Source organism: Croceivirga sp. JEA036 (assembly GCF_011882165.1).
Classification (GTDB): domain Bacteria; phylum Bacteroidota; class Bacteroidia; order Flavobacteriales; family Flavobacteriaceae; genus Croceivirga.
Genome location: NZ_JAATON010000003.1, coordinates 173,014 through 230,684, shown reverse-complemented (window position 1 = coordinate 230,684; position 57,671 = coordinate 173,014). Strand labels below are relative to the sequence as shown.

57 protein-coding genes and 1 riboswitch (2 of these 58 only partly in view) are annotated in these 57,671 nt (G+C 36.4%); of the genes, 28 read left to right on the top strand and 29 right to left on the bottom strand.

Annotation, left to right across the window (positions count from 1 at the left end):
• Window positions 1-796: the 3' portion of a DUF4301 family protein gene (locus tag HCO57_RS09470; RefSeq protein WP_167988838.1), read on the top strand. The gene continues 746 nt to the left of window position 1, outside the view; 796 of the gene's 1,542 nt are visible here — the last part of the coding sequence; its start codon lies beyond the left edge, outside the window; it ends in the stop codon at window positions 794-796.
• A 27-nt stretch (window positions 797-823) separates the two neighbouring features.
• Here HCO57_RS09470 and HCO57_RS09465 read toward each other — a convergent pair whose 3' ends face one another.
• A complete protein-coding gene (locus tag HCO57_RS09465; RefSeq protein ID WP_167988837.1) occupies window positions 824-1,447 on the bottom strand; it encodes a hypothetical protein in 624 nt (207 codons plus the stop codon).
• 254 nt (window positions 1,448-1,701) lie between these two features.
• On the opposite strand from HCO57_RS09465, the gene HCO57_RS09460 reads away from it, so the two are divergent.
• Together HCO57_RS09460 and HCO57_RS09455 are read left to right on the top strand one after the other, a co-directional pair.
• Window positions 1,702-2,001, top strand: coding sequence for a hypothetical protein (locus HCO57_RS09460; RefSeq protein WP_136950545.1), 300 nt, complete (start codon window positions 1,702-1,704; stop codon window positions 1,999-2,001).
• A 136-nt stretch (window positions 2,002-2,137) separates the two neighbouring features.
• Window positions 2,138-3,508: a sigma-54-dependent transcriptional regulator gene (locus HCO57_RS09455; RefSeq protein ID WP_167988836.1), complete on the top strand. Its 1,371-nt coding sequence runs from the start codon at window positions 2,138-2,140 to the stop codon at window positions 3,506-3,508.
• Here the strand turns inward: HCO57_RS09455 and HCO57_RS09450 are convergent.
• Window positions 3,497-5,884, bottom strand: a complete 2,388-nt coding sequence (locus HCO57_RS09450; RefSeq protein ID WP_167988835.1) for a hybrid sensor histidine kinase/response regulator — start codon at window positions 5,882-5,884, stop codon at window positions 3,497-3,499. The genes HCO57_RS09455 and HCO57_RS09450 overlap by 12 nt on opposite strands.
• Window positions 5,885-6,036: 152 nt before the next feature.
• Between HCO57_RS09450 and HCO57_RS16750 the strand changes: the two genes are divergently transcribed.
• The 3 genes from HCO57_RS16750 to HCO57_RS09440 all read left to right on the top strand — a co-directional run bounded on the left by HCO57_RS16750 (window position 6,037) and on the right by HCO57_RS09440 (window position 9,993).
• Window positions 6,037-6,162: a hypothetical protein gene (locus HCO57_RS16750; RefSeq protein WP_262887816.1), complete on the top strand. Its 126-nt coding sequence runs from the start codon at window positions 6,037-6,039 to the stop codon at window positions 6,160-6,162.
• 297 nt (window positions 6,163-6,459) lie between these two features.
• Window positions 6,460-6,553, top strand: a riboswitch (TPP riboswitch).
• Between the two features lie 95 nt (window positions 6,554-6,648).
• Window positions 6,649-8,880 (top strand): TonB-dependent receptor, encoded by a 2,232-nt coding sequence (locus tag HCO57_RS09445; protein WP_167988834.1) that lies wholly within the window; start codon window positions 6,649-6,651, stop codon window positions 8,878-8,880.
• Window positions 8,881-8,997: 117 nt separating this feature from the next.
• Complete coding sequence (locus HCO57_RS09440; protein WP_167988833.1) at window positions 8,998-9,993, top strand: Gfo/Idh/MocA family protein; 996 nt, start codon at window positions 8,998-9,000, stop codon at window positions 9,991-9,993.
• On the opposite strand, the gene HCO57_RS09435 is transcribed toward HCO57_RS09440, so the two are convergent.
• Window positions 9,990-10,427, bottom strand: coding sequence for a Rieske (2Fe-2S) protein (locus HCO57_RS09435; RefSeq protein WP_136950550.1), 438 nt, complete (start codon window positions 10,425-10,427; stop codon window positions 9,990-9,992). The genes HCO57_RS09440 and HCO57_RS09435 overlap by 4 nt on opposite strands.
• A gap of 169 nt (window positions 10,428-10,596) precedes the next feature.
• Between HCO57_RS09435 and greA the strand changes: the two genes are divergently transcribed.
• Together greA and HCO57_RS09425 are read left to right on the top strand one after the other, a co-directional pair.
• Window positions 10,597-11,073 (top strand): transcription elongation factor GreA, encoded by a 477-nt coding sequence (greA, locus tag HCO57_RS09430; protein WP_136950551.1) that lies wholly within the window; start codon window positions 10,597-10,599, stop codon window positions 11,071-11,073.
• A gap of 72 nt (window positions 11,074-11,145) precedes the next feature.
• On the top strand, window positions 11,146-11,538 hold the full coding sequence (locus HCO57_RS09425) for an HIT family protein (protein ID WP_136950552.1): 393 nt from the start codon (window positions 11,146-11,148) through the stop codon (window positions 11,536-11,538).
• Here HCO57_RS09425 and HCO57_RS09420 read toward each other — a convergent pair.
• Together HCO57_RS09420 and HCO57_RS09415 are read right to left on the bottom strand one after the other, a co-directional pair.
• Complete coding sequence (locus HCO57_RS09420; protein WP_167988832.1) at window positions 11,535-11,876, bottom strand: hypothetical protein; 342 nt, start codon at window positions 11,874-11,876, stop codon at window positions 11,535-11,537. The two genes, HCO57_RS09425 and HCO57_RS09420, sit on opposite strands and share 4 nt — an antisense overlap.
• A gap of 3 nt (window positions 11,877-11,879) precedes the next feature.
• Window positions 11,880-13,025, bottom strand: coding sequence for a sensor histidine kinase (locus HCO57_RS09415; protein ID WP_167988831.1), 1,146 nt, complete (start codon window positions 13,023-13,025; stop codon window positions 11,880-11,882).
• A gap of 121 nt (window positions 13,026-13,146) precedes the next feature.
• On the opposite strand from HCO57_RS09415, the gene HCO57_RS09410 reads away from it, so the two are divergent.
• Complete coding sequence (locus HCO57_RS09410) at window positions 13,147-13,530, top strand: DUF3127 domain-containing protein (RefSeq protein WP_136950555.1); 384 nt, start codon at window positions 13,147-13,149, stop codon at window positions 13,528-13,530.
• Window positions 13,531-13,670: 140 nt separating this feature from the next.
• Window positions 13,671-14,345 (top strand): leucyl/phenylalanyl-tRNA--protein transferase, encoded by a 675-nt coding sequence (gene aat / locus HCO57_RS09405; RefSeq protein WP_209066124.1) that lies wholly within the window; start codon window positions 13,671-13,673, stop codon window positions 14,343-14,345.
• Here aat and HCO57_RS09400 read toward each other — a convergent pair.
• From HCO57_RS09400 to HCO57_RS09385, 4 genes are all read right to left on the bottom strand, one after another.
• Window positions 14,319-14,999 carry a DUF2490 domain-containing protein gene (locus HCO57_RS09400; protein WP_167988830.1) on the bottom strand — a complete coding sequence of 227 codons (681 nt, stop codon included), beginning with the start codon at window positions 14,997-14,999 and terminating at the stop codon, window positions 14,319-14,321. The genes aat and HCO57_RS09400 overlap by 27 nt on opposite strands.
• Window positions 14,986-15,510, bottom strand: coding sequence for a hypothetical protein (locus HCO57_RS09395; protein ID WP_167988829.1), 525 nt, complete (start codon window positions 15,508-15,510; stop codon window positions 14,986-14,988). The genes HCO57_RS09400 and HCO57_RS09395 overlap by 14 nt, the downstream gene beginning before the upstream one ends.
• A gap of 43 nt (window positions 15,511-15,553) precedes the next feature.
• Window positions 15,554-16,117 (bottom strand): DNA-3-methyladenine glycosylase I, encoded by a 564-nt coding sequence (locus tag HCO57_RS09390; protein ID WP_167988828.1) that lies wholly within the window; start codon window positions 16,115-16,117, stop codon window positions 15,554-15,556.
• 118 nt (window positions 16,118-16,235) lie between these two features.
• Window positions 16,236-16,628: a hypothetical protein gene (locus HCO57_RS09385; protein WP_167988827.1), complete on the bottom strand. Its 393-nt coding sequence runs from the start codon at window positions 16,626-16,628 to the stop codon at window positions 16,236-16,238.
• Between the two features lie 192 nt (window positions 16,629-16,820).
• Here HCO57_RS09385 and HCO57_RS09380 point away from each other — a divergent pair, with 192 nt between their 5' ends.
• The 6 genes from HCO57_RS09380 (at window position 16,821) to HCO57_RS09355 (ending at window position 23,902) form a co-directional block, all read left to right on the top strand.
• Window positions 16,821-17,495, top strand: coding sequence for a TetR/AcrR family transcriptional regulator (locus HCO57_RS09380; RefSeq protein ID WP_167988826.1), 675 nt, complete (start codon window positions 16,821-16,823; stop codon window positions 17,493-17,495).
• A 3-nt stretch (window positions 17,496-17,498) separates the two neighbouring features.
• Window positions 17,499-19,181 (top strand): peptidase domain-containing ABC transporter, encoded by a 1,683-nt coding sequence (locus tag HCO57_RS09375; protein WP_136950561.1) that lies wholly within the window; start codon window positions 17,499-17,501, stop codon window positions 19,179-19,181.
• Window positions 19,174-20,529 (top strand): HlyD family secretion protein, encoded by a 1,356-nt coding sequence (locus HCO57_RS09370; protein WP_167988825.1) that lies wholly within the window; start codon window positions 19,174-19,176, stop codon window positions 20,527-20,529. The genes HCO57_RS09375 and HCO57_RS09370 overlap by 8 nt, the downstream gene beginning before the upstream one ends.
• On the top strand, window positions 20,510-21,928 hold the full coding sequence (locus HCO57_RS09365) for a TolC family protein (RefSeq protein ID WP_167988824.1): 1,419 nt from the start codon (window positions 20,510-20,512) through the stop codon (window positions 21,926-21,928). The genes HCO57_RS09370 and HCO57_RS09365 overlap by 20 nt, the downstream gene beginning before the upstream one ends.
• 96 nt (window positions 21,929-22,024) lie before the next feature.
• Window positions 22,025-23,149, top strand: a complete 1,125-nt coding sequence (locus HCO57_RS09360; RefSeq protein WP_167988823.1) for an esterase-like activity of phytase family protein — start codon at window positions 22,025-22,027, stop codon at window positions 23,147-23,149.
• 120 nt (window positions 23,150-23,269) lie between these two features.
• Window positions 23,270-23,902: a thioredoxin family protein gene (locus HCO57_RS09355; RefSeq protein ID WP_245167576.1), complete on the top strand. Its 633-nt coding sequence runs from the start codon at window positions 23,270-23,272 to the stop codon at window positions 23,900-23,902.
• On the opposite strand, the gene HCO57_RS09350 is transcribed toward HCO57_RS09355, so the two are convergent.
• From HCO57_RS09350 to HCO57_RS09330, 5 genes are read right to left on the bottom strand one after another with little or no spacing between them, the layout of a single operon-like run.
• A complete protein-coding gene (locus tag HCO57_RS09350; protein ID WP_167988821.1) occupies window positions 23,885-24,613 on the bottom strand; it encodes an energy transducer TonB in 729 nt (242 codons plus the stop codon). The genes HCO57_RS09355 and HCO57_RS09350 overlap by 18 nt on opposite strands.
• Window positions 24,614-24,672: 59 nt before the next feature.
• Window positions 24,673-25,371 carry a tRNA pseudouridine(55) synthase TruB gene (truB, locus tag HCO57_RS09345; protein WP_167988820.1) on the bottom strand — a complete coding sequence of 233 codons (699 nt, stop codon included), beginning with the start codon at window positions 25,369-25,371 and terminating at the stop codon, window positions 24,673-24,675.
• A 9-nt stretch (window positions 25,372-25,380) separates the two neighbouring features.
• Window positions 25,381-26,175, bottom strand: a complete 795-nt coding sequence (locus tag HCO57_RS09340) for an undecaprenyl-diphosphate phosphatase (RefSeq protein ID WP_167988819.1) — start codon at window positions 26,173-26,175, stop codon at window positions 25,381-25,383.
• 1 nt (window position 26,176) lies between these two features.
• Window positions 26,177-26,440: a DUF3098 domain-containing protein gene (locus HCO57_RS09335; RefSeq protein WP_136950569.1), complete on the bottom strand. Its 264-nt coding sequence runs from the start codon at window positions 26,438-26,440 to the stop codon at window positions 26,177-26,179.
• A 9-nt stretch (window positions 26,441-26,449) separates the two neighbouring features.
• Window positions 26,450-27,328: a cell division protein FtsX gene (locus HCO57_RS09330; protein ID WP_136950570.1), complete on the bottom strand. Its 879-nt coding sequence runs from the start codon at window positions 27,326-27,328 to the stop codon at window positions 26,450-26,452.
• 90 nt (window positions 27,329-27,418) lie between these two features.
• Between HCO57_RS09330 and leuS the strand changes: the two genes are divergently transcribed.
• The 3 genes from leuS (at window position 27,419) to HCO57_RS09315 (ending at window position 32,384) form a co-directional block, all read left to right on the top strand.
• Complete coding sequence (leuS, locus tag HCO57_RS09325) at window positions 27,419-30,235, top strand: leucine--tRNA ligase (RefSeq protein ID WP_167988818.1); 2,817 nt, start codon at window positions 27,419-27,421, stop codon at window positions 30,233-30,235.
• Window positions 30,236-30,495: 260 nt separating this feature from the next.
• The gene (gene ald / locus HCO57_RS09320; RefSeq protein ID WP_167988817.1) at window positions 30,496-31,599 is read left to right on the top strand and encodes an alanine dehydrogenase; all 1,104 of its coding nucleotides are present in this window, start codon (window positions 30,496-30,498) and stop codon (window positions 31,597-31,599) included.
• A gap of 89 nt (window positions 31,600-31,688) precedes the next feature.
• On the top strand, window positions 31,689-32,384 hold the full coding sequence (locus HCO57_RS09315; protein ID WP_167988816.1) for a zinc metallopeptidase: 696 nt from the start codon (window positions 31,689-31,691) through the stop codon (window positions 32,382-32,384).
• Window positions 32,385-32,447: 63 nt separating this feature from the next.
• Here the strand turns inward: HCO57_RS09315 and HCO57_RS09310 are convergent, their stop codons facing one another.
• The 5 genes from HCO57_RS09310 to HCO57_RS09290 form a co-directional block, all read right to left on the bottom strand.
• Window positions 32,448-32,954 (bottom strand): hypothetical protein, encoded by a 507-nt coding sequence (locus HCO57_RS09310; protein ID WP_167988815.1) that lies wholly within the window; start codon window positions 32,952-32,954, stop codon window positions 32,448-32,450.
• A gap of 2 nt (window positions 32,955-32,956) precedes the next feature.
• A complete protein-coding gene (locus HCO57_RS09305) occupies window positions 32,957-33,868 on the bottom strand; it encodes a helix-turn-helix domain-containing protein (RefSeq protein WP_167988814.1) in 912 nt (303 codons plus the stop codon).
• A 9-nt stretch (window positions 33,869-33,877) separates the two neighbouring features.
• Complete coding sequence (locus HCO57_RS09300) at window positions 33,878-34,834, bottom strand: SDR family oxidoreductase (RefSeq protein ID WP_317171142.1); 957 nt, start codon at window positions 34,832-34,834, stop codon at window positions 33,878-33,880.
• 124 nt (window positions 34,835-34,958) lie between these two features.
• Window positions 34,959-35,429, bottom strand: a complete 471-nt coding sequence (locus tag HCO57_RS09295) for an Lrp/AsnC family transcriptional regulator (RefSeq protein ID WP_136950576.1) — start codon at window positions 35,427-35,429, stop codon at window positions 34,959-34,961.
• A gap of 48 nt (window positions 35,430-35,477) precedes the next feature.
• Window positions 35,478-36,851, bottom strand: coding sequence for a saccharopine dehydrogenase family protein (locus HCO57_RS09290; RefSeq protein ID WP_167988813.1), 1,374 nt, complete (start codon window positions 36,849-36,851; stop codon window positions 35,478-35,480).
• Window positions 36,852-36,922: 71 nt separating this feature from the next.
• On the opposite strand from HCO57_RS09290, the gene HCO57_RS09285 reads away from it, so the two are divergent.
• Together HCO57_RS09285 and pckA are read left to right on the top strand one after the other, a co-directional pair.
• Window positions 36,923-37,306 (top strand): DUF423 domain-containing protein, encoded by a 384-nt coding sequence (locus HCO57_RS09285; RefSeq protein WP_136950578.1) that lies wholly within the window; start codon window positions 36,923-36,925, stop codon window positions 37,304-37,306.
• A gap of 72 nt (window positions 37,307-37,378) precedes the next feature.
• Complete coding sequence (pckA, locus tag HCO57_RS09280; RefSeq protein ID WP_167988812.1) at window positions 37,379-38,995, top strand: phosphoenolpyruvate carboxykinase (ATP); 1,617 nt, start codon at window positions 37,379-37,381, stop codon at window positions 38,993-38,995.
• 66 nt (window positions 38,996-39,061) lie between these two features.
• Here the strand turns inward: pckA and HCO57_RS09275 are convergent, their stop codons facing one another.
• From HCO57_RS09275 to HCO57_RS09265, 3 genes are read right to left on the bottom strand one after another with little or no spacing between them, the layout of a single operon-like run.
• Complete coding sequence (locus tag HCO57_RS09275) at window positions 39,062-39,805, bottom strand: uroporphyrinogen-III synthase (protein WP_136950580.1); 744 nt, start codon at window positions 39,803-39,805, stop codon at window positions 39,062-39,064.
• Window positions 39,806-39,810: 5 nt separating this feature from the next.
• Window positions 39,811-40,467 carry a DUF4271 domain-containing protein gene (locus tag HCO57_RS09270; RefSeq protein WP_167988811.1) on the bottom strand — a complete coding sequence of 219 codons (657 nt, stop codon included), beginning with the start codon at window positions 40,465-40,467 and terminating at the stop codon, window positions 39,811-39,813.
• Entirely contained in the window at window positions 40,464-42,131 is a 1,668-nt protein-coding gene (locus HCO57_RS09265; RefSeq protein WP_167988810.1) for an ArnT family glycosyltransferase, read from the bottom strand. Before HCO57_RS09265 ends, HCO57_RS09270 begins: the two co-directional genes overlap by 4 nt.
• Window positions 42,132-42,257: 126 nt before the next feature.
• On the opposite strand from HCO57_RS09265, the gene HCO57_RS09260 reads away from it, so the two are divergent.
• Genes HCO57_RS09260 through HCO57_RS09250 form a run of 3 tightly spaced genes read left to right on the top strand, consistent with a single transcriptional unit; the run spans window position 42,258 to window position 44,751 of the window.
• The gene (locus tag HCO57_RS09260; protein ID WP_167988809.1) at window positions 42,258-42,986 is read left to right on the top strand and encodes a polyprenol monophosphomannose synthase; all 729 of its coding nucleotides are present in this window, start codon (window positions 42,258-42,260) and stop codon (window positions 42,984-42,986) included.
• 1 nt (window position 42,987) lies between these two features.
• The gene (locus HCO57_RS09255) at window positions 42,988-44,322 is read left to right on the top strand and encodes a dihydroorotase (RefSeq protein ID WP_167988808.1); all 1,335 of its coding nucleotides are present in this window, start codon (window positions 42,988-42,990) and stop codon (window positions 44,320-44,322) included.
• 3 nt (window positions 44,323-44,325) lie between these two features.
• Window positions 44,326-44,751 carry a DUF4296 domain-containing protein gene (locus HCO57_RS09250; protein WP_167988807.1) on the top strand — a complete coding sequence of 142 codons (426 nt, stop codon included), beginning with the start codon at window positions 44,326-44,328 and terminating at the stop codon, window positions 44,749-44,751.
• Here HCO57_RS09250 and HCO57_RS09245 read toward each other — a convergent pair.
• Entirely contained in the window at window positions 44,735-45,745 is a 1,011-nt protein-coding gene (locus tag HCO57_RS09245; RefSeq protein WP_167988806.1) for an NAD-dependent epimerase/dehydratase family protein, read from the bottom strand. The genes HCO57_RS09250 and HCO57_RS09245 overlap by 17 nt on opposite strands.
• 86 nt (window positions 45,746-45,831) lie before the next feature.
• Here HCO57_RS09245 and tyrS point away from each other — a divergent pair, with 86 nt between their 5' ends.
• Both tyrS and HCO57_RS09235 read left to right on the top strand, forming a co-directional pair.
• A complete protein-coding gene (gene tyrS, locus HCO57_RS09240; protein ID WP_167988805.1) occupies window positions 45,832-47,127 on the top strand; it encodes a tyrosine--tRNA ligase in 1,296 nt (431 codons plus the stop codon).
• 66 nt (window positions 47,128-47,193) lie between these two features.
• Window positions 47,194-47,724 carry a hypothetical protein gene (locus tag HCO57_RS09235; RefSeq protein WP_136950588.1) on the top strand — a complete coding sequence of 177 codons (531 nt, stop codon included), beginning with the start codon at window positions 47,194-47,196 and terminating at the stop codon, window positions 47,722-47,724.
• Between the two features lie 5 nt (window positions 47,725-47,729).
• On the opposite strand, the gene HCO57_RS09230 is transcribed toward HCO57_RS09235, so the two are convergent.
• The 5 genes from HCO57_RS09230 to HCO57_RS09210 all read right to left on the bottom strand — a co-directional run bounded on the left by HCO57_RS09230 (window position 47,730) and on the right by HCO57_RS09210 (window position 54,910).
• Complete coding sequence (locus HCO57_RS09230) at window positions 47,730-48,716, bottom strand: acyl transferase (RefSeq protein ID WP_167988804.1); 987 nt, start codon at window positions 48,714-48,716, stop codon at window positions 47,730-47,732.
• A 69-nt stretch (window positions 48,717-48,785) separates the two neighbouring features.
• Window positions 48,786-49,106: a T9SS type A sorting domain-containing protein gene (locus HCO57_RS09225; protein WP_136950591.1), complete on the bottom strand. Its 321-nt coding sequence runs from the start codon at window positions 49,104-49,106 to the stop codon at window positions 48,786-48,788.
• A gap of 140 nt (window positions 49,107-49,246) precedes the next feature.
• Window positions 49,247-49,555 (bottom strand): T9SS type A sorting domain-containing protein, encoded by a 309-nt coding sequence (locus tag HCO57_RS09220; protein WP_136950592.1) that lies wholly within the window; start codon window positions 49,553-49,555, stop codon window positions 49,247-49,249.
• Between the two features lie 229 nt (window positions 49,556-49,784).
• Window positions 49,785-52,085, bottom strand: coding sequence for a hypothetical protein (locus tag HCO57_RS09215; RefSeq protein ID WP_167988803.1), 2,301 nt, complete (start codon window positions 52,083-52,085; stop codon window positions 49,785-49,787).
• Window positions 52,086-52,159: 74 nt separating this feature from the next.
• Complete coding sequence (locus HCO57_RS09210; RefSeq protein ID WP_167988802.1) at window positions 52,160-54,910, bottom strand: TonB-dependent receptor; 2,751 nt, start codon at window positions 54,908-54,910, stop codon at window positions 52,160-52,162.
• Between the two features lie 255 nt (window positions 54,911-55,165).
• On the opposite strand from HCO57_RS09210, the gene HCO57_RS09205 reads away from it, so the two are divergent.
• The gene (locus HCO57_RS09205; RefSeq protein ID WP_167988801.1) at window positions 55,166-55,852 is read left to right on the top strand and encodes a response regulator transcription factor; all 687 of its coding nucleotides are present in this window, start codon (window positions 55,166-55,168) and stop codon (window positions 55,850-55,852) included.
• Window positions 55,852-56,907, top strand: a complete 1,056-nt coding sequence (locus tag HCO57_RS09200) for a sensor histidine kinase (protein WP_136950615.1) — start codon at window positions 55,852-55,854, stop codon at window positions 56,905-56,907. Before HCO57_RS09205 ends, HCO57_RS09200 begins: the two co-directional genes overlap by 1 nt.
• Here the strand turns inward: HCO57_RS09200 and HCO57_RS09195 are convergent.
• Window positions 56,832-57,671, bottom strand: the 3' portion of a protein-coding gene (locus tag HCO57_RS09195) for a glycosyltransferase (RefSeq protein WP_167988800.1). 273 nt of this gene lie beyond the right edge of the window; 840 of the gene's 1,113 nt are visible here — the last part of the coding sequence; its start codon lies off the right edge, out of view; its stop codon occupies window positions 56,832-56,834. The genes HCO57_RS09200 and HCO57_RS09195 overlap by 76 nt on opposite strands.

Genomic DNA, 57,671 nt, shown 5'->3' with positions numbered 1-57,671 from the left:
CATGGATGATACTCCCTTTCGTAATGCAGATGGGAGCATTCTTTTTAGACCTGGAGGTCATGGAGCGCTAATAGAAAATTTAAATGATCAAGAGGCAGATATCATATTCATAAAAAATATAGATAATGTAGTGGTAGAATCTAACCTTACCGCAGTAGCAGAAAGTAAAAAAATACTTGCGGGATTGTTATTGAAAATTCAAGAGCAGGCCTTTGTGTATGCCTCGGAATTAGAGAATGATAAGGTTTCAGAAGACAAATTGGAAGAAATAACTACTTTTTTACAAGACAAGTTAAATGTGCGTTTTTCGTCAGATTTTAAACAGTTATCTCCAGAGGAGAAAATTACTCAACTTAAACAAAAGATAAATAGGCCTATCCGTGTATGTGGAATGGTAAAAAACGAGGGTGAACCCGGTGGTGGTCCATTTTTCATTAAAGATACAGAGGGCAACGTTTCGCTTCAAATTATAGAATCTGCTCAAATTAATAGTAAAGACGGTGCTCAAATGAGCATTTTGCAAAACAGTACCCATTTTAATCCAGTAGATTTGGTTTGTGGAGTTAAAAATTTTAAAGGCGAAAAGTATAATCTGTTAGAATATGTAGATACTAAACAGGGCTTTATAACAGGTAAGACCAAAGAGGGTAAGGAGCTAAAAGCATTAGAATTACCAGGTCTTTGGAATGGTGCTATGGCATTTTGGAACACTATATTTGTAGAAGTACCGTTGGTAACTTTTAACCCAGTAAAAACGGTAAACGACTTATTGAAACCTACACATCAAGTACAATAAAAAATTACCAGTAACAAAAGGACGGATTTATAATCCGTCCTTTTTTATACTAATACCTGTAGGAGTAACAGGTAATGCTATAAGCCAATCATTACCATATTTATCCAATAAATAGTTAGCTAAAGCAGCATTATGTTTTTGCGCATTGGCAAAGCTTATTGGGTCAATTGCACAGTTTTTAAATATAAAACCAATACCAAAGTTTTTTTTAAATGCAGCCTGCCTTTTATTATCTGTGGGTAATATGGTATGGATAATAAAATTTAAAGTGTCTTTAGCCAGCTGCTCTTCTATTACAGTTGGTGTTAGTTCATAGCCGTAAGTATTTGTAACAAATGGAATACTACTATTAGAATCTAAAAGAGTTATTGTTATAATAGATTTGTTTTTTAGGAGTTTGGGAGCATTTATAGATGCAAAAAAGCCCTTACTTACAAAATCTAATTTGTATCTGCCTTTTTGTGGTAATAGAACTTGTCTTGTGGCCGTATTTGTAAATGCTATTTTTTGCTGGGTTTCTTCAATTATTAGAAATCCTTTTTGAAATGCAATATCTGTTTTGTTCTTAAATTGAACGGTAACTGCAACTTCTTTGGCAAAACTTATTTGAGTTGAAATGTACAATACAAATAGAAGGATAAACCTGAGCATATTAAAAATGGTTTTTTTAAAAGACGATGGCCAAAAAAGAATGTGACAAAATCTTATAAAGTATACATATTGTTGTTTCCTTTTTACACACTTTGTGTATTGGGATACAGTGTTTTATACACTATGCTAGAATTTAAAATTAGCATATAACATTGACAATCAATAACCTATGCTTTTTTTGCTGTGGTGCACTAATTCTGGTATTATTTTTCCTCTATACCTAGAACAAAGTTTAACATTAAAACACAGACAAAATGAAAAAGTTATTTTTTGCCACAGCATTAGCAATCGGAAGTTTATCAGCAGTAACAGCTTCTACAGCTACTTTACACGACGGAATCATGAGCGAGGTAATCGCAGAAGAATTTAAAGAAATAGCAGTGTCTGACCTGCCTGCTGCTGTATCTGATGCAGTTGAAACTGATTTTGCTGGTGCTACCATCAACAAAGCATACATGAACGAGAATCAAGAATTTAAACTAGAAATCACTGCTGCAGACGGTTCTGAGCAAACCTTATACGCAGATGCAGAAGGTAACTGGCTAGATATGTAATATATCCGCTTAAGTTTATTACGCTGAAAAGACCGCAATTGCGGTCTTTTTTTATGCATTTGTATTCACTTTTAAGATTTTTTAATGGCTTTGCAGACTTAGGCAATACTATCTTTGTATAGTAACCCCATCTTATATGCCAAATATTTTAGTAGTAGATGATGACGTTGCTTTTTGCAACATGCTCAAAGGATTTTTAGAACGACAAAATTTTTCTGTTTTACATTCCTTTGGTTTAGAAGATGCGCTACAAAAATTAGAAAATACCCCTTTTACTGTTTTATTGACAGATTTAAGACTACCCAACGGCTCTGGCATAGATTTATTAGAAATTGTAAAATCTAAACAACCCAATTGTCATGTAGTGGTAATGACGGGCTATGCAGAAGTAGGTAGCGCGGTGGACGCAATGAAGAAGGGAGCGGCAGATTATATTGCAAAACCATTTGCTCCAGATGCTTTACTGAACATTATCAATAAATTAATAGCGAATAATCATACTGCTACAAACAAACAAAAATCTGTAGTACCTAAAATTAAAATTGAGAATGCAAAAAGCACTACAAGAGTAGTAGGAATAAGTGAAGCTGCAGAAAAACTTAATGAGCATATTAATTTGGTGGCACCCACCAACATGTCCGTTTTCATTAATGGAGCTAGTGGCACAGGAAAAGAAGTTACAGCAAGGGCAATACATGAAAATAGTAGAAGATGTAACGGCAATTTTATTGCGGTAGATTGTGGCGCAATACCCAAAGAATTGGCTGCTAGTGAATTTTTTGGGCATGTAAAAGGTAGTTTTACAGGAGCTGTAGAGGATAAAATTGGCTGTTTTGAAGCAAGTTCTGGTGGAACACTTTTTTTAGATGAGGTAGGCAATCTTTCTTATGAAAATCAAATTCAGTTATTACGTGCACTACAAGAACGTAAGATTAAAAAAGTAGGAAGTACCAAAGAAATTTCTGTGGATATTAGGCTAGTAACTGCTACCAATGAAGATTTGCAGCAGGCTGTTGCACAGGGTAAGTTTAGAGAAGATTTATACCACCGTTTAAATGAGTTTACTATAAATGTCCCTGCCCTAAAAGAAAGAAGGGCAGATTTACCATTATTCTTAGATTATTTCTTAAATAAAGCGAACGCTGAGCTAGATAAAAATATTATCGGGTTTTCTGCCGATGCATTACAAAAACTAACACAATACGCCTGGCCAGGTAATTTAAGAGAATTGCAAAATCTAGTGAAAAGAATGGTATTGCTTTGCCAAGAAAATGAAATTACGGTTAATCTATTGCCGCCCTATATTAAGGAAGCTGTTTTAAAAGAAACACAAACTTCTGGCGCCATAGACGAATCTTTAATTTTAAACAAGGAAGAATTAGAGAAAAAAAGAATTTTAAAGGCACTAGAGCAAACAAAATATAATAAAACAAAGGCCGCGAAACTACTGCAAGTTACCCGTAAAACCTTGTACAATAAAATTGCGCAATACAAACTAGAAGTTTAAATAAGCTTTTAATTCATTCAAAACATTTTCTAAGGCTTTGGTGAAATGCTCTTTTGATCTTGTTTTTGCTTCTGCTTCTAATTGTTCTAAGTGGGGGATTACTTCGCTTATCTGCAACAACCTAAACATAGGTAGCATTTTGTGAGCAATTTCTTTAATGACAACCTGATTTTTACTTGCCAATGCATGCTCTATTAGGCTATAATTTTTTAAGGTTTCTTGATAAAAGATTCTTAAATTTTCTCTTAATTTTTCATCTAACTGTGCAGGGTCTAAAAAGCCTGTTAATGGTTCAGTATTTAAATAGTAAAACGTTTGTTTTGTGGTGTTTTTAACCGTGTCTACTGTAGATGCTATTTTTAAGTGGTTCATTAATGCAGATTGCAGCTCTCCTTTAGAAAAAGGCTTGTACAATAGTTGAGCAAAACCTGCCTTTATACAGCGGTGTGCATTTAAAGTTCTATTTCCAGTCATTGCTATAATTGGCTGCCCTTTATAATGCGGCATTTGCTGTTTAAATGCGTGTAAAACCTCAAAACCCGTGTTAGTTGGCATTTGCATATCAGTAAATACAATATCATATTCAAAACCTATCGTTTTTGGAACATCAGAAAGCTTGGTAAAGGTCTTGTGAGGAATGTTTAACTGTTCTAAAAAGGTAGATAGTAAGGCTAAAAGACTCGTATCATCATCAATTAATACTACTTTTTTGGAGCTGTAATCTGTAGATTTGGAACGGGAATTAGTTTCAATATGTTCTACAGGTACTTCTACATAAAATGTAGTTCCTTTGTTTTCTTCACTTGTAAAAGATATTTTCCCGCCTAAAAGGTGTGTAAGTTTCTGCGCTATGGTAAGTCCCAAACCATAACCTTCTTTCTTTACATTCGTTTCTGCTTGCGTAAATTCGTTAAAAATGGTTTGCTGTATCGACTTAGGTATTCCGCTGCCTGTATCTGCAATGGTTATCTTTAACTGGGCATCCTTTTGTAGGTCGGCATTAATTTTTACATAACCATTTTGGGTAAATTTAAATGCGTTAGAAATTAAATTAGTGAGTATTTGGCGTAATCTAAATGGATCTGTTTTAAAGGTTTGCTGTAATGTTGCTGCTATGTCTAATTGTAATGCCACAGCGGTATTTGCTGGCTTTAGGCTCGTTGCAATCTCCTCTATCAGTTGAGCTGGGATAAAATTTGTGGGTTCTATAAGTAATTTGCCAGCCTCTAACTTAGAAAAGTCTAATAAATCATTCGCTAATTTATTTACATGGTTAGCAGCTACCTGTATGTTGCTTATGTATTTTTCGGTGTCTTCTTTTCGGTTTGCCGTTGGCAGTAAATCTGCATATCCTTTTATAACTCCTAAAGGGCTACGCATATCATGACTTACAGTTTTAATAAGCTGCTCCCTGCTCTGCAGTAATTCCTTGGTGTACGTATTTGCAGCTTCTAATTGTGTGCTTAGTCGTTGTACTCTTCTAAAATCTCTAGTGATAAAATAGATGGATAATAGAATGATAATAAAAGCGAGAATGCCTAACCACTTAATATTTTTAGTGCTTTTTTTTAGGGCGATGGATTGTTCTAAGTTTGCATTTGCAGTAATGGCTAAAACTTCTTGTTCCAAAGTGCTCACTAAGTCTCGCAATTTTTGTGATATTTCTATATCAGTACGTAATATTTGATATTCTTTGTTCGCTATTTGTTGATTTTGGCGCAAGTGTTTTTTACGTGTATCTAGTAGTAAATCTTGAGTAGCAATTAAGATGCTATCTACCATCTTACGTTCATTTTCTGCACCCTCTTCTCGTTTGGCATTTTCATTTAGTAGTTCCGCATAGGCAATCACACTTTTTTGTGTTGCTTCTGGTAGTTGGTCAAAATTGGGCACCAAAGCTCTCGGGGTTATAGTGCCCACGGTAGCCTCTAATGTTTTTATTTTTAAGATGAGACTGTCTAAAGACTTTTCTGCATAGTTCTTTGTTGCTAATCGTCTAAGTTGGTCGTTATTGGCTACTTTCTGCTGTAGTAATATGGCTAAACTATCTAGTAGCGAAATATGTTTGTTGCTCTCACTGCTAATTTTTAGAGTGTCTATCAAAAAAAGAATGCTGTCTACTTTTACGGCATAGGCTGCAAAATCTTTTTTTGTATTGCGTTGCAGAGCTAATTTAGATAGACTTTCGGCAGTATAAATGTCATTAGTAAGCGTACTTATTTTTAAAAGGCGCTCCTCCTTTGGATTAATTTTTTGCGTTTTAGGCAGTATATTTTCTAACTCCAAATAGAAAAACCATCCAGCTAAAATGGCTAAAGATGCTAATACTATATAGCTTAAGACAATCTTTACAATAAAATTTTTACGTTTTTCCAAACCTGTGCTAAATGCCCAAATTTATTGTGGTTTCAAAGTTTTGAGCACCAATAAAAAGTTAATTGTTAACCCAAACACGTAAATTTTTTTCTTAAAAATGTGACCCATTTAAAAAAGGGGTGTCTTACTTATAGAAACAAAAAATAAGAGACGTGTTAAAGTCTATCATTTACGGACTAGCATTTTTAACAGCATTGGCAATAGCATCTCATTATTTAAATGAAGAAAAGACAATTAGGGTTGAGGCAAAAATTGTTACTGCAGAAGTTCATAGATAAGTTATTCACATTCCGTTTTAGCCACTAGGCTAGCGGATCATTGGTTGGTTGATTTGGTTGGAAGGGCCGTACGGTTCTCACCTTACGGTCCTTTTCTTAAAAAAAGCTGCCATTATAAACACTTAAGATAATGCTATATTACACTAACCATGCGTTGTCTAAGGTCAATTACAAACAAAGATAATTTTCCATGTTATCCTTGTACCCCGAATCAAAATAGTTTGTTAGATTGATCCTTTTAAGGCTGTCCCCAGGGCGGCCTTTTTTGTTTTTTATATTTTAGGTATTACATTTGCCGCCATCTCAAAGGGGTGCTGCTTTTGAGTGGCTGAGATTATACCCATTGAACCTGGGCGGGTAATGCTGCCAAGGAATTACGCGGTTAGCGTTTATGGTAAAAAGCATCTAGTAAAACTAGAAGCAAAGCAAAAATTAGCTAAAACAGAATAATAACCCCTTTTATTCGTATTTAAATTACGAATCAGAATGAATTATTCATTAGTAAAAAGGTGCTGTAGCATAGCTTTAAAACAAAGCGTTTTTGGGATATTATTTTTTGGATTACAACTAGTTGTAGCACAAAATCAAGCTCCAGATACTACTCAAGGAACCAAAGTGGTACTAGATGAGGTTTTAGTGCAAGCAGTAAGAGTAACTAAAGCCACACCCGTTACATTTTCAGATTTAGATAAGGAAGAAATAGCTCCAAGAAATTTAGGACAAGATATTCCCATTTTAATGAACTTTTTACCTTCTGTGGTTACTACATCAGACGCTGGTGCAGGGGTTGGTTATACCGGGATTAGGGTAAGAGGTTCTGATGCTACCCGTGTTAACGTAACCATAAATGGTATACCGTACAACGACGCTGAATCTCAAGGTACTTTTTGGGTAAATATGCCAGATTTTGCATCCTCCACAGAAAGTTTACAGTTGCAAAGAGGTGTGGGGACATCTACTAATGGAGCGGCTGCTTTTGGAGCTAGTTTAAATTTGTTAACAGATGCTATTTCAGAAGAAGCATTTGCGCAAATAGGAAGCTCTATTGGGAGTTACAATACCTTGCGAACCAATGTAAAATTTGGGACAGGTTTACTTAGTGACCATTTTGAATTCTCTGGCCGACTTTCTAGAATTACTTCTGATGGGTACATAGATAGAGCATCTTCTGATTTAGATTCTTATTTTTTACAAGGCTCTTTTAAAGATGATAATACACTCATTAAAGCACTACTTTTTGGTGGGCACGAGGTTACCTATCAAGCATGGTATGGTTTTGAACCAGAATATGTGGCTGCATTAGGGGCAAATCCAGATATAAAAGAGAATCCAACATATAACGTTGCTGGAGTTTATTTTGATGACGCAGGTAATATTCAGTTTTATGATAAAGAAGAGGATAACTACAAACAAGATCATTTTCAATTACATTGGAATCAAAAATGGAGTGCAAACTGGAATACCAACATAGCAGTTCACTTTACTAAAGGTAGAGGTTATTTTGAACAATTTAAAGAGGACGATGATTTTGCTACCTACGGTTTTACACCTTTAGAGGTGAATGGGGAAGAGTTGAATACAACAGATGTAATTAGAAGAAGATGGTTAGATAACGATTTTTATGGAACAGTTTTTTCTGCTAATTATGTAAATGATGATTTAGACCTGATTATAGGTGGTGGTTGGAATGCCTATGATGGCGACCATTTTGGAGAAATTATTTGGGCAAGGTACGCCACGGATAGCGAAATAAGAGACAACTACTATTTTGATCAATCGCGTAAAACAGATTTTAATAGTTATGTAAAAGCTAATTACAAGTTAGATGAGCATTGGAGCCTGTTTGGAGATGCTCAATATAGGTCTGTTAGTTATACTGCCAACGGAGAAGATACGGGATTGGTAGATGATGATTTCAACTTTTTTAATCCTAAGGCGGGTATTACTTTCGATTTAAATAGAAACAATAATTTCTATTTTTCTTACGCAAGAGCAAGTAGAGAGCCTAATCGTAACGATTATGAAAACGGTACTCCAAAACCGGAAAAACTCAATGATTTTGAATTAGGATGGCGTTATGTAAGTCCATCTTTTCAAGTAAACACTAATGTTTACTACATGCGCTACCAAAACCAGCTGGTTCTAACTGGGGAATTAAATGATGTTGGGGCACCTGTACGTGCTAATGTAGGAGATAGCTACAGATTAGGATTAGAGATTGATGCAGCATACCAAAGAGACTGGTTTACATGGCAAGGAAATATAGCACTAAGTGATAATAGAAATTTAGATTTTTTCTTTACTAGAGACGGAGAATTGACAGATTTAGGAAATACTAAAATTGCCTATTCTCCTGGATTGGTGGTAGGAAACGTAATTGGATTTAAACCTGTAGAGAATATGCAGTTTTCTTTTTTAACCAAATTAGTAGGTGAACAGTATATGGGGAATATAGATGCTGCGCGTTCTAAATTGGATAGTTATTCTCAAACAGATTTTAACATACAATACAGCATCCCAACTAATGGTTTTGTTAAGAGTGTGGTCTTGTCTGGTTTAGTGAACAACATATTTGATCAACACATAGTTTCTAATGGGTATTTTTATACGTACGATGACGATTGGAGTACTGAAGGAGTTATAACAACTATAGAAGGTGCTGGGTATTATCCGCAGGCTGGAATAAATTTCTTGTTGGGCGCATTGGTTAATTTTTAACTTTGCATCCACACCCTGAGCACCGAGATGATGTAAACTATTTGGTGTAGTTCCCCCAATTGTTTCGATTTGTGAAGGGTGTTTCTGCTTAATATAGTCTAAAATACTTCTACTATAATGCAAGCATCTGAGTTTTTCACACACAAGCCAATACGTTGGGGCATAGTGGGTTGTGGCGCGGTTACAGAAGTTAAAAGCGGACCTCCTTATCAATTTACGCCACACTTTGAACTACGGATGGTAATGCGTAGAGATGCAGAAAAAGTGGCAGATTATGCTAAGAGGCATCAGGTGCCAGCTTTTACAACAAAAGCAGAAGATTTAATCAATTCTCCGGAAATTGATGCAATTTATATTGCTACACCACCGCATTTACATAAAAAATTTGCGCTAAAAGTAGCTGCAGTTGGCAAGCCCTGTTGTATAGAAAAACCCTTAGCACCATCTTACAAGGAGGGTTTAGAAATTTATGAGGCTTTTGAAAAGAAAGATATTCCGCTTTTTGTAGCGTATTACCGTAGGTCTTTACCCCGTTTTTTAAAGGTGAAAGAATGGTTAGATAGTAGCGCAATTGGTAGACCAAGACACATTCATTGGTTAAAGACTAGAAATGCAAGTTCTTTAGATAAAAACAAACACTATAATTGGCGTACAGATGCCAATATTGCGCCAGCAGGCTATTTTGACGATTTAGCGAGTCACGGCCTAGATTTATTTTGTTTTCTATTAGGTGATATCACTTCGGCTAAGGGTATCGCTATAAATCAACAAGGGTTATATACCGCTAAAGATGCAATTTCTGGTGTTTGGGAACACGCTAATGGAGTTTTGGGTACAGGCACTTGGAATTTTGCTACGCATGAGCCAAAAGATGAGGTGGTGATTCTGGGTGAAAATGGAGAAATTAGATTTTCTGTCCTAGGAGAAGAACCGGTGATACTAAAAACAGCAACACAAGAAGAAAGTTTATTTATTCCTCACCCTAAGCATGTACAAGAATTTCATGTGCATAATATACAGCAACACTTGCTTGGAATTTTAGAGCATCCATCTACAGGGAAAACGGCATTGCATACCAGTTGGGTTATGGATAAGATTTTAGGAGCTATTTAGTTAGAAATTATTACAGAACTGCCAGCCACAGTTGTGTTGTAAAACAAAAGGTCATAATAGCGCTGACCGTCATCAGGTCTGTTTAGCATGGACCCAGAAAATAAACTGTATTCATAGTCATCACAACTACAAACCACATTTGACCCATCTAAAGTCATAGTAGAACACTCATTAGGAGCATGATTAGGGCAACTGGCTTCAAACGCAAAAAAAGTGTCTGGCCCAGTACGCATCACAAAAGCACCGCGAGTGCCTACACCATTATTTCCCACATAAATGGGATTACCAACACTGTTTAGATTACTGTAGAGGGGTAAATTAAGGTTGAGTTCAAACCGGAAGCCCACCTCTTGTAAAAAGGGATTTCTGTTTGTAGTGTTTTTATCGCATCCAAAAAGCAAAAGGGTGACAATCAGTAAAAAGAAATATCTCATCCTAAAAATTTGCCGTAAAAGTGGTCAAAAATTATGTATATTTGCGTTAATCCTCTCTAAAAATCACGATATGGTGGTTGTGCAGAGGATTTTTCAATTAATAAATAAAGCGTAACGTAGGGAAAAGACAATTTTTCTCCTGCGTGTTTTTGCTTAAATTATAAGATATATGTCAAAAGTTTCATATTATACTCCAGAGGGATTAAAGAAGTTGAAGGAAGAGTTAGACCAACTTAGAGATGTAGAAAGACCCAAAGCATCCCAAGCTATTGCAGAAGCAAGAGACAAAGGCGATTTATCAGAAAATGCAGAGTATGACGCTGCCAAAGAAGCTCAAGGCCTTTTAGAAATGAAAATTGCCAAGTTAGAGGAAACCGTTGCCAATGCAAGAATTATAGATGAGTCTCAACTAGACACCTCTAAAGTATTGGTGCTTTCTACTGTAAAATTAAAGAACCAAGCCAATGGCATGGAAATGAAATATACCCTAGTTGCGGAAAGCGAAGCTAACCTTAAAACGGGTAAAATATCCGTGACCTCGCCTATTGGTAAAGGGTTATTAGGTAAATCTGTGGGCGATGTAGCAGAAATAAAGGTGCCTAACGGAACTTTACAATTTGAAATATTAGAAATAACCCGAGACTAGGTTATTTCGTTTTAATGAATATCTTTAATCCTGTCTACTAAAGACAGGATTTTTTTTGGTAAAAACATAACTATGGCGAGCATTTTTACAAGAATTATTAATGGCGAAATACCCTGCTACAAAATAGCGGAAGACGAACAGTTTTTTGCGTTTCTAGACATTAACCCCAATGCAAAGGGGCATACGCTCTGTGTACCTAAAAAAGAGGTAGATAAGTTATTAGATTTAGACGAAGAAACGTATATGGGGTTAATGGCGTTTTCTAGAAAGGTAGGTAAAGCTATAGAGGCAACAATAGATTGTAAGCGGGTAGGGATGACTGTAATCGGTTTAGAAGTACCTCACGTACACGTGCATTTAATTCCCTTACAAGGCATGCATAATGCCACTTTTAAACATAAAGAAAAAGTAGAGGCAGTGGAGTTGGAAGCAATAGCAGCAAGCATACGTGCAAATATGGCTTAAGCAATTAAAAAATATGTACCTACACCTACCGCAACAACCGCTAGGGTAATTAATACAAATGTAAGTGTAGTTGGTTTGGTTGCCTTTTTTTCCGGAGTAGCTAGTTTATTGTAATACTCAAAAACCCGTTCTATATCTTCGGTCCAGTTTACAGGGTAAATCATAGAATAACAAGTTTTACATTTAATCTCATGAGAAATTTGAGATGTAATTCTATGAAAAAAAGCATTGTAGGTATGTTTTTGGTAAAAGGTTAGTTTTAGTAACTGGTTGTAACATTCTGGGCAATTATTGGTAAGCTCAACTTCTTTAATTGCAATATTTTTTTCTTTTGCCATGGCCTACTTTGTTTTTAATAAAATCTGCATTACTGTACCTTCTTTGCTAGATGTTAATACTTTAATTTTTCCCTTATGGTATTCCTCTACAATTCTTTTAACTAGAGAAAGCCCTAATCCCCAACCTCTTTTTTTTGTGGTTACTCCAGGATTAAAAATTGCATTAAATTCACTTTTTGGTATTCCGTGTCCGGTGTCTGTAATAGATATAGAAACATAGTTATCTTTTAAGGCAATGTGCAAGTCTATATCTCCTTTTCCACGCATGGCATCTATGCCATTTTTAACTAAATTTTCAATGCTCCAGTTGTATAGCGGTGGATTTAAAGGTACCAATAATTCATCTATTTCTGTTACAAAGGAAAAACGGATAAGTCTAGAACTCCTTTTTTTAAGATACTCGTAAGCTTTCCGGGTTTCTTCTACAATATCATGTGGTTTAAGTTCTGGCATAGAGCCAATTTTAGAAAAGCGTTCGGTAATGGTTTGTAGGCGATCTATGTCTTTAGCAATTTCTTTGGTAATTTCCGGATTAATAGCTTCAGTTTTTAATAGCTCATTCCACCCCAATAAAGAGGTTAATGGTGTTCCTATTTGGTGTGCCGTTTCTTTAGCCATACCTGCCCAAAGTTTGTTTTGTTCAGAAGCTTTATTTGTTTTAAAAAAGAAAAAAATGACGGTCGCAAAAAGGCAAATGATAAGTAGCAATGCCAGTGGATAAAACTTTAGTTTGTTCAACACTTCAGAATTACCGTAATACAGTGTTTCTAACAGTTCACCTCCTTGTATAATTTGTATGGGAGTATTTTCACTTTTAAATTGGGCAATTTTATTTTGAATATAAATAGAGTCTTTCCCTAATTCTGCAGGTATGTTGTGCGTTTTTATGGAGCCTTCTTCATTTACCAAAATCATAGGAGTAGAGGTGTTGTTGCCTAATACTTTCAGCGTAAGGTCTCCTAATTCTTTATCTACTGAGCTTTGTATTAATTCTGATTGAGCGGTGGCCCAAATTTCCATTTTCAAACGTTCTTCTTCTTTAAACTTTTTAAAAAAGCTGTTGGTGTTCCAAAGAATTAGCGCTACAAAAATAAAAGCGGATAGGAGTAGCACTAGGTTAGAAGTACGTTTTCTAGGATTGAATTTCATTCCATAGGTTGTATGGGATTAAAGATAAAGCAAAATGTATTAATTGTTGAAAACATCCGCTTGTTGCATTTTAAATTTAGCCTCTAAATTGCCTATTTTTGAAGTCAATAAATAGTTTTAGATGGAAGTTCAGGGAAGAATTAAAATGATAGACGAAACTAAGACCTATGGTAACAATGGTTTTAGAAAAAGAGAAGTTGTGGTAACCACAGAAGAGCAATACCCACAACATATTTTAGTTGAGTTTGTACAAGATAAGTGCGATTTATTGAATTCTTACCGTGCAGGACAAATGGTGAAGGTGAGCATAAACCTTAGAGGTAGAGAGTGGACTAATCCACAAGGTGAAACTAAGTATTTTAACTCTATCCAAGGTTGGAGAATAGAAAATTTGGAACAACAAGCTCAGGGTGGAGACAACAGTATGCCACCAGTACCTCCTATGGAAGCTTTTGAGCCTGCCGATGATTTTAACGATGAAGACCATGACGATTTACCTTTTTAATTAAAAAAAGTTTAATACATAAGTAAGCCATCAGTTATGGATGGCTTTTTTATTTTAAAGCGTTAGCTATTGTTGCGAATAAGCACTAAAAGGGGTTGTTTAAATGATTTTATTTAAATAGTTTTCTAGAAAACAAACTGATGGACCCAAGTGGCAAAAACGCAATTTACTATCTAGATGATAGGTTGTGGTTTCCGCCAATAGCACATGCTAATGCAGAAGGACTTTTGGCGGTTGGTGGGGATTTATCTCCTGAGCGACTATTATTAGCCTATAAGAGCGGAATTTTTCCTTGGTTTAATGATGACGCTCTTATCTTATGGTGGTCTCCTGATCCAAGAATGGTACTTTTTCCAAATAAAATTAAAATCTCTAAAAGTATGCGTAAAGTACTAAGGGATAATCAGTTTAGATTAACCATTAATCAAGACTTTGAGTCGGTGATAATCCATTGTGCTAAAAAAGACAGAAAGGACCAAGAAGGTACATGGATAACAGATAAAATGATAACGGCTTATATGGACTTGCACCAACGTGGATTTGCTACTTCTTATGAGGTTTGGCAGCAAGATAGATTAGTTGGCGGTTTGTACGGTGTAGATTTAGGTCATGTCTTTTGTGGAGAGAGTATGTTTAGCCTTACTAGTAATGCTAGTAAGTTTGCCTTTATACATCTGGCGCAACACCTATCCCATAAAAAATACAGCATAATAGATTGTCAAGTTTACACAGAACACTTAAAATCATTGGGTGCGGAAGAAATAGACAGAACAGTCTTTTTATCTTATTTAAATGGAAATATTGAGGGTGGATAGGAAGAATAAAATGTGATGTTGGCCCTCTAAAGCATCTTCCAAACGATATTCTGTACCTATTTGTACCTTACACGTATCAGACAAAAACCAACCCAATTGTAAAGTTAATCTTTGGTCATATTCTGGATTCATTTTTTTACCTACACTAACTAGGGATTCCCAATTGCCTACTAGGTAAGTTTCCCCTAAATCTAATCGTTCTCCATTTAGTGGTAAATCCAATGAAAATCGATATCTAAATCTATGAATAAAGTTATTGGTTGTGATACGTTGTTCCGTTCTAAATCGGTGTCCGTATCTCAGGCTAAATGGTTTTATGGTAAAATCGTATTGTTGGGTAAAGCGCAATTCGTTCGCTTTAGCTTCAAAGGCTTCCCTAAATCTAAATTGAACACCCAAAGCTATACTTTGATTGTCCATTAGTTTATAATTACTAAAGTGAACTGCATCTATTTGTCTTACTGCTAGACTAGCTTCCTCATTTCTGTAAAAATAGCTGCGATTTTGAACACTGTAATTTTGGCTATAAAAAGGACTTACTTTGTAGTTCAAAGCAATTTTTGGCTGTAAATATCCTGTAAAATCTTGTCCTTGAACACTGCAAAAACAGAAGAGGAATAATAGTAGAAATTCCCAATATTTAATACCGTACATAGTCGTATTTTTGGGGAATACTTTCTCTGCTATAAAGATGTTGCCCTGCTGCATTAAACAGAATTTCTATTTCTTTGAAGCCTTTTTTGGTGCGGTAGGCAACAATCATCTCATAACGTATTTCTTTGGTAAGTAGGTTTTGAAAAGCATTTTTGAGTGTAGTCTGGGCACCACTGATATTAGGATAATGTTGCTGAATTTTTTTAATGCGATAGCGACTAAATTTGCTATTTAAATATACCTGCATTACCTCCCAACTGGCATCTGGTATATCTATTTCTTCAATAATATATTCTACATCTTCTAGTACACCATGCGCATCAAACTCTACGCTATAATGTATTTTGCCAGATTTAAATTTGGCCTCATAAGAAAGTTTGTCGCCGTCTTTCTCTTGATAAAAGCGTAAGTGCTTAGAATTGGTTAAATAAGGGACTAACCTGCTATAAGCACTAGACGGAAATTCATCTTCTGAAATACGGATTTCTCGTTCGTTTTTAGTTTGTGCCATAAGGGTAAGGCAGTACATTAAAGAGAAAAAAAATAGAAGCACTTTAGATTTCATCATACCTAAAACAAGAAGTTATGTGGTCATTTACCATGCCTGTAGCTTGCATAAATGCATAAACTACAGTGCTGCCAACAAATTTAAAGCCTCTTTTTTTTAGGTCTTTACTTAAGGCATCAGAAATAGGAGTTGTAGCAGGTATTTCTTTTAAGCTGGTAAAATTATTCTTTATTGGTTTATGGTTTACAAATGACCATATATAATGACTGAAAGAGCCAAATTCTTCTTGCGTTTGTATAAACGCTTGGGCATTGGTTATTGTGGCACTTACTTTTAGTTTATTGCGTATAATACCAGCATCCGTAAGCAGGTCGTCTATCTTAGATTGAGGATAAGTGGCAATCTTTTTGTAATCAAAGCCATCAAAAGCAGCTCTAAAGTTTTCTCGTTTTTTTAAGATGGTAATCCAACTTAGACCAGCTTGGAAGGTTTCTAAGACTAGAAATTCAAATAAAGTAGCATCGTCTTTAACAGGAACACCCCATTCTGTATCATGATATGCCTCATATAACGGGTCTCCTATGCACCAGCCACATTTAATTGAATCCATCAGGTTTAATTTTTAGGAGAAAGGTAGAAAGTTTTTATAAATTAAAAATGGCGAAACATATAAAAGCCCCTAACTGCAGTTACAGTTAAGGGCTTTCTAAAAACACTAACCAAATTTACTACTTAGACATCTCTTTTTTATTACCTGCGGTCAAAAGTAATTCTCCGTTATTTACAGCACCATTAAGGTCAGCTGTTAAAGTTCTGTAAGCATTGAAGAATTTTTTGCCATCTACCTTTTTAAAACGAACTTCTGTTGCGCCTTGTTTATTTGTTTTAATATCTGTTACCTCTACGGCATTGTAGTGTATGCTAGATAGATTAGCAATACCACCTTTTTTGATAATAAAGTTCTTTTTTGGAACATTTACATACTTAAAATCAGAACCAGACGGTTCCCCAATAGTCATAATAGTTCCCACATTTACTTGGTCTTTAAATGATTCTTGCGCTTGTAGCCCAATGCTCATGAGAAAGGCACACAAACCAAATGCAAATAGTTTTGCTTTCATAGTCTTTAAATTTCTGTTGTTGTTCATTATTTATTTGTCTTTTGAGTAGTAAGGCTTGTTTTGGCCACCTTTAAAACTCAAAGTAAAGATACTGTGATGTTAGTTTATCTCAAAGTAATGCAATTGTTAAAATTAGTTAAGCTATTAGGATGTAATAGTAATACTATTATATTTGCGGTCTATTTTAAAGTTATGGATAGATTATTACAAAATATTAAGATTGCTATTAATGATAATATTTACGTAAAGGATCCGGAATCTTCCGAACTTGGCCGTAGAATTATTGAGTACAGTATTGTTCTAATAGATGAAATAGGGTTTGAGGCCTTTACTTTTCGTAAATTAGGAGAACGGATTGGTAGTAATGAAAGTTCTATCTACCGTTATTTTGAAAATAAACACAAACTGCTGGTCTATTTGTCTTCTTGGTATTGGGGGTGGTTAGAGTATCAATTGGTATTCGCAACTCATGGAGTTCCAGAACCAGAAGAGAAACTATCAAGGGCCATAGAAATTATCTCTAGAAATAAGGTAGAGGATCAAAACTTTGGCCATATTAACGAGGTTTTATTAACTAGAATTGTAATTAATGAATCGTCCAAGTCTTACCTGACCAAGGAAGTAAAGCAAGAAAACCGAGATGGTTATTTTGTTATTTACAAAAGAATGGTACATAGGTTAGAAGAGATGATACGCACTTGCAATCCCAATTATAAGTACACTACAAGTTTGGCGAGTACTATAATGGAAACTTCACTGCATCAACATTTTTTAAAGGAACATTTACCATCATTAACTAACGGTGGTGAAGATAATGCCACCACGACCTTTATTAAGGAAATGGTTTTCAGTACGATTAAAAAATAACTAATGGCAAAAAACATTCTCTCTGCTTGGCAACGCTTATTGGGCTTGCTAAAATTGGATAAACGAGACGTTATCCAAGTATTCTATTACGCCATCTTTGCAGGTTTGGTCAACTTATCTTTACCTCTTGGTATACAGGCAATCATTAATTTAATACAAGGAGCACAAGTAAGTACATCTTGGATTGTTTTGGTGGTTTTGGTGACCTTAGGGGTGGCCTTTGTTGGGCTATTACAACTAATGCAAATACGTATTATAGAAAACGTACAACAAAAGATTTTTACAAGGTCTTCTTTTGAATTTGCTTATCGTTTTCCAAAAATTAAGATGAGTGAGTTGTATAACTATTATCCACCAGAACTGGCAAACCGATTTTTTGATACCCTGACTGTACAAAAATCACTTTCTAAAGTTTTAATAGATTTTCCGGCAGCCCTGTTACAAATCATATTTGGGTTGTTATTACTTTCTTTTTATCACCCATTTTTTATTGCCTACGGTATTTTATTGATGTTGCTTATATATGTGGTGTTCAAATTTACAGCGCAGCGTGGATTAGATACTAGTTTAGAAGAATCTAAGAACAAGTATAAGGTAGCGCACTGGTTGCAAGAGATAGCCAGGTGTATTGTAAGTTTTAAATTATCTGGCAAGACCAGTCATGCGGTAGACAAGAATGACACATTGGTAGTGAAATACTTGGAGGCTAGAGAAGGACACTTTAAAATTCTGGTGCTTCAATTTGCACAGATGATTGGCTTTAAAGTATTAGTTACAGCTGGTTTACTGTTAATAGGGGGGTTGCTGGTACTTAACCAAGAAATGAATATTGGCCAGTTTGTAGCCGCAGAAATTATTATTCTTTTAGTAATTGGTTCTGTAGAAAAGCTAATTTTAGGATTAGAAACGTTTTACGATTTGCTTACTTCCTTAGAAAAAATAGGGCAAGTAGTAGATAAAGAATTAGAGCCACAAGATGGGGAGCGGCCATTTAAACAGAATGAGGGCTTTAATGTAGAATTAGCAGAAGTTGGTCTTGCGGTGCCTGGTAAGGATAAAAAAATAGTGAACAACGTAAACCTAACTATCTCTCCAGATTGTACCATTTTATTGCATGGACCAATAGGCTCTGGTAAATCCAGTCTGTTAAGGATGATTGCAGGGATTGTAGAACCAACAGAGGGTAATATTTATATCAATAATGTAAAACTAAAAGGTATCAATCTTAATTATTATCGGGCCCATTTAGGGCAATCTTTAAGTGAAGAAACGCCTTTTGAGGGCACCATTTGGGACAACATTACTTTTGGGGATAAAGACATTACATCAGAAGATGTGTACTATGCTTTAGAAAGAACCAAGCTTACCGAATTTGTTAAGCAACAAGAAAAAGGATTAAAAACCATATTGTATCCAGAGGGGCAACAAATTCCGTTTACCATTGCCAAAAAAATAATTTTAGCAAGGAGTATTGTAAAGAAACCGAAGCTTTTAGTACTTAAAGACCCGTTGGAGCAAATGGAAGAAACTGAGGCAGAAGAAATCATGAGCTTTTTAACGGACCCTAAGAATGGATGGGCCTTGGTTATCGTTAGTGAAAATCTTAAGTGGCAAGACTATTGCGATAGGATTATTACTATGGTGAATGGGCAAATAGTAACCGAAACAAGAAATAGTAATGCTTAATATATCTCATAATAAACTTAATAGAACGGTAGATTTAGAGCGTTTTAAGTCTGCTAAAAAGGTGTTTCATCAAAGACACTATGTCCATTTTAATCGCTTTTTAGCCGCTTTTTCTATTGTGGTATTCATTATTCTGTTTTTACCTTGGACACAAAATGTTTCTGGTAAGGGAGCCCTTACAACGCTAACACCAGAGCAACGCCCACAAACCATACAATCTCCTATTCCCGGGCGTATAGAAAAATGGTATGTGCGCGAAGGTGATTTCGTAAATAAAGGTGATACCATTTTGCACATTTCTGAGGTTAAAAACGAATATTTTGACCCACAGTTGGTAGAACGGACAGGCCAGCAATTAAAAGCTAAAGAAATGGCGGTGACCTCTTATCAAGGTAAGGTTAAAGCTTTGCAGACACAAATAGGTGCCTTATCTAACGAGCGTAGACTAAAATTACAGCAAGCGCAAAATAAACTGCAACAAAGTAGGCTTAAAGTATTAAGTGATAGTATTGATTTAGAAGCGGCAAAAACAAACTTAACCATTGCAGAAAGGCAATACAACCGTACAGCACAATTAGAGCAAGAAGGCTTAAAATCGTTAACAGATGTAGAACAAAAGCGTTTAAAGCTACAAGAAACTCAGGCTAAACTTATAAGTCAGGAAAATAAATTGTTGGCAAGTAAGAATGATGTGATTAATGCGGAAGTAGAAATAAATAGGGTGCAAGCTTCATATACAGATAAGATAAGCAAAGCGCAGAGCGATATGTTTACAGCACAAAGTAATCAGTTCGATTCTGAAGCACAGGTATCCAAATTAGAGAACGATTTTACCAACTATAGCATAAGAACTGGGATGTATTACATTAAAGCACCGCAGAGTGGGTATATTAATAAAGCTATTCAAGGCGGGCTTGGGCAAACTTTTAAAGAAGGTGAAGCGTTGTTGGGTATTATGCCGTCTCAGTATGATATGGCGGTGGAAACCTACGTTTCTCCTATAGATTTGCCCTTGTTGCAATTAGGAAATACCGTTCGTATTCAGTTTGATGGTTGGCCTTCTATTGTTTTCAGCGGCTGGCCTAACGTTTCTGTAGGTACCTATGGTGGTGAAATTGTAGCCATAGAAAACTTTATCAGTCCTAATGGTAAGTACCGAATATTAGTAGCGCCAGACCCAGAAGAAGAACCTTGGCCAGAACAATTGCGAGTAGGTTCTGGAGCCAATACTTTGGCCTTATTAGATGACGTACCTATTTGGTTTGAAATTTGGAGACAGCTAAACGGTTTCCCTCCTAACTATTATCAACCTGATACCGTAAAAACCGATGCTAAAGCTAAAAAGTAATATAAAGTATTTCTGCGTAGCAATACTCTTTCTACTAGCTACGGTGGGGTATGCACAGTCAGCGGATGCTATTTTAGGATTTGAGGAGTATTTGGGGTATGTAAAAAAATACCACCCTATTGCTCGGCAAGCACAATTAACGCTATCGGTAGGGCAAGCTAATTTGTTAAAAGCCAGAGGCGGTTTTGACCCAAAGATTCAGGTAGATTATGCCAAGAAAGAGTTTAAGGATACTGAATATTGGGACCGTTTAAATGCCACATTTAAAGTGCCTACTTACTTTGGTTTGGAGTTTAAGGCAGGGTACGAAAATTATGAGGGTACTTATATCAATCCAGATGAAACGGTTCCGGAAGACGGTTTGTATAGTGCAGGTGTTACCATGGATGTGCTACAGGGTTTTTGGGCTAATGAACGCATGGCGACCCTACGCAAGGCAAAATTCTTTAGAGAGCAATCTAAAGCTGACCAAGATATTTTGGTAAACCAAGTGTTGTACGATGCTTCTCTAGCATATTTTAATTGGTTAAAGGCCTATGAGCAGGCCCAAGTGTATCGGGAATTTATAGAAAGTGCACGCTTGCGCTTAGAAGGAGTAAAAAAGAGTGCATTAGCAGGGGATAAAGCAATAATAGATACCGTAGAGGCAAGAATAACCTACCAAAATAGGAGGTTGGGCTTGGAACAAGCTAATCTAAACTTTACCAAAGCGCGATTGGCATTATCTAACTATTTGTGGATAGAAAATGTACCTGTAGAAGTGCAAGAAACGGCTATACCCGAAGAAGAAATTAGTCAGTCCTTAGATGTGGCGCTAGATTTGTTAGGAAAGACGAAAGATAGTTTTGCTATCGAAAATCATCCAAAATACCGTTCGCTAGATTTCAAGGTTAAAGGTTTGTTAGTAGATAAAAGGCTCAAGGGGAACAAATTATTGCCTAAGTTAACTTTGGAGTATAATTTTTTAACAAGCGCGGTGCAAGATTTTGAGACGTTGAATACACAAGACTATAAAGGCGGGCTTAACTTTAGCTTTCCCTTATTTTTAAGAAAAGAAAGAGGTGATTTAAAATTGGCTAAATTAAAATTGCAAGACGCTGAGTTTAATAGGGACTTTGCGCAGGTAAGCATTCAAAATAAAGTAGAAGCTATTTATGCAGAGTTAGACTCTTATCAAAACCAAGTGACTATGATAGATACCATTGTTTTGGATTATAGGACGTTGTTAAATGCAGAGGAACGTAAGTTTGGTTTTGGAGAGAGTTCCTTATTCTTAGTAAATAGTAGGGAGGGTAAATTGATAGATGCACAGTTAAAGCAGATAGAAATGTGGAATAAGTATTACACTGCAAAGGCAGATTTATTTAAAAGCTTAGCGATTAACCCAATTAACCCCTAGTTGGCCTTATTATAATTACTTAATAATAGTTTGTTGACCTAGATTTAAATGTAATCTGATTTTGATTTATCAATTTGCGAATCAAAATCAACACGAATGAAACTGAATTTGAATACACTTTTGGTACTAGGTTTAGGTGCCTCTCTTTTTTCTTGTGATTATGTAGATGATGTTATTGGGGAAACACCCAAAGATAGCATCGCTTTGCGGTATATAGATGAGTACGTAATTCCAGATGGTACGCAATACCAGAATACCGTTTTTGGGGGTATTTCTGGATTGGACTATGATGGTACAACATGGTACATGATAAGCGATGACCCTAACCAACCCCGTTTCTACAAAGGAGCTATAACGTTTAACGAAGATGGTTTTAAAGAGGTTGCCATAAACGATGTAGTTTTCTTTAAGGACCAGCTAGGTAATCAATTGCATGACGGTATAACAGATCCAGAAGCTATTAGAATAGATGGTAATACAATTATTTGGACAAGTGAGGGCAACATCAATAACAACTTACCTCCATCTGTAAATTTTGCTAATCTTAACGGAATGTTTACTGGCGAGGCAATTTTAAGAGACGCTTATTTACCACAGAATTCAGAAGAAAAAGGCCCTAGGCACAATGGTGTTTTTGAAGGTGTTTCCTCGGCAGTAGATGGTGATGGGTATTGGGTAAATATGGAGTTGCCTTTAAAACAAGATGGCTCAGAGCCTTTATTAGAAGATACAGATTCTCCAATACGTATTGCTTTTATAGATAAAGCTACCGGTAAATTCGGGAAAGAATTTGCCTATGAACTAGACCCTGTGGTACGCCCAGCAACCAATGGCACCTCTTTTACTGTGAATGGAGTGGTAGAAATTTTAGAATATGAAAAAGATAGATTTTTAGTACTTGAACGGTCCTTTGCTACAGGTTATGCGGACGGTGGTAACGATGTAAAAATTTATGAAGTTGATGCAACAGACGCTACAGATGTAAGCAACATGGAATCTTTAAAAGGTGCCACTTACAAGCCTGCAAAAAAGACTTTGTTGTTTGATTTTGAATCGGTAAGAAATCGTTTAACACAAAGTATTGTAGATAATATAGAAGGTATTGCTTTTGGACCAGATTTTGCTAATGGTAACAAGTCCTTAGTGCTGGTGGCAGACAATAATTTTAGTGCTTTTGGACCTCAGTTGAACCAATTTGTACTGTTAGAGCTACAGAAGTAAGTGTTTAAAACAAATGTCGCTAAGGCCATCCTTTTTGGGGTGGCTTTTGTATTTTTTGCAAACTGATTATTGTTAGGTTTTATTAAGTATTACGACGGTATCTTTGAAAAAATGAATACAATGAATACAGATGCAAACACACTGAGAGAAGCATTAAAAGATGTAATAGCTAAAGGTTTAGCTAACGCGATAGATTACCAAACATACAGAAAGCAAGTAAAACAATGGGCAGAGGAAAATTCTAATAGTGGTCCAGAAAAATCTGATGTTTTAGCTAATTATACCCAACTAAATAATAGGCGGATGAAACGTTGGGACAAAACCTTAAAATTTACAGAAGCGCAAATAGCTGGTTTACCAAAGTTAGACGGTAAGTACACTTGGTTGGTAATTACAGAAAGCTGGTGCGGAGATGCAGCGCCAAGTGTTCCAGTAATGAATAAAATTGCAGAATCCCTACCCAATTTGGACCTTAAATTGGTATATAGAGATGAGAATTTACCGTTAATTGACCAGTTTCTTACCAACGGAGCAATGTCTATCCCTAAACTTATAATGATAGATTCAGAAAGTTTACAAGTAAAACAAACTTGGGGGCCACGTTCTACAAAGGCTACCAAAATGGTTAATGAATATAAGGCAGAGCACGGAAAGTTAACAGCTGAGTTTAAAGAAAACTTGCAAGGGTTTTACAACAAAGATAAAGGTCAAGATGTGTTTAATGACTTAGTAGCACTACTTGCGTTGGAATAAATAAGTAATAGTACCTATTTGTTCGGCCTTAGATGCGCTGCTAAACTGTGCTTTTAAAGCGTAAGTAATGGCATTTTCAATTAAGCAGTAATCGTTAGTAGATGAACTTTTTTCGTTAAAGCTAGCATCAATTACGCTTCCACTTTTATTCACTGTAATGTTAATGACTACTTTACCGCCTTCTAAGCATGTGTAAATGGGTGGCGGTAAGTCGTACGCATTTCTATCTATTAAAGAATAAGAAATAGAGGTGCGTTTATCTTTTAAAGCATTGGTAAATTCTTTTTTGTCAGCATCTCGTTGTCCCAATTCCTCTTTTTTCTCTTGCCTACGCTTAGCTAATTCTTTTAAGCTTGTGGCATAAGCTCCAGCATCTCCCATAACAGAACTTTTTTCTGCGGCCATGCTGCGTTCTTCCATCAACTCGTCCAATGTCTTTAAGGGTTCTGGATTACCGTAAGATGGTTTGGCAGTTTCATTTAAAGCCATATGACTTTTTATAGATTCTGCTTGGGCAAGTTCTTTAAGCTCTTGCTCTTCGGGTTCTTCTTTAAGTAGTTCCTCTAGTTCTTCTTCATTTAGAACTGCCATTTCTATGACATATTCATCCTCTTCCCTATTCACTAAATGGATATTGTAGGTAAGCAATACCAAGATGCCCATTGTAAAAATGGTGATGAGTAGGGATAATTGCTTTCTATTTAAATCCATGGTCCTATTATAACCCAATTTTATCTGAATTATTATGTATGCAAAACCGAATTGCTACATCATTCTAGACCCAATTTCTCTTTGAATTCTTTGGGGGTTACTGCATTATTTACGTTATAACTGCCTATTTTGGTTCTTCTTAGGGCTGTTAAATGTCCGCCGCAACCTAATGCTTCTCCAAAATCAAAGGCTAAAGAACGGATATATGTGCCTTTGCTACAGCGCACTCTAAAGTGCACATTAAGGTCTTTTATTTCCGTAATTTCAAATTCAGAAATACTTATTTTCCGTGTAGGAATATCTATGGTTTCCCCTTTCCTTGCGTGCTCGTATAAGCGTTTACCATCTTTTTTTAAGGCAGAAAAAATAGGCGGTCTTTGGTCAATTTCTCCCAAAAATTTATGTGTGGTAGCATGTATTAAAACATCCGTAAGATGGTCTGTCGGGAATGTTTGGTCTATCGCAGTCTCTAAATCATAAGAAGGTGTGGTGGCGCCTAAGGTAATAATACCTGTATATTCTTTTTCTTGCCCTTGTAAAGATGGTATCGTCTTCGTATGTTTTCCTGTGCAAATAATTAATAGGCCAGTTGCTAGGGGGTCTAGGGTGCCAGCATGCCCTATTTTGAATTTTTTGTTAAGGTCAAATTTTTTTCTGATAGCCCATTTTAAGGCGTTAACAGCTTGGAAAGAACTCCACTCTAAAGGCTTGTCTATTAGTAGTGTTTGCCCGTTTAAAAAATCTTCTTTACTAAGCATTATTCGTATTTATCCCCAGATACTCCAACCTATGGCAATAAGACCAACTACCAAGCAGTATATGGCAAAATAAGTAAGCTTACTTTGTTTTACTAGCTTAATCATCCAAGTACAAGCAACTAAACCGGCAATAAATGCTGCAACAAAACCTGCTCCCATAGCGGCGGATTGTGAGCTTTCAAAACTTATATCACCACTTAGAATATCTTTGGCTACTTTACCTAAAATGAGCGGAACAACCATTAAAAAGGAGAACCGAGCAGATTTAGTTTTGTCTATTCCTAGTAATACTGAGGTAGAGATAGTGGCACCACTTCTAGAGATGCCAGGTAGCATGGCTACCATTTGTGCCATACCAATGATAAATGCACTACGGTAAGAGACATCTTTATCTGTAGTTTTAGCCATGTCTGCTAAATACAACAGTACGGCTGTTACCAATAGCATAATCCCAACAATAAGAATAGCTCCACCAAAGAAAACCTCCATAAAATCTTCTAAAAAGAAACCAACCAAAGCAGCAGGTATCATAGAGATGATGATTTTTAAGCTAAAAGCGGTTTGCTCATTCCATTTAAATTGAAACAAACCTTTAATTATTTCCATCACATCTTTCCAGAAAATGACCAGCGTACTTAAGGCTGTTGCAAAGTGTAAAACCACGGTAAAAAGCAAACTCTCTTCAGGTATGGCATTAGCGCCTAAAATGGCTTTGCCTAGTTCTAAATGTCCGCTAGAAGAGACGGGTAAAAATTCTGTTAAGCCTTGTATTATCCCTAGGATAATGGCATCAATGATTTCCAAATTAGTCTTTCTTTTTATCTGGATTCAACAATATGGCGTATATCTGTATGCCTAAGCCAATTAAGATTAATGTGGGGGCTAAGCGTATTCTTCTAAAACTATAGATTGCATCACTAAAAACATTGGGGTCGTCGCTACCGCCGCCGGCCATCAAACCAAAACCAAGCGTAATAAGGGCTAACCCAATAAATAAAAAGGTATAGTTCTTCTTTTTAAATATAAATTGCTTTTGTGGTTTCTGCTCTTGCTTGTTTATTTTCCCCATGTGGCAAATTTAGTAATAAAGATCGTCTGTTCTTAAGTTTAAAAAGCGCTGCGTAGCAAAATACGTACTGATGAAAGAAATTAGTATGCCTAAACCTAGTACGGAAGCAAACAAAATAGCAATCACAGGTACATCACTAAACAAATCTAACTCTGGAAAGTTTTGATCTACGTAGTATAAAACTAAGGCCAAAGCTAGTATGGCTATTACGCTTCCAAAAAAACCTAGCTTAATATTAGTGAGTATAAATGGCTTTCTAATAAATTTTTTGGTGGCGCCTACCATTTGCATCGTCTTAATTATAAAACGTTTGGAATAAATAGATAAGCGAATAGAACTGTTGATGAGTAAAACGGCTATAAACGTAAAAATACCGCTAGCAATTAAAATCCAAAGACTCAATTTTTTAACATTGTCAGATAAAAGAGATATTAAAGGCTTATCGTAACTTACTTCTTCTACATAACTTTTCCCTTCTAACTCTGTGGCTATTTCTGCAACCTGTTCTGGAGACACAAAAGCGGCATTTAAATGTACATCTACAGAATTCTTTAAGGGGTTAAAGCCTAAAAACTCTTGAAAGTTTTCGCCAATATCTTCACTGTATTGTTCTGCCGCATCTTCTTTTGATACAAAAACAGCAGATTTGGTATGTTCTGCCATTGCTAAGCTTTTTTGCAACTGGTCTATTTCTACGGGTTTAGCATTGTCTTTTAAAAAGACAGAAATAGTAATCTGCTCCTTAAAATGGTCTGCTAATTTTTTGGTGTTTAAGACCAACATGCCTAAAATGCCTAGTAAAAAGAGGACTAGGGCAATACTTAGCACTACAGAAAAGTAAGAAGAGACCAATCGTCTCCGCTGATATCTTTCAATATATTCGCTCATGTATCAAATTGATAACGTAAAAATAGAAAAGTAAATCGGTTTTAAAGGGATTACCCCTATTTTTGCGCATCAGAAAAGAAGACTTTAACCATGAATTACGATTTTCAGAAGATTGAGAAGAAATGGCAAGAATATTGGGCCAAAAACGAAACCTTTAAAGCCCATAACAATTCTGAAAAACCAAAATATTATACCCTTTCTATGTTTCCTTACCCTTCTGGGGCTGGGTTGCATGTGGGGCATCCGCTAGGCTATATTGCTGGTGATATTTACGCGCGTTACAAAAGACACAAAGGATTTAACGTTTTGCACCCTATGGGTTATGATTCTTTTGGGTTGCCTGCAGAACAGTATGCCATACAAACGGGGCAACACCCTGCAATTACCACGGAAACAAATATTAATAGGTACCGTGAGCAGTTAGATCGCATTGGTTTTTCTTTTGATTGGAGCCGAGAGGTACGTACTTCTAATCCTGAATATTACAAATGGACACAGTGGATATTTATCCAATTGTTCAATTCATGGTATGACGTTGCTGCGGATAAGGCTAAACCTATTTCTGAATTAGTTGCTGTTTTTGAGAAGGAAGGCAATGAAACTGTTAATGCGGTATGTGACGAAGACGTATCTAGCTTTACTGCTGCAGAATGGAAGGCATTAGATAAGGCTGCCCAGGAACGTATCCTGCTAAAATACAGATTGACTTATTTGGCAGACGCCGAAGTGAACTGGTGTCCAGCTTTAGGCACGGTATTAGCTAATGACGAAATAGTAAACGGCGTTTCTGAACGTGGGGGGCACGAAGTAGTCCGTAAGAAGATGACCCAGTGGATGATGCGAATCACTGCTTATGCACAGCGATTATTAGATGGTTTGGATAAGATAGATTGGCCGCAGCCGCTTAAAGATTCTCAAACCAATTGGATAGGTAGGTCAGAAGGGGCGTCGGTTACGTTTAAAGTAAAGGATTACGAAGCCAATATAGAAGTATTTACTACTAGGCCAGATACTATTTTTGGGGTTTCTTTTATGACCTTGGCTCCAGAACACCCGTTGGTGGCAGAAATCACTACCCCAGCACAAAAGGCAGAGATTGAAGCGTATGTAGAAGCGACTGCTAAACGCTCTGAACGCGACCGTATGGCAGATGTAAAAACCATATCTGGAGCTTTTACGGGGGCGTATGCAGAACATCCGTTTACCAAAGAACCAATACCTATCTGGATAGGCGATTATGTTTTAGCAAGTTATGGTACAGGGGCTGTTATGGCGGTTCCATGTGGAGACCAGAGAGATTATGATTTTGCCAAACATTTTAACATTGCCATACCAAACATTTTTGATGGTGTAGATATCTCTGAGGAAGCGTTTGCGGATAAAGCCAATACGGTAATTGCAAATTCAGATTTTTTAAATGGGTTGTCTTACAAAGAAGCTACCCAAAAAGCGATTGCAGAGTTAGAGGCTATAGGGCAAGGTAAAGGAAAAATAAATTACCGCTTGCGCGATGCTGTATTTAGTCGTCAACGCTACTGGGGAGAGCCGTTTCCAGTATATTATGATGCCAATGGGTTGCCACAAATGATAGCGGAGGAACATTTGCCAATAGCTTTGCCAGAGGTAGAAAAGTATTTGCCAACAGAAACTGGGGAGCCACCTTTGGGCAACGCTAATACTTGGGCGTGGGATGTTGCCAATGCAAAAGTGGTAGCTAATGATGCTATAGACAATAAGAGCATTTTTGCTTTGGAATTAAATACCATGCCGGGTTGGGCAGGGAGCAGCCAATACTTTAATAGGTATATGGACCCAAGAAATACGGAAGCTATTTACGGCAAAGAGGCGGTAGAGTATTGGAAAGAAGTAGACCTTTACATTGGGGGTAGCGAGCATGCTACGGGGCATTTATTGTACGCTAGATTTTGGCAAAAGTTTTTGTTTGATAGAGGTTTTGTTCCTGTAGATGAATTTGCTAAGAAATTGATTAACCAAGGAATGATTACTGGCACTAGTGCTTTTGTCTATAAAGACACAGAAAGCAATACCATCTATTCTAAGAATTTGGTAGGGGATAAAAAAGTAAATCCTATCCATGCAGATGTTTCTTTAGTTAATGCTAGTGATGAGTTAGATGTGGAAGGTTTTAAATCTTGGAGACCCGAATTTAAAGATGCTGAATTTATATTGGAAGATGGGGCTTATATAGTAGGTAGGGAAGTAGAAAAGATGTCCAAATCTAAATATAACGTAGTGAATCCAGATGCTATTTGCGAGGAATACGGAGCAGATTCTTTACGTCTGTACGAGATGTTCTTAGGACCTTTAGAGCAATCCAAGCCATGGAACACAGCAGGCATTACGGGGGTGCACGGTTTCCTAAAGAAATTATGGAAATTATGCACACCTTTTATGGAAGGCGAAGTTGTAGAAGTTGCTCCGAGTAAAGACAACCTAAAAACCTTACATAAAACCATTAAAAAGGTAGAAGAAGATATAGAGAACTTTAGCTTTAATACATCGGTATCTACTTTTATGATTTGTGTTAATGAGTTAACAGCTCAAAAATGCCAGAGCAAAGAAATCTTATCACCTTTAGCGGTGCTAGTTTCGCCTTACGCCCCTCATATTGCAGAGGAGTTATGGCAAATCTTAGGGAATTCGACTTCAATTGCAGAAGCGGCTTTTCCTGTTTTTGATGAAAAGCACTTGGTAGAAAGTAGCAAAGAATATCCTATCTCATTTAATGGTAAGCTTCGTTTTAAGTTAGAATTGCCTTTAGATATGTCTAAGGAAGAAATAGAGCAAGTAGTTATGGCTCATGAAAAAACGCAAGAGCAATTAGGGGGTAGGACTCCTAAAAAGGTGATTGTGGTTCCTGGAAAGATTGTAAATATTGTAGGGTAGCCCTTCTAACATTAAGCTTAAAAATTAAAAACCCCTTCCAAAACGGAAGGGGTTTTTGTTTATTCAATTAAAAAAGTCGATTAAATCTGGGGTAAATGTACAACAAAGTTTAATAATAACCACTATACCCCCTAAAAAATAGGGGGTAATAACTAATAAAAGGTGTTATTTGTCGAGTTGACCCCTACTTTTTATCGATTTTCCTTGTGATAAATCAAAAATTGATTCAACTTTGACCTATAATCTTAATACAACTAAAGATGATTGTAGGTGTACCAAAAGAAATCAAGAACAATGAGAGCAGGGTGGGGATGACCCCCGCCGGTGTTTATGAATTGGTAAAAAATGGCCATACCGTTTATGTACAGTCTGAAGCTGGAGCAGGTAGTGGTTTTTTTAATCAAGATTATCAGCAAGCAGGAGCTACAATCTTAGATACCATTGGTCAAGTGTATGCCATGAGTGAAATGATTGTAAAAGTTAAAGAGCCAATAGCAGAAGAGTATGGCTTAGTACGAAAAGGACAAATCATTTTTACTTATTTTCATTTTGCATCCTCAGAGCCATTAACTAAAGCAATGATAGATAGTAGTTCTGTTTGTATTGCCTATGAAACGGTAGAAGATGAAGAAGGAACATTGCCTCTGTTAACCCCTATGAGTGAGGTTGCTGGGCGTATGGCTATACAACAAGGTGCAAAATATTTAGAGAAACCAGCAAAAGGCAGAGGTGTATTATTGGGTGGAGTTCCAGGGGTTACTCCAGGAAAAGTATTGGTAATAGGTGCTGGTGTTGTTGGGATACAAGCTGCTAAAATGGCAGCAGGGTTAGGGGCTCATGTCACTATCATGGATGTGAATATGAAACGCCTACGCTATGTAAATGATGTAATGCCGCCCCACGTAGTAACAGAATTTTCGAACGAATTTAATATTAGAAAACATATTAAAACACACGATTTAATTGTAGGAGGTGTATTATTAAAGGGTAAAAAAGCACCCAATCTCATCACAAGAGATATGCTAAAAGAAATGCGTCCGGGTACAGTGATTGTAGATGTGGCGGTAGACCAAGGCGGTTGTGTAGAGACCACAAAGGCTACTACGCATGAGAATCCTACCTATATTATAGATGACGTTGTGCATTATTGTGTAGCTAATATGCCTGGGGCAGTCCCTTATACGAGTACGGTAGCCTTGACCAATGTTACTTTGCCTTATGTGCTTAAGTTGGCCAATAACGGATGGGAGGCTGCCTGCCGTATGGACAAGTCTTTGGAGAAGGGCTTAAACATAGTAGACGGTGATGTTGTCTATAAAGAAATCATCGAGGCCTTTTCTTGGAAAGAGCCGGTTTTATTCTAACTAACATTATGACAGCTCAGAAGACCCCGCCAAATTTGGCGGGGTTTTTGTTTATTTGTGAGTATATTTAAATAAAAATCGATAAAATCATGATGGGATATTATATATTGATGGGTGCGATTGCTTTAGTAAGTTGGCTCGTCAGTTCTAGATTAAAAAGCAAGTTTAAACACTATTCTAAAGTGCACTTGCAAAATGGAATGAGTGGAGCAGAAATTGCTCAAAAAATGTTAGATGACCATGGTATCAGAGATGTAAAGGTTATTTCTACACCTGGAATGTTAACAGACCATTATAATCCTAAAAATAAGACCGTAAACTTATCAGAAGGTGTGTACAGTCAACGTAACGCCGCCGCAGCTGCAGTGGCAGCACATGAGGTTGGCCATGCCGTACAACATGCACAAGCGTATGAATGGTTAGGGATGCGTTCTAAGTTGGTGCCTATTGTAAGTGTAACCTCTGGCATGTCTACTTGGGTAGTATTTGGTGGTTTGGCCTTAGGCGCAGCTGCTGGTATTGGTATAGGGTATTGGGTGGCTGTCGCTGGCTTGGTAATGATGGGCTTTGCAACACTTTTTAGTTTTGTTACACTACCAGTAGAATATGATGCTAGTAAAAGAGCATTAGTCTGGTTAAAGCAAAAAAATATAGTAACCCAACAAGAATACAAAGGCTCAGAAGATGCCTTAAAATGGGCAGCAAGAACCTATTTGGTTGCTGCTATTGGTTCTTTAGCTACTTTAGTGTATTGGGGATTACAAGTATTTGGAGGTAGAGATTAAGCCAATTCTAATTAAGAATAAAATAAAACCCGCCCTATTGGGCGGGTTTTTATGTATAAAGCGTTACTTTTTTATTTCTATAGCTTTTAATTGCTTGTAATAATTAGTAATTCTTGCATGTGCCGTGCCATCCACAAATAAAATAACAACAAGCATAGCTATGGCGGTTATACTGTAGGCGCGCCACTTAGAGCCATCAAAAAATAAGATGCACAAAGCAGCAATACAAATGAGAATAGGAATGGCTTTAAATACCATGGTGCTATATTCTTTAAGCGTGCTTTCTACACGTGTAATTTCTGCATCTTTAAACGCTACTTTATCTAAAGAATACGCTTTTTCAAATTGAGTAATTCTGTTTTTATTAGTGTAGAACAGTCCTAAGCCAATGGTTAATAGTACAAGACCTGCAATCAACATTGGTATAGTATAGGCTTTGGCCAAATCGGTCTTACCTAATTGCCAAAACCCTGCACTGGTGGCTAGAAAAAAGATGGCAAAATAAATAAAGAATCGAGTAGAAAATACTTCTGCTTTTGCCCATTCTGTGGCTAATTTTAATAATTCCATAATTAATTTAATTTGTATTTTTCTCTATATTCCGTAGGGCTAATACCTTCTTTCTTTTTAAACAACCTTGAAAAGTAAGGAGGGTACTCAAAACCTAATTCATACGCTATTTCTGCTATTGTTTTATGGGGTTGTAATAACCTATTTTTCGCCTCGTTAATAAGTTGCAATTGTAGGTGTTCTGTGGTAGTTTTTCCAGTCTCTTTTTTTAGGGTATCACTTAAATATCGTTGTGATACGGAAAGTTTTGCTGCCAACTGTTCAATACTTGGAATACCATGCTCTTGCAATTGGTTAGATTCTAAATATGCTGTTAATTGTTGATTAAAAGCGTTTAACAAGTCATTCCCTAATTCTTTCCTATTTATAAATTGGCGTTCATAAAAACGATTAGCGTATTTAAGTAAGGTGTCTAATTGCGAAATAATGATGTCTTTGCTAAAAGCATCCTGATTATTTTGATATTCTATTTCTATGTTGTCTACAATAGTTTCTAAAAGTATTTCTTCTTTGGGAGATAAGTGTAAAGCTTCATTAATAGAATATGAAAAGAAACCATATTTTTTAATTTGATGTGCAAGTGCTGTTCCTTTTAAAAAATCTTCATGAAAATTTATAGAAAATCCTTTTTGCTCAAAAACAACACTACTGTCCCATTGCAATACTTGTTGTGGCGCGATAAAAAATAAGGCGCCATTGGTAAAATCGTATTTAGTTCTGCCATAATTTAAATTACCCGAAATGTATTTTTTAAAGCTAATAGTATAGCAATCATTGGTAATGGGTGGAGAACTCTCTCTAGGGCACGGCAAATAACCATCGCCTTTAGAATTAAAAACGCTAAACATAGGGTGTTCTGGCCTGGGTAAACCAAGATAATCTAAATAGGCTGTAAGTGTTTTAAAATGTTCCATTGCCTTAAGTTAAATATTCCATTTTATTCCGGTCTCTTCTTCAGATAGTTTCCATAATTTCTCGGCTACATTTTTATTCTTTGCGTGAGGTTTAATAGGATGTGCACCTACTGGCCCAACCCAATTGTTTCTTCCAGTTGGGCCATAAAAACGTTCCTGGTCTAGGTAAGGTTCAGTAGCACAAAGTAAAGAAGGGTATGCTCCGTTTTCTGCTGGTTGAGTCAGAGGAGATAACTTCATAATTCCAAAAATGATACGCATTAACAAGCTGCCGCTAGTGCTAATTAAAGAAGTTCTAGAAGAACCAGGATGGCATGCATAAGCTTTTACATTGGTATTTCCAGAGTGTTTTAATTTGTTTTGGAGCTCGTAAATAGTCATGATTTGAGCTAGTTTACTTTGACTATATGCATCATTTGGAGTGTAATCATTTTCCCAGTTAAGGTCGTTAAACTTTATGGTCTTTAAACCCATGTCGTATCCCAAACTCCCTACGGTAACAATCCTTCCTTTAGATTTTTCTAGAAGGGGAAACAGAAGTCCTTGAAGTGTAAAATGACCAAAATAATTAACTCCCATCTGACTTTCCCAGCCGTTTTCTGTTAGCTGCCGTTTGGGTACTTGAGCTATCGCAGCATTGCAAATAAGAGCATCAATCTTGTTGGTGTTTTCTATTACTTCTGCGGCAGCTTCTTTTACAGATTTTTGTGAACCTAAATCCATCTGTATGGCTTTTACTGGTATGTTTATACCAACCTGCGCTTTAAGGCGGGCAATGGTTTCTTCAGCTTTTTTAGGGTTTCTGTTCAGCATAATTACTTTTGCTCCCTTGGAAAGTAAAATTCTTGCGGCTTCAAAACCGGTTCCGCTTGTAGTACCAGTGATTACAAATGTTTTACCAGTTTGGTCTGCCATTAATTCTGGAGTCCATCCTTTTTTGCCAAATTGATTTTTTTGCATTGCCATTTTTTTGGGGTTTTAATTTCTATGGCAAAGTTCTGGCAGGTAAAGGGTTATGGTCGTATACATTTTTTCGTAAGTTGTATACTTTTTCGCTTCTAACTTACATAATTACAATTATATAAGTGTTTTAAATGGATATCTGTCTATCTATTTGTTGGTCAAGAGAAATAAAGGTTTCAGTTCTAGAAACACCCTCAATAGCTTGAATCTTTTTATTTAACACCTGCATTAGATGTTCGTTGTCCATGCATAGCACCTTTATAAGGATGGACCAATTCCCTGTTGTATAATGACATTCTAAAACCTCTGGTATTTTTTTTAAATCGCCCACAGCTCTAGGATTGCTCATGGCGCGGTCTAAATAAATACCAATGTATGCCATAGTGGTGTATCCTAAAACTCTAGGATTAATTACAAATTTGGAGCCAGAGATAACACCTGTAGCTTCTAATTTGCGTAATCTTTGATGAATGGCAGCGCCAGAGATTCCAATTTTTCGCGCAATCTCTAGAATTGGTTTTCTGGCATCTTCCATTAAATGCCTTAGGATTTTTTTATCAATTCCGTCTAACTCTAATATATTGATGCCTTTTCTCATCTATTAGTTGGGTTTCACCACCCAAAGATAGAAAACTACTTTCAATTGTTAACTTGCAATACTATCTGGATTGTAGGCTAAATAAGGTGTATTGTGTTCTTTAAAAATAATTCCGTGTTCCTCTAATTCTTTTAATATTGGTTGATACACTTCTTTAGCAATTGGAATTTGGACACCAGGAGTCGTAATTTCTCCTTTAAGGATTTTTAAAGTGGCTATAGCCACAGGTAATCCAACAGTTTTTGCCATTGCGGTATAGGTTTTATCTTCTCCTTTAACTACCATGTTGGCATCTATTTGATATTTTTGACCATTAAGTTCGTAACCAAATTTGTGGTACATTACAATCATATCTTTTTCGTTCTGAGCTAAAGTCCAGCTTTGTTCTAATATATGTTGTAATATTTGGGCTGGGGTGGCATTGACTAAAGGAATTGTTTTGGTTTTACTAAATAAATCGAGTTCCATGAGCTTTTCCCACATTATATCATCTTGGTCAATTTTTAAGTAATGCCGCAGTTTAAGTTCTACGCTATCAGTGGGCGAATAGGGTAAAAACAAATTGGTAAACTCTCTGAACGTCATCCCTTGAGAGTTTTCTATCTGGTAACTATCGTCCGTCATTCCTAGTTGTACAAACATATGCCATGCTTTGGAAAAACCAACACGCCTCATAGTGCCTCTATACAAGGTCAAAACATCTTGTAAGCCATAAGCCTCTCTGTATTTTAAGGAATCTCTATTGGCGTAGGCTTCAAATTTACCGTATCCTTCTACATCTAAAAATTCGGTTCTTCTAAATAGTTTATGATAGGGAATGTATTTGTACGTGCCTTCTTGTATAAATTTAGCTGTTCCGCCTTGTCCAGCAACGACTACGTTTCTTGGATTCCATGTAAACTTGTAATTCCATAAGTTGGTATCGTGTTCTGGGGCTACTAGTCCGCCACAAAAAGACTCAAATAGCAACATCTGTCCTCCCTGTGCTCTTATGCGGTCTATTACTTCCATGGCACTCATGTGATCAATGCCGGGATCTAAACCAATTTCATTCATAAAAACTAAACCCTTTTCTTTAACTTTTTGGTCTAGTTGCTGCAAAGCGTCACTTACGTAAGAAGCCGTGACTAAGTGCTTGCCTTCAGAAAGACAATCTTTAGCAACAATTATGTGTAAAAAAGCTGGTAACATGGAAATAACAATAGTACAATCTTGTATAAGTTTTAGACGCTTATCAGTATCCTTAATATCTAGGGTAACTGTTATGGCATTTTGATGGTTTTTTACATGTACTGGTAATTTATCTGGATGTAAATCTGCTATAGTAATAAGCAATTGCTCCGTGCTTGCTTTATCTAAAAGGTAATCTAGCAAATACGAAGTTGATTTTCCGGTACCCAAAACAAGTATTTTATGGCTCATAAGCTTAGCGTATCTTTACAAAAGGATTGATTTCAATTGTTACAAATATAAAAATATATCAATTTAAAGTTATGAATAAAACAATTTTAATTGGAGGTTTGGTTTTAGGTATACTTGCGGTGGTTTTAGGTGCTTTTGGTGCGCATGGATTAAAAAAAGTACTTACTGTAGACGAACTTACCACCTTTGAGACTGGCGTAAAGTACCAAATGTATCATGCCTTGTTTTTAGTTGCCCTTAGTTCCATAAGTATGACAACCGATAATGTTAAAAAAACGGTATTTTATTTAGTGATTGTAGGGGTTGTTTTCTTCTCTTTTTCTATTTATGGACTGGCTACAAATAAGCTAACAAGCTTCGATTTTAAGAAAATCGCAATTATAACGCCTGTAGGTGGCACATTGTTAATTGCAGCTTGGAGTTATCTGTTATTTTCCATTTTAACTAAAAAATAAACAAAAACAACCGTTAATTTCGGGGTTGCAATTATTAATTTTTTAGCTTTGAGGGCATAAAACTGAATTTTTATGAATAAAGCTGCCTCTAACACGAAAACGATTGCGCTTACTTCTTACGGAATTAACCATGCCAATTTCCACTATCAGTTATCTGCGGAAGAACTGCATAAGATAACCTTGGAAAAGGGAATGGGAGAAGAATCTTCTTTGGGTGCCATTGCGGTAAATACAGGAGAATTTACAGGGCGGTCTCCAAAAGACCGTTTTATAGTTAAGGATACCATTACGGAAGATAAAATTTGGTGGGGAGATATTAATATTTCTTTTGAACCTGCTGCTTTTGACAAGCTGTATGACAAGGTAATTAACTATCTAAATCAAAAAGAATTATATGTGCGTGATGCTTACGCATGTGCAGAAGATGCCTATAAATTAAATATTAGGGTAATAAATGAATATCCTTGGTCTAATATGTTTGCTTATAACATGTTTTTAAGACCGACGGAAGAAGAATTAGAGACCTTTAATCCAGAATGGACTGTGGTAAATGCTCCTGGGTTTATGGCAGAGCCAGCGGTAGATGGAACGAGGCAACATAATTTTGCTATCCTCAATTTTACAAGAAAAATTGCACTAATAGGGGGTACAGGTTATACAGGAGAGATTAAGAAAGGTATCTTTTCTGCTTTAAACTTTATTCTGCCAACGTTTAAAAACGTACTGCCGATGCACTGCTCCGCAAATGTTGGTGAAGATGGTGATACTGCAATCTTCTTTGGATTGTCAGGTACTGGTAAAACTACGTTGTCTACAGATCCAAATCGTAAATTGGTTGGGGACGATGAGCACGGATGGACTCCTGACAATTCCGTTTTTAATTTTGAAGGTGGTTGTTACGCCAAGGTAATTAATTTGAGTGCAGAAAACGAGCCGGAAATATATGGTGCAATAAAAAAAGGAGCCATTTTAGAAAATGTAATTTTAGACGATGCTGGTCATGTAGATTTTGAGAATACAAGCATTACTCAAAATACAAGAGTTAGTTACCCTATCTACCATATAGATAACATACAGCAGCCCTCTATAGGTAAAAACGTAAAGAATATTTTCTTTTTAACAGCGGATGCCTTTGGGGTATTGCCTCCTATTTCTAAATTGACACCAGCACAAGCGGCTTACCACTTTATTTCTGGTTACACGGCTAAAGTGGCAGGTACTGAAGCAGGGGTAGTTGAGCCCGTTCCTTCGTTTTCTGCTTGTTTTGGAGCGCCATTTATGCCATTACACCCTACTGTATATGCAGAAATGCTAAGCAAGAAAATGAAAGAGCAAGGAGTAGATGTGTGGTTAATTAACACTGGTTGGACAGGTGGTCCTTATGGCGTAGGTACACGGATGAAGTTAAAATATACACGAGCTATGATTAGTGCAGCGCTAAGTGGAGAACTGGGGTTGTATAGCTATGATAAATACCATATACACTCTGTTTTTGGGGTAGCACAACCAAGAGAATGTCCTGGTGTGCCAACAGAAGTATTAAGCCCAAGAGCTACTTGGAATGATGATGATGCTTATTATAAAACAGCATTTAAATTAACGAATGCGTTTAGAGAAAACTTTAAGAAGTTTGAGAGTTATGCTAGTGAAGAAATTAGGCGCGGTGGTCCGCAACGCTATGCATTCTAAAAATAAAAACCCTCGGAAATACCGAGGGTTTTTTTATTTGTAACAAGTACGTTGTGCTTACTCAGCTTATTTATTGGCATCCGTAATGTACTTCTGTAACGCCATGGTCATAGACGGCGTTTCTGGAGTTGGTGCTTGTATGTCTATACGTAGGCCAGCATCATTTGCGGCTTTTACGGTGCTATTACCAAATACAGCTATTCTGGTACTGTTTTGTTCAAAATCTGGGAAATTGTGTAACAAAGATTCTATTCCAGAAGGGCTAAAAAATACTAAAATGTCATAGTACACATTTCTTAAATCTGACAAGTCACTAATAACTGTCTTATAAAAAATTCCTCTAGTCCAGTTCAATTTAAGCTCATTAAGTGTATCAGGTACAATATCCTTTAAGGAGTCTGATGAAGGTAAAAGGTACTTTTCATCTTTGTACTTTTTAAACATAGGAGCTAAGTCTTGAAAAAGGCGTTTACCTACGTAAATCTTACGCTTTCTATACACTACATATTTTTGTAAGTAGTACGCTACAGCTTCTGATTGACAAAAGTATTTCATGGTGTCAGGCACTTTAAAGCGCATCTCGTCAGCAATTCTGAAAAAATGATCTACAGCATTTCTACTCGTTAGTATGATGGCTGTATAATCATTTAAATCAATCTTTTGCTGTCTAACGCTCTTTGCAGATTCTCCTTCAACATGTATGAAAGGTCTAAAGTCTACTTTCACTTTAGCTTTCTCAATAAGTTTTGAATATGGAGAGTTTTCCATCTTCGGTTCTGGTTGCGAAACCAAAATCGTCTTTACTTTCATAAGTTTCAACCTTTTAGATAGCCGATGAATATTGCTAAGGGTGCAATTTCAAGTGTGCAAAGGTACAAAATAAAATACAAAACGTTAGATAAGATTAAATTTTGCTTACTTCTTAATGTATTGACCCATCCAATGATGTTTACTAAAAATACCCCTATTAAAACTAATAATAGTAGTGTTTTTGAGCCTTGTAGCATGTAAATAAAAATGATGTTTCCCACATAAGCCACAAAGCCGCTGTAGTTTAGGTAAGAAAATTTTTCAAAGATGGTATCCGTCATCAAATCGTAATTCTCAAAGAAAAAGCCGTTCGCCATCAATAAAAAGAGCTTTAACATTAAATAACCAAAGACAATTAGGAGTAAAACGCCATAGGTGTTTGGGTAGTCAAAAGTGGCTGTTCCAAGAAAAAAGTTTTTACACAAATACAGGAGTAGCGCAATATTGATGATGGTTAAAAGTGATAGTAATACATGAAAACCATTGACAATCTTTCCTTTTTTTCGGTTAAGATTTAAGTATTTGTTATTAAAAGGAAGGGCTATAAATGTAAAAAACATTCCTTTATAAAAATATTTGCCAAGTGTAAGCAACAGTAAGCTTAGGAAGAGCAGCCCTGTAATCCAGTCTAATTGCGGTATGCTTCTATAAAGCGCGTTCATTCCTTAATTTTTATGCTAGGACTATTAATACCCATTAGTAGACCATTTTCTGATATACTAAATTTAAGATATTCAATATCATCTCTACTAGGCTTAGGAAAATTGACTTGTATATAGGTGGTATCCTTGGGCCTCAGTTCTCGTTCAGAATCGCTTTGCAAGGTAAAAGGCAATGGCAATTTTTCCTTTAATTTTTTATACTTATTTAAATACCCCACATTAAATGTAAGCTTGTGTAAGGGTATACGCTCTTTGTAGGGATTATACACTTTTACTATCTGGTTAGGTTGGTTAAGGTCTATAATGTCTGTGTCTACGGTACAAAGTAACTTTCTGTAAGACTCAAAATTATCTATATACCAACCATAAAAGGTTTTGTTTTTATTTGTGGTGTATGTAAAGTCTCCTTTGTTAGCGTAAAGGGTAATGTATGCCACTTTTTTGCCTTGTAATTTGGCTTCTGAGCTATCTATAGAATATTGGTTGCGGCGGTAATGTAGATTATTAAGACTAAAAGCCGTTTCGCCCGTATAAAAGCTATACATGGGAGCACGGCGGTAACTATTCTCGAACACTACAGGGGTGTCGCCAACAATAGCATGTAGTTGCTGACTCCAAGGGTACTCATGTGTCTCAAACACCAAAAACGGTAATAAGGGTTGAAAAACCAACCATAATCTTGCATAACATAGTAAAACTAAGCTTGCAAGACCAAGATTTTTCATCCATTTGCGGCTTTTAGCATGTGTAATCAAATAATTAAAAGCGATAATGGCTAAGGGGATACATAAGACGATAACCCATTGGGTTTGCGTACGTTTTTGAAAAGACGAGATAAAAAAGAAAAGGATTACTCCATAACTAAGAAACTGCAAAGCACGCTCAAATGCATCTTTCGGTTTTAATTTGAATAACGCCCAGTAAACAAAAGGGAATAATAAACCAAAGTTGGCAATGAGGTTAAGCAAGTACCCTAATGTAAACTCTGCAAAATCATAAGCATGGTTGGGGCGCTCGAGTATATGGTATTTAATGGTGACAAAATCATGTGCATACAACCATAAAAAATGAGGGCTAAATGCACCCAAGGCAATAACTACAGCTACCCAAGCATAGACACTTTTTAATAATTTTAAGTTAGATAAAATCACAAATACAATCACCAGTACGGCATGGTATTTACTATACATTAGAGCGGCCATGGCAAGGCCTAATGCCAAGGAAAGTAGCCAATTTGGTTGGGCAACAAATTTTTTATAGAGATATAAGAATAAGGCCGTAAAAAATAAAAGCGGCGTATCTGGTAAGGTTAAAAAGCCATAAGCATTAAATAAAGCCATGGAGAATAAGAGTAGAAAAAAATGCGGTACGTATTTATTTTTTTCTTTAGCATCTATCATAAGCCAAAGTAAGAGCACGCTACCTGCGCTCAAAAAGGTGCTAAACAGACGAACACCCAGTTCCCCATGAAAGAAAAAGCCACTTAGTTTAATTAATAGAGCCACCATAGGTGGGTGGTCAAAGTATCCCCATGCCATTTGTTGGCTGTAGTACCAATAATAGGCTTCATCATAGATAATACCAGTAAAAGCACTTTGGACTATGTTAAGTAGAAGCCAAGCAAGTAAAAAATAGAGAAAAGTTTTTGGGAAATATTTTTTCATGGAAACGCTATGTATCAGCCTGCAAATTTAAACAAACCAAAGGGCACTAAAAACAAAAGCCTAAGGCCATACAGCATAGAAAAGCATTGAAAAACATTATTTTTGACGACTTAAATACGTTTTCAGGTGTCAGAAGGACTGGTAATTATCCCTACATATAATGAAATAGAGAATATTGAAGCGATTATCCGCACGGTTTTCGACCTTAAAAAATCTTATGATATCCTTATAGTTGATGATAATTCGCCCGATGGTACCGCAGATAATGTGCGTTACCTACAAAAAGAATTTCCCAAAAGATTGCATTTAGAAGTACGAACCGAGAAATCTGGACTGGGTACCGCTTATATTCATGGTTTTAAATGGGCCTTACAAAAAACGTATCCTTTTATTTTTGAAATGGATGCTGATTTTTCTCATAAACCTGGCGATTTACCTCGTTTACACCGGGCTTGTTTAAACGGGGCGGATGTGGCAGTAGGTTCCCGATATAAAAAAGGAGTTAATGTAGTGAACTGGCCTTTAAGTAGAATTTTACTTTCTTACGGAGCATCTTTTTATGTAAAACTAATTACAGGAATGCGAGTCCATGACCCTACAGCTGGTTTTGTTTGTTATACGAGAGAAGTATTGCAGACTATAGATTTAGATAAGGTTCGGTTTATTGGGTATGCTTTTCAGATTGAAATGAAATTCCGAGCGTATTTAAAGAAGTTTAACATAGAAGAAGTGTCCATCATATTTACTGATCGTGTTAATGGAAAGTCAAAAATGAGTACTTCTATTATTTGGGAGGCTATTTTTGGTGTAATCGCCATGAAATTCAGAAGTATTTTTTTTAAAAAATCATTTTAGCATGAAAACGTACCTCATAAAAAATGCAACAGCAGTTAACGAAGGTAAAATCTTTGAAACTGATGTATTATTAAAATCGGGCCGCATAGAAAAATTAGGCAGGGATTTAAGTAATGCTAATGCTACCATAATTGATTTTAATGGCAATTATTTATTTCCAGGGGTAATAGACGATCAGGTGCATTTTAGGGAGCCAGGGCTAACCCATAAAGGGAGCATAGCAACAGAAAGTAGAGCGGCAGTTGCCGGGGGTACTACCACTTTTATGGAGCAACCCAATACCAATCCACAGACAACAACGATAGAAAAGCTAGAAGAAAAGTTTGCCATGGCTGCAAATTCTAGCGCCGCAAATTATTCTTTCTTATTTGGTGGTACTAATGATAATTTAGAAGAATTAAAAAGGTTAGATAAAAACGCCTGTTCTGGTGTTAAATTATTTTTAGGGTCTTCTACGGGCAATATGTTGGTGGATAATGAAGTGGTTATAGAACAAATTTTTAGAAATACCCAAATGCGTATTTCTGCGCATTGCGAGGACGAAACCACCATAAGAGAAAATCTAGCCAAATACAAAGACCAATTTGGGGATGATATTCCAATAAAATACCACCCAATAATTCGTAGTGAAGAGGCTTGTTATTTGTCTTCTTCAAAAGCCATCGCCTTAGCAAAAAAAACAGGGGCACGTTTGCATGTGTTCCATTTGTCTACGGCAAAAGAGATGGATTTGTTTGTGAACGACATTCCTTTAAAGGACAAAAAAATAACGGCAGAAGTTTGTATTCATCATTTGTGGTTTGCAGCAGAAGATTATGATACCAAAGGAACTTTGATAAAGTGGAATCCGGCTGTGAAAACTAGTACGGATAGAGACGTTTTATGGAAAGCCCTTTTGGATGGCCGTATAGATGTAGTAGCTACAGACCACGCACCGCATACCTTAGAGGAGAAAGATAACGTATATACCAAAGCCCCTTCTGGAGGACCCCTAGTACAACATGCGTTAATAGCTATGTTGCAAAAACATAAAGAAGGTAAAATTAGCTTGGAAAAATTGGTGCAGAAAATGTGTCATAATCCGGCTATCCTTTTTGATGTAAAAGAAAGAGGATTTTTAAGAGAAGGCTATTATGCGGATTTGGTAGAAGTTGCTATGAATAGCAACTGGACTGTGAGCAAAGAAAATATTTATTATAAGTGTGGTTGGTCTCCATTTGAAGGAGTTTCTTTTGATGCGCAAGTAAAAAGAACATGGGTAAATGGTGGTTTAGCCTATAACCAAGGCGAATTTGCTACTGAGCTTTTAGGGGAGCGTTTAACATTTGATCGTTAATCCATGAAAAAGCTATTGCTACTTTGTGTTTTAATTTGGGCTGCCTCTTGTAAAGAAAAACTGGTAGAAGAACCAGAAAACTTGATTCCAGAACCAAAGATGACCAATATTATTTATGATTTGGCCATGCTTAATGGGGCTAAAGCAGCCAATGCCTCAGTGTTAGATAAGCATAGAATAAAAACCATGCCGTATTTGTACCAGAAATATAAAATAGATAGTGTTGCTTTTGTGGAGAGCGATTTGTATTATGCTAGTAAGCCAGAAGTATATCAGCGAATATATCAAAATGTACTAGACCGCATAGAGGTGAAGGCAACAGCACTAGAAGATGAGCGCAAACGTAAATCTGATAGTTTAAAGAGTGCTAATAAGGTTAAAGTTAAATCAACAGTACTAGATACTACAAATCTTAAAAAGACGAAGTAGTTTTGTTTTTAAAGGCATTACAGCATTCTAAAACATAAGCTTCAAATTCCTCATAAGTAAAATCGGTATTTTTTACCAGCTTGCTATTGTCATAGGTTTGGGTGTATTTAAAACCATTTGCCATGATTCTAGAAAGTATTCTTGGTTGCCCAAAAATTGTAGCACGTATCCAATCTAATCTCCATAATACAGCTAGCATCCATTGTTTAAAAGGTTTGGTGGGCGCTTTTTTCTGTAACCCTTTAGCTAGTAAGGCGCTCATTTCTTGGTAACTTAAATTTTTACTTACCAAAATATAGCTTTCATTAGTAATAGGACTATCCATAAGTAAAGTCATGGAATTTACTACATCATTAACGGTAACAAAACCTGTGCCACCTGGTAAGTAATATCTGGGCTCGCGGGCGGCAAAAGCAAACATTTTACTGCTGCCATTATCCCAGAAACCACACCCTAAAATTACTCCAGGGTTAACAATTACCACATCTAAACCCTCTTGGGAGCCTCGCCACACCTCTAATTCTGCTAAATATTTAGTGAGGGCGTATTCTGGAACGGCTTGTTCTGGCCAATCTGTTTGTTCATTAGCTGCGGCGTGCCCAATAGTTCTCCCTATAGCGGCAATGGAGCTTACAAAGCATAATTTTTTTACGTTATTAGCTAAGCAGAGGTTTACCACATTCGCAGTACCTTCTACATTTACCCGGTGTAGCGCTTTAGCATCTTTAGGGTCAAAAGAAATTAAGCCTGCACAGTGATACACTTGAGTTACATTTTTAAAGGTATCATTAAGCGCAGGGATATCTTCTAAAGAAGCGGGTAGCCAGGTAATTTTATTAAAATTTGTAGGATGAGCACCAGCATCAAAAAAAGATTTGGTTTTGGCAATACTTTTTTCATTTCTGTAAATGGCTATAACCGCTGCTTCTGTTTGGGTTAATCGTTGCAATAGGTAAGTGCCTACCAATCCTGTGCCGCCTGTAACTAAAATCATACCCAAATGTACCTAATTCATAATATTATTTACCTAAGAAAATACAAGATTCTATATTTGCACAGCTAATTGATAAGACAACTATTATGGCCAAGAATTTTGTGGCAGAATTAAAGTGGAGAGGTATGTTGCACGATGCCATGCCGGGAACAGAAGAACATTTGTTAGAAGGTATGCGTGCTGCGTATGTAGGGATAGACCCAACGGCAGATTCCCTACATATAGGGCATTTAGTTGGGGTAATGATGTTACGCCATTTTCAATTAGCAGGGCATAAACCATTTGCGCTCGTTGGTGGCGCTACTGGTATGATTGGTGATCCCTCTGGTAAGTCTGCAGAACGTAACTTGTTAGATGAGCCTACTTTACGCCACAATCAAGAAGCTATAAAAGAGCAGTTGGCTCGTTTTTTAGATTTTACAAGTGATGCGCCTAACGCAGCAATTTTAGTGAATAACTATGATTGGATGAAGGATTTCTCATTTCTAGAATTTATACGAGATGTAGGGAAGCACATTACCGTAAATTATATGATGGCGAAAGACTCTGTAAAAAAGCGTCTTTCTTCTGACGCTAAAGAGGGGATGAGTTTTACTGAGTTTACGTATCAATTGGTGCAAGGGTACGATTTTTTACACCTGTACAGGGCCCATGATTGTACGCTGCAAATGGGGGGTAGTGACCAATGGGGAAATATTACCACAGGTACTGAATTGATAAGAAGAATAGGTGGAGGTAAAGGCTATGCCCTAACCTGCCCACTAATTACAAAAGCAGACGGCACCAAGTTTGGAAAAACAGAAGGTGGAAATATATGGTTAGATGCGGAACGTACATCTCCCTATAAATTTTACCAATATTGGTTAAATACGTCTGATGAAGATGCGGAGAAATACATTAAAATATTCACTTTTCTAACACAGGAAGAAATAGAAAATTTAGTGGCAGCACATAAAGAAGCGCCACACATGCGCCAATTACAGAAAAAGCTGGCAGAAGAAGTTACCGTTATGGTACATAGCCAAGAAGATTTGGATAATGCTATAAAGGCAAGTAATATTTTGTTTGGCAAGTCTACCTCTAACGATTTAAAACAGTTAAACGAGAAAACATTTTTAGATGTTTTTGATGGTGTACCGCAGGCAGAAGTACCTATGGCAGAATTAGAGGCAGGCTTAGATATGATAGGGGCCTTAGCTGCAAAAACAGGCTTTTTGGGTTCTAACGGAGAAGCAAGAAGAGAACTAAAGCAAAATTCTATCGCTGTAAATAGAGAAAAGGTAAAAGAAGATTATACCATTACTAAAGAAGATTTAATTAATAATAAGTTTGTGTTGTTGCAACGGGGTAAAAAGAATTACTTCATCTTAGTAGCAGTTTAAATCTACAAGTACACTAATATTTAGATTAGGTCGTTTTGATAAAGAACGACCTATTTTTTTTGATGTATGAAGAAGTTATTGGTACTTATGCTAACCTTAGGATTGGCTATTGGCTGTGATAAAATTGATGAATTGACCAAGTTTGAAATGGACTATGAACAAGAAGTGATTATCCCTTCTACAACGGGCATAGATTTACCTTTTGATGTATTTACGCCAGAAACAGAAACCAATTCGGAATCCGAGTTTGAAATAAATGATACCCGTAAAGATTTAATAGAAGAAATAAAACTTATTGAGTTGGTTTTGCAAATTGAAAATCCAACAGATAGTGATTTTAGTTTTCTAGAATCTATAGAGGTATTTATTGCAGCAGAAGGTTTGGAAGAGCAGCGTATAGCTTTTGAGGAAGAAGTGGCCCCAGATACGGGAATGCGTTTGATGCTAAACACCTCTGATATCGATTTGCAAGACTATATTAAAAAAGATTCCTTTACCTTACGGTTAAAGACGGTTACCGACGAGATTATAAATCAGGACCACACCATAAAAGTAAAATCTGTCTTTTTTGTAGACGCTAAGATTTTAGGTATCTAAGGAAGTTACAGAACCATTAAATTACAGCCACGGATGTCAGAGTGGTCAAAACGGCCTAGAACTTCAAAAGAGGAATCAGTATAAACCTTGCCTAAGTCTTGCGTAGCAATAAACGCACAAGAATGGTAATTGGCTAAATCAATTACATTGATACCGCCTGTTTTGCCGCATGGTTGCAGACTTAAGGGGTCTTCGGTATCTCTAGTTAATACGCGCATCCATGGTGGGCAATTAAAAATGCCTTTCCCTTTAGAATAGGCTTGGCTTAATAATTCGGTCATTCCATATTCAGAATGTATGTGGCTTGTATGTAAGCCTTGTAGAAGGGTGTGGTGTAATTCTTGTCTAATCATTTCTTTTCTACGCCCTTTCATACCTCCTGTTTCCATAACAATAGTGTTTTGTAGGTTTAGATTGTACTGTTCTGCTAAGTCTAGTAAAGCAAAAGAAACCCCTATTAGCAGTGTCTTAGTGTTGTTTGCTTCTAGTTGCTGCAATGTGAGTGCTAAATCATCTAGATTGTTGAGGTAAAATCCGCTTTTTGGATGTTTTGAGGTTTTAATCATATCATCCACCATATAGATTAAAGAAGACCCGCTACGTTCTAAATAGGAAGGTAATAATGCCAAGATGCAAAAATCTGCTACGGGACCATAAAACAACTCAAACCCTTTTCTAAAACTACGTTCATACAAAGAAACATCCAGTACAGCGTGTTTGCTCGTTAGGTTACCAGTAGTGCCACTGCTACTAAAAGTTTGTTCAGGAATTCCCGCTCCAGACAGGATAGTACTGTTTTTAAAAAATTCTATGGGCAAAAAGGGAATTTGCGCTATGCTATCAACTGAAGCTACATCGGTTTTAAGCAAGTTGCAAAACCGTTGATACACGTTGTTATTTTGATATTGATATCTAAAAGTTAGTAAAGCTTGCTCTACAAATTGAGTTTCTGTTGCAATAGAAAAGATAGAAGAGTTGTCTATAGTCGCCATTATAGCAAAATTAGATAAAATAAAAAGCCCCAACCAAAGGATTGGGGCTTTATAAGTAGTAGCTATGTTTTATTTAACAACTAATTTTTGAGTAGTTGTGAGGTCGTTTTCTGTGACTTCTACAATGTAAACACCGGCTGGTAGTTTAGTAATGTTTAAGGTATTGGTTGCTATGGCATCCTTTAAAACTGGAGTGCCAAATACATTAAAAATGACGATATTTTTTAAACCGTTGCTTTTAGTGGTGATATAAACCTCTCCACCGTAAGCGGGATTTGGGTATACGCGTAAGCCAATGTCGTTTTTAGGACTGGGGTTGTTTAAACGTGGACTTGCATAGGAACTTACACCAATAGTAAACATAAGTAGGAAAAAGTACATGTGTTTCATTAACATATATTTGGGGGGTTAACGCTTGGTAAATGTACTTTGGAACAGCAGTAAATGCTATATTTTGTTGTGAAATGAGGGGAAAGGTAGGTGTGTCAGATTAAAGGTAAAATTTGTCGGTGAACGACAGTTTTTGCAATTTATTTTATCACCAATTTACGAGTTACTACTTTTTCACGTTCAAAAACGCGTAAAATGTAAACACCTTTATCCAGATTAGATACATTTAATTCTCTACCAGAAAGTGTAGTTTGTAAAACTTGAGTACCTAGAACATCAAAAATATTTATTTGTTTAGGTGCATCTAAAGTAGTTTCAATATAAACCTTTCCATTAATGGTTGGGTTAGGGTATAATTTAAAACCTGGGATGTCCCCATTTGCTTGGTTTTGTTGTGCAAAACCAAAAGTACAGGAGAGCAATAAAAGTAGAAGGTAAATATGCTTCATAAAGTACTGATAACAAAGGGTATGCCACAAATATAGCCAAAAGGCTTTTTTTACTAACCCAATATAAAGAAAATACTCACATTTTTCGATGAACTGCAACCCTTGACCGAGGATTGGTGTAGTTGGTCGATGTTATAATAAGCGATAAGCGTGTTTTTTTTGTTTATAAATAAAAAACCCCGCATTATGCGGGGTTTTTATAATCACTTAGGGTAAGTGAAAAATGTTTCTATTGCATGGTTACCATGAAAGAAGGACTAGCCCAATCAAATGCAGCTAAATCTGCTCCAACACCGGCTTTAGCGGTAACGCTATTATTTGCAGTTACGGTAATACCATCAGTGATTTCCGTAATAGTACCAGTAATAGTGCTTCCATCTTTGTCAACACCTACGTTCCCTTGAGCAAACGCGTTAGATAAAGTAAGTTCACCATCACCATTGCTATCTTTAGTGTCAATTCTGTTACCAAAAGAAGCTGTGCCATATGCAGCAAACAAGATGTTATCAATAGTGGCAACAGTACCTCTTCTAATTTCTGCACCAGCAGTTAAGGCAACATCAGGATTTAAGTTTAAAATAGTAACGTTATTTAAAGTAGGCATAGAGATTGGAGCAGCTGTAGGGTCGTTAGAGTTGCTATCACCTTCAATACCTCTTGGGTCTTCAGTAGCCATATCAAAACCATCGTTACGAACACCAAAAGCGTTGTCAATAGTTCCTTGGTAACCTTCTGTCCAGTCAAACATATCATCAGCGATGTTAGAACAATACACGTTAGTTACGTTTACAGTACCACCAAAGAATTCGATACCATCATCAGCACCATTATTTACAACGATGTTGTTTACTACAGTTCCGCTACCAACACCAAAGAAAGAAATACCATTAAATTCTTGCTCATTGTTGATTTTTGCACCAGTGTACTCAGCAATAACATAGCTAAGCTCACCAGAATTATCCGCAGCATCTGTACCACCATAAAGTACACCTGCAACTTCAGACTCTACGTCTGTACCTTTGTTAGAAGGTGCTTTACCAGCAAGTACAATACCACCCCAGTCACCAGCAGCAGGAGAAGTAGCATCAGAAGTAAAACGAATAGGAGCAGCTGCAGTACCAACAGCGATAAGCTTAGCGCCTCTTTCTACCGCTAAGAAAACGTCTGTTCTACCGCTTACAGCCTTAATAGTAGTACCAGCTTCAATAGTTAAAGTGGCTCCTTCTTTTACAGTTAAAGGACCAGCTAAAGAATATTCTACAGTAGAAACTAATTTGGTATCTTCTGTAATAGTACCTTGTAATTCTGGCTCTTCTACAACTACACCATCAGTTTGTGTTACTACAAAAGTTGGGTTAGCCCAAGCAAACGCAGCTAAATCTGCTCCAACACCAGCTTTACCTTCTACAGTGTTGTTGTCAGAAATTACAATACCATCACCTATTTCTGTAATTGTACCTTCTATAGTGCTACCATCTTTGTCTGCACCAACATTTCCTTGAGAATAGGCTTCTGTAAGTGTTACAGCGCCATCACCATTGTCATCTTTAGTGTCTATTCTATTCTCAAAAGAAGCTTCTCTGTACGCTGCAAATAAGATGTTATTAATTGTTGCGTCTGTACCTCTTCTAATTTCCGCACCAGCTTTTAAAGCCACAGTTTGGTTTAAGTTAAGGATGGTAACGTTGTTTAACGTAGGCGTAGAGATAGGAGCAGCTGTAGGGTCGTTAGAGTTGCTATCACCTTCAATACCTCTTGGGTCTTCAGTAGCCATATCAAAACCATTGTTACGAACACCAAAAGCATTGGTGATGGTTCCTTGGTATCCTTCTGTCCAGTCAAACATATCATCAGCGATGTTAGAACAATACACGTTAGTTACGTTTACAGTACCACCAAAGAATTCGATACCATCATCAGCACCATTATTTACAACGATGTTGTTTACTACAGTTCCACTACCAACACCGAAGAAAGAAATACCATTAAATTCTTGCTCATTGTTAATTTTTGCACCAGTATACTCCGCAATAACATAGCTAAGCTCACCAGAATTATCCGCAGCATCTGTACCACCATAAAGTACACCAGCAACCTCAGATTCTACGTCTGTACCTTTGTTAGAAGGTGCTTTACCAGCAAGTACAATACCACCCCAGTCACCTGCTTCTGGAGAAGCAGCATCAGAAGTAAAACGAATAGGCGCAGCAGCAGTACCTTTTGCCATTAATTTAGCTCCTCTTTCTACAGCTAAAAATACATCTGTTCTACCACTTTTTGCTTCGATAGTAGTACCTGCTTCAATAGTTAAAGTAACTCCATCTTTAACAGTTAATGGGCCAGCCAAAATATATTCAGTAGCCGCTTCTAATGTAGTATCTTCTGTAACTTCACCAGTAAGTTCTACAACCTCAGAACCTGGGTCTGGAGTTGGTTCTGGGTCAATTGTTCTATTGTCATCATCAGATGAACAAGCAACAAAAAAGTTTGCGAGAGCTAGCAATAAGATTGCTTTAATTGATGTTCTCATTTCTTAATTAGATTTAATAATTAGGGTTAAATAAGTGTTTGTAAAAACTCTAGTTTAGGGTTCTAAAGTGTTATTTATAGATTGATGGATAATCCAGCAGAAATATTCATACCTCTCTTATAAGAAGACATGGTTAACTCTTCTGGGATATCTCTGTATCTTTCAAAACTTGGGTCAAATAAATTTTTAGCATTGAAATTCAATGTAAAGGTCTCATTAAACTGATGGCGCAATACAAAATCTAGTACTGGAACACCTTTTTCTATGATATTTTCTTTAAAGTTGGTACCAATACTATACACTTTGTCACTCTGATAGTTAAATACTAAAGAAGAAGTAGTTTCTTTTTGGTCCTTGCCAAACTTGTAAGTTAGATCAGCATTGATAGTAAAAGGCGCCGCTCCTTCTAATTGAGAATTGCTACCAGTGTAGTTGAAAAGTGTATTACTAGTGTCGAACTCTAATTCTGTTTTCATAAATGTGGCGTTAGCGCCAACACTTAGATTTTTATTCTTAAGGTCGTCATCTACGTTCAACACATCAAATTTCGCTTCTACTTCAGCCCCATAAATAGTGGCGTCACCAGAGTTGTCAAATGTAAAATCTCGTTCTACAGCAGAGTTACGCTCTAAACGGTTAATAGAATTTTGGATAACCTTACCAAAAACACCTACTGCAAATACCTCACTAGATTTAGGGAAGAATTCAAATTTTAATTCTGCATTATAATTGTCAGATGGTACTAAGTTTGGATTACCAGATTCTTGAAAGTTGATGCCCTCATAAACAAAAGGAGCAATTTCTTTAAACTGTGGATAGGTGTAAGTTAAACTACCAGATGCTCTTAAGTTGATTTTTTCAGACAACTCATACTTTAAGTTTAAAGAAGGTAAAATATATTGTTTATCTAAATTAATACCGCTATCACTAGACAAACCAGGTAGTGTAATATTGGTATTCCAGGTTACATTCATTTTAATATCTTCTGCTCTAAGTCCAGGATTTAAAGTGAATTTCTCTCCAACTTTGTAAACAAAGTCTAAGAAACCTGCGTGTACTGTTTTTTCACCATCATACAATTGCGGTAAATACGTTTCTGGGTCGTCACTATTTCTACCTCTAGAAGTTTCTAAACGGAACGTACCATTATCTATATTCTCTTGGTTAAAAATAGCATCTAAATTATTTAAGTCAACAGAGGTGCCTCTTGGGTTCGTAAAGTTGTGGTCAAAGTACATGCCATCAAACTTTCTGTCTGTTTTTCTGCCGTTATAACCTACGGTTAGCTTTCCTTTGTTTTCTACGCGGTCACCAAAGTATTTTATACCTTCTAAGTTGGCACCCAAATCGGTTTCAAATAGATTTCCGAAGAATCTACTGTTATCTCTCACTGCATTTTGAGCTACTCTAGTATTGCCAGTATTGTTATCTAAAACAAAAGTGTTTTTTCTACGGTCTGGCTCATCGTTATAAATTGCATTGTATGCAACAGAACCGTTTAAGTCTATGGATTCTCCCAATTTATTGGTAGAGTGCAACTGATTTACAAAAAGTTGATTTTGTATTTCGGTTTGTAAAATTAGATTGACATTTAAATCACCATCAATATCTGCAGTGGTACCAAAAAAGTCTTGAAACTGCTGGCTATTAGAGTGTACAAAGAGATGATTAAAACTTAATTTGTGATTTGGGTTAATGGTGTAAACTACGTTACCCATCAACATTTTGGTAGCATCATAATCAAACGTTTTAGTGTCAAATTGAGACCCTACGTTGTTCACATCTATGATATTATCAGAAAAACCTTCTCTATATTGAAACTTGTTACTAAAAGATCCAACTAAGAAGATGCCAATAGAGCTTTCTTCAGAAATAGAAAATCTATTACCATAGTTTAAAGAAAGACCAAAGTTTGGTGCAGCTGTAGTATTTTCCGGGGAAAAGCTATTGCTAAAATTATAATCGTTTAGGTTGGTAATTTGATGTTGTGTTTCGTCTGCAATACCAAACCAGTTAGAACCATCCAATCTTTTGAAATCATTAAAAGTGGTTCTAGTGTTAGCTCCGCTAGAAATACCAATTTTTAAGAATGCATCACCAGACATTTCCTTACTAACAATATTTATGTTTGCTCCAGCAACATCAGAAGAAACATTAGAGGTAAACGCCTTAGATATCCCAACATTTTCTATAATACCTGTCCCAAATAAAGATAGGTCAATGTTTTTGTCTCTTGGGTCGTTAGAGGGTAATGGTAGGCCATTAAATGTAGTGCTGTTGTAACGATCACCTAAACCTCTAACATAAATTTTGCTAGAACCTTCTTGTTTGTTGACACCTGTTACTTTAGTAGTAGCATCAGACGCATCAGAAACAGCTTTCTTTGCCAATTCTTGTGCTCCAATAGTAGTTTTAATTTCAACTGCTTTCTTCTGGTCTAGTAATAAAGCTACTTCAGAGTCTTTTCTAGAAACTGTGGTTACTACAACCTCGCTCAATTCAAAGCCGCCACCGGCGCTCATAGGTACGTTTACAGTAGTTACTTTACCAGCTTCTACAACTACGTTAGGTATTTCTACCGTCTCATAACCCAAGTAGCTATATTCCACTATATAGGTTCCTGGATCTAGGTTAGGAAGTTCGTACAAGCCATCAAAATCAGAAGTTGTACCTGTAGTTGTTCCTTTAATCAACACGTTTGCAAATGCAAGGGGCTCATTGTTTAATTCCTTATCGGTCAATTTTCCAACAATGCTTCCTTTACCCTCTTGCGCCATTACTAGTGTGCTAGCTAGTAAGGCAATAATCATCAATAAATTTTTCATTCTATAGGTAAGTATATTTGCGGCAAAGAACGCCAGAGGCTGTAAAAGTCATGTTACCCACATGTTAACAGTTTATTTCAGTAGCTTTACCATAATGTTATGAGATTAAATCAATGTTAACTGCCTTTTTTGTTGTGGTAGAATCTTTACTTTTGGGCAAATTTTACGCTTCTTGGTACATTTTTATTAAATTAATGGGCTGGGAATCAACCTTAAATTACTTTTAAATACGTACCGACCATAATTGACATTTTGATGAAAACAAAGGACATTAAGATACTTCTGGTAGATGACGAACCCGATATCCTAGAAATTGTTAGTTACAATCTTTCCTCTGAAGGATATGAAGTATTCACGGCCAAAAACGGTGTAGAAGCTGTTGCTAAAGCCAAAAAGAAACAACCACATCTAGTAATTCTTGATGTAATGATGCCAGAAATGGATGGTATTGAAGCCTGCGAGGTTATGCGTAACACGCCTGGTTTAGAAAACACCATTATTACTTTTTTAACCGCTAGAGGAGAAGATTACTCTCAAGTCGCTGGTTTTGATGCTGGTGCAGATGATTACATTACTAAACCTATTAAGCCTAAAGTATTAGTAAGTAAAGTAAAGGCTTTACTTAGAAGACTTAAAGAAGATGCGCAAGAGGTAGAAGATATTGTAAAAGTTGGTGATATTGTCATTAATAGAGAGGAGTACAAAATTGTTAATAAAGGCGAAGAGATTGTACTGCCGAGAAAAGAGTTTGAATTATTAGCGTTGCTAACTTCTAAGCCTAGTAAGGTCTTTAAGAGAGAAGTTATTCTAGATAAAGTATGGGGTAATGAGGTAGTTGTAGGTGGCCGTACTATAGATGTACACATTAGAAAACTACGAGAAAAAATAGGAGACCATCACTTTAAAACCGTAAAAGGCGTAGGGTATAAGTTTGTGTTATAATGGCGATTACGCTTAAAAAATCGTACCGCTTTGCGTTACGTTCTTCTTTTTATATTACCATAATTTTGGCCCTTACCCTTGGATTGTTGTCTTGGGCATTGGGTCAATTTTCTTGGGTATTGGTGGTAACTTTTACGCCATTAGTATTTATTGGTGCATTTATCATTATCCAATCTAGAGTAGAGCGTTTTATCTACAGAAGGGTTAAAAAGATTTATGACGATGTTTCCCTTCTAGAATCTTCTAGTTTTTCTTCTAAACCCATAACTACAGACATGCGTACGTTAACGGAAGAGATAGAAAAATTTGCAAAGGATAAAAAAGTAGAGATAGATACCCTAAAAATTAGAGAAGAGTACCGAAAAGATTTTTTAGGAAACGTTTCTCACGAGTTAAAAACCCCATTATTTACTGTTCAAGGCTATATTTTAACCTTGTTAGATGGGGCAATGAAGGACAAGAAAATCTTGGACAAATATTTAAAACGTGCTAATAAAGGGGTAGAGCGCCTTATTTACATTGTTAAAGACTTAGATATGATTACCAAATTAGAAGCCGGTAATCTGAATGTAGAAAAAGGACGTTTTGATATTATTGAATTAATCAAAAGTGTGTTCGAATTATTAGAGATGAAAGCCTCAAAAAAGTTCATTACGCTTACTTTTGATATGGAATATAAGGAGCCTATTTTTGTGATGGGAGACCAAGAAAAAATTCAGCAAGTATTAACCAATTTATTGGTGAACTCTATTAAATACGGTCATGAAAATGGCACCACAGAAGTTAGCGTAGAAAACCTAATTAAAAATAAAGTTATCATAAGAGTTACAGATAACGGGGAGGGGATACCAAAAGTGCATATTCCCAGGTTGTTTGAGCGTTTTTACCGTGTAGACCAAAGTGGTAGCCGTAAAGAGGGAGGTTCAGGATTGGGTCTTGCAATTGTTAAGCACATAATAGAAGCGCACGGAGAAAAAATTTATGTTGAGAGTGAGGTAGACGTAGGCTCAGAATTCTCTTTTACCTTAGAGAAAGCTTCAAATAACGTAGCATAGTCTATTGTCGTATCATACTGAGTGAGACCAGAAAATTCGTTACATAATTCTAAGTCTTTTATTTTAAAATTATCTTGATTGGCAAAAGGTACAACACCATTTTTTTGAAATCTTTTGGCTAAGTAAACCTGTTCATACTGTCCTGGCGTAGGGATAAAAAACGCTTTCTTTTCCAACTTGGCTAAATCCATTACCGTAGTATAACCAGACCTGCAAAGGACTAAACTGCTTTCGTTTAGGGCGTTTTCTAGTTCTTTGGACTGCATAAAATTTACCACCTCAACCGTTGCATTTTGGTATTGCAAGGTTCTACGTTTTTGCTTTTTCTGTATTTTCCCTTTTACAAATAAAACTTGACCGTTGTAGTATTTAAGTTCTTCTAGCAACTTTTCTTCTAGTAAAGTACGCTGTGGCTCTGGACCAGAAAGCAATACCATAAGGTCATTTTTTTGAGGTAGGTTGTGCTTTGTAAATCTACTGAGCGGACCTAAATAATGAATATTAAGCTTACTTTTCTTTAAATGTCCCAATTTACCTGTAAGATTAGGTTTGCCATCAACATCTGGCACCCAACAGGCTTTAAATTTTTTTATAATTTTTTGATGCATTTTAGAGCTAAACCATGTAGTATTGCCAGAGAGTACATTTAGTTGGTGGGTAATAAAAACACAAGGTACTTTTTTAGAATACACACCAAGTCTGTTATCAGAAATAATACCATCTAAATTTAGTGATTTTACCAAGGCTTTTACCTCTTTCTTTTC

Bases quoted from the DNA above. Each gene is read 5' to 3' on its own strand.
- HCO57_RS09465 (WP_167988837.1), bottom strand. From the start codon at position 1,447: ATGCTCAGGTTTATCCTTCTATTTGTATTGTACATTTCAACTCAAATA.
- HCO57_RS09460 (WP_136950545.1), top strand. From the start codon at position 1,702: ATGAAAAAGTTATTTTTTGCCACAGCATTAGCAATCGGAAGTTTATCA.
- HCO57_RS09455 (WP_167988836.1), top strand. From the start codon at position 2,138: ATGCCAAATATTTTAGTAGTAGATGATGACGTTGCTTTTTGCAACATG.
- HCO57_RS09445 (WP_167988834.1), top strand. From the start codon at position 6,649: ATGAATTATTCATTAGTAAAAAGGTGCTGTAGCATAGCTTTAAAACAA.
- HCO57_RS09440 (WP_167988833.1), top strand. From the start codon at position 8,998: ATGCAAGCATCTGAGTTTTTCACACACAAGCCAATACGTTGGGGCATA.
- HCO57_RS09435 (WP_136950550.1), bottom strand. From the start codon at position 10,427: ATGAGATATTTCTTTTTACTGATTGTCACCCTTTTGCTTTTTGGATGC.
- greA (WP_136950551.1), top strand. From the start codon at position 10,597: ATGTCAAAAGTTTCATATTATACTCCAGAGGGATTAAAGAAGTTGAAG.
- HCO57_RS09425 (WP_136950552.1), top strand. From the start codon at position 11,146: ATGGCGAGCATTTTTACAAGAATTATTAATGGCGAAATACCCTGCTAC.
- HCO57_RS09420 (WP_167988832.1), bottom strand. From the start codon at position 11,876: ATGGCAAAAGAAAAAAATATTGCAATTAAAGAAGTTGAGCTTACCAAT.
- HCO57_RS09415 (WP_167988831.1), bottom strand. From the start codon at position 13,025: ATGAAATTCAATCCTAGAAAACGTACTTCTAACCTAGTGCTACTCCTA.
- HCO57_RS09410 (WP_136950555.1), top strand. From the start codon at position 13,147: ATGGAAGTTCAGGGAAGAATTAAAATGATAGACGAAACTAAGACCTAT.
- aat (WP_209066124.1), top strand. From the start codon at position 13,671: ATGGACCCAAGTGGCAAAAACGCAATTTACTATCTAGATGATAGGTTG.
- HCO57_RS09400 (WP_167988830.1), bottom strand. From the start codon at position 14,999: ATGTACGGTATTAAATATTGGGAATTTCTACTATTATTCCTCTTCTGT.
- HCO57_RS09395 (WP_167988829.1), bottom strand. From the start codon at position 15,510: ATGGCACAAACTAAAAACGAACGAGAAATCCGTATTTCAGAAGATGAA.
- HCO57_RS09390 (WP_167988828.1), bottom strand. From the start codon at position 16,117: ATGGATTCAATTAAATGTGGCTGGTGCATAGGAGACCCGTTATATGAG.
- HCO57_RS09385 (WP_167988827.1), bottom strand. From the start codon at position 16,628: ATGAAAGCAAAACTATTTGCATTTGGTTTGTGTGCCTTTCTCATGAGC.
- HCO57_RS09380 (WP_167988826.1), top strand. From the start codon at position 16,821: ATGGATAGATTATTACAAAATATTAAGATTGCTATTAATGATAATATT.
- HCO57_RS09375 (WP_136950561.1), top strand. From the start codon at position 17,499: ATGGCAAAAAACATTCTCTCTGCTTGGCAACGCTTATTGGGCTTGCTA.
- HCO57_RS09370 (WP_167988825.1), top strand. From the start codon at position 19,174: ATGCTTAATATATCTCATAATAAACTTAATAGAACGGTAGATTTAGAG.
- HCO57_RS09365 (WP_167988824.1), top strand. From the start codon at position 20,510: ATGCTAAAGCTAAAAAGTAATATAAAGTATTTCTGCGTAGCAATACTC.
- HCO57_RS09360 (WP_167988823.1), top strand. From the start codon at position 22,025: ATGAAACTGAATTTGAATACACTTTTGGTACTAGGTTTAGGTGCCTCT.
- HCO57_RS09355 (WP_245167576.1), top strand. From the start codon at position 23,270: ATGAATACAGATGCAAACACACTGAGAGAAGCATTAAAAGATGTAATA.
- HCO57_RS09350 (WP_167988821.1), bottom strand. From the start codon at position 24,613: ATGGATTTAAATAGAAAGCAATTATCCCTACTCATCACCATTTTTACA.
- truB (WP_167988820.1), bottom strand. From the start codon at position 25,371: ATGCTTAGTAAAGAAGATTTTTTAAACGGGCAAACACTACTAATAGAC.
- HCO57_RS09335 (WP_136950569.1), bottom strand. From the start codon at position 26,440: ATGGGGAAAATAAACAAGCAAGAGCAGAAACCACAAAAGCAATTTATA.
- HCO57_RS09330 (WP_136950570.1), bottom strand. From the start codon at position 27,328: ATGAGCGAATATATTGAAAGATATCAGCGGAGACGATTGGTCTCTTCT.
- leuS (WP_167988818.1), top strand. From the start codon at position 27,419: ATGAATTACGATTTTCAGAAGATTGAGAAGAAATGGCAAGAATATTGG.
- ald (WP_167988817.1), top strand. From the start codon at position 30,496: ATGATTGTAGGTGTACCAAAAGAAATCAAGAACAATGAGAGCAGGGTG.
- HCO57_RS09315 (WP_167988816.1), top strand. From the start codon at position 31,689: ATGATGGGATATTATATATTGATGGGTGCGATTGCTTTAGTAAGTTGG.
- HCO57_RS09310 (WP_167988815.1), bottom strand. From the start codon at position 32,954: ATGGAATTATTAAAATTAGCCACAGAATGGGCAAAAGCAGAAGTATTT.
- HCO57_RS09305 (WP_167988814.1), bottom strand. From the start codon at position 33,868: ATGGAACATTTTAAAACACTTACAGCCTATTTAGATTATCTTGGTTTA.
- HCO57_RS09300 (WP_317171142.1), bottom strand. From the start codon at position 34,834: ATGGCAATGCAAAAAAATCAATTTGGCAAAAAAGGATGGACTCCAGAA.
- HCO57_RS09295 (WP_136950576.1), bottom strand. From the start codon at position 35,429: ATGAGAAAAGGCATCAATATATTAGAGTTAGACGGAATTGATAAAAAA.
- HCO57_RS09290 (WP_167988813.1), bottom strand. From the start codon at position 36,851: ATGAGCCATAAAATACTTGTTTTGGGTACCGGAAAATCAACTTCGTAT.
- HCO57_RS09285 (WP_136950578.1), top strand. From the start codon at position 36,923: ATGAATAAAACAATTTTAATTGGAGGTTTGGTTTTAGGTATACTTGCG.
- pckA (WP_167988812.1), top strand. From the start codon at position 37,379: ATGAATAAAGCTGCCTCTAACACGAAAACGATTGCGCTTACTTCTTAC.
- HCO57_RS09275 (WP_136950580.1), bottom strand. From the start codon at position 39,805: ATGAAAGTAAAGACGATTTTGGTTTCGCAACCAGAACCGAAGATGGAA.
- HCO57_RS09270 (WP_167988811.1), bottom strand. From the start codon at position 40,467: ATGAACGCGCTTTATAGAAGCATACCGCAATTAGACTGGATTACAGGG.
- HCO57_RS09265 (WP_167988810.1), bottom strand. From the start codon at position 42,131: ATGAAAAAATATTTCCCAAAAACTTTTCTCTATTTTTTACTTGCTTGG.
- HCO57_RS09255 (WP_167988808.1), top strand. From the start codon at position 42,988: ATGAAAACGTACCTCATAAAAAATGCAACAGCAGTTAACGAAGGTAAA.
- HCO57_RS09250 (WP_167988807.1), top strand. From the start codon at position 44,326: ATGAAAAAGCTATTGCTACTTTGTGTTTTAATTTGGGCTGCCTCTTGT.
- HCO57_RS09245 (WP_167988806.1), bottom strand. From the start codon at position 45,745: ATGATTTTAGTTACAGGCGGCACAGGATTGGTAGGCACTTACCTATTG.
- tyrS (WP_167988805.1), top strand. From the start codon at position 45,832: ATGGCCAAGAATTTTGTGGCAGAATTAAAGTGGAGAGGTATGTTGCAC.
- HCO57_RS09235 (WP_136950588.1), top strand. From the start codon at position 47,194: ATGAAGAAGTTATTGGTACTTATGCTAACCTTAGGATTGGCTATTGGC.
- HCO57_RS09230 (WP_167988804.1), bottom strand. From the start codon at position 48,716: ATGGCGACTATAGACAACTCTTCTATCTTTTCTATTGCAACAGAAACT.
- HCO57_RS09225 (WP_136950591.1), bottom strand. From the start codon at position 49,106: ATGAAACACATGTACTTTTTCCTACTTATGTTTACTATTGGTGTAAGT.
- HCO57_RS09220 (WP_136950592.1), bottom strand. From the start codon at position 49,555: ATGAAGCATATTTACCTTCTACTTTTATTGCTCTCCTGTACTTTTGGT.
- HCO57_RS09215 (WP_167988803.1), bottom strand. From the start codon at position 52,085: ATGAGAACATCAATTAAAGCAATCTTATTGCTAGCTCTCGCAAACTTT.
- HCO57_RS09210 (WP_167988802.1), bottom strand. From the start codon at position 54,910: ATGAAAAATTTATTGATGATTATTGCCTTACTAGCTAGCACACTAGTA.
- HCO57_RS09205 (WP_167988801.1), top strand. From the start codon at position 55,166: ATGAAAACAAAGGACATTAAGATACTTCTGGTAGATGACGAACCCGAT.
- HCO57_RS09200 (WP_136950615.1), top strand. From the start codon at position 55,852: ATGGCGATTACGCTTAAAAAATCGTACCGCTTTGCGTTACGTTCTTCT.